Consider the following 57,149-nt stretch of genomic DNA (forward strand, 5'->3'; position numbering starts at 1 on the left):
TATGCAACGCATCTGGTTGCCATGAAGGATGGGGCGATTGTCGCCTGCGGCGCGCCATGCGATATCGTTACCGAAGACCTCGTCTTTCAGGTCTTCGGGCTGAGGTCGGTCATCATCGAGGATCCGGTGTCCGGCACGCCACTGGTTGTGCCGAAAAGCCGCCAGCACCACTCTGGCGGCTGAGGGCGCGTCCTATTCGGGTGGGTTCGGCGCAAATGCACTGCCGCCCGTTGCCGCGTTGATGCGACAGGATTCCCGCAGCAAGGCCTCACGGTCTTCCGGTGCGCGAAGCTGGCCGAGGTCCGTGACCGTCGTGACGGCGCAGACGATCTCATTCTGCGCATCGAAGATCGGCACCGCCTGCCCGGTGACGTTCGACAGAAGGTGACTGGTCATTTCCGCCCAACCGGCTTCACGCACTTTGTCCAGCATGGCCTTTGCCGGTGCAGTGCCGCGAAAGTGCGAAGGCTGCTGCTTGCGGGCCGCGTCAATGCGGGCCTTGGGAAGGTAAGCCTGGAAAACCAGACCGCACGCCGTGTTGTCGATCGGCAGGATGTCGCCCAATGCGAGGGGATTGATCGAGAAATAGGCGCTTCTGTACCACCGCACCAGCGTTGGACCCCGATCGGTCCAGATCGCAACGCCTCCACTCATGGCGTATTCATGGGTCAGGGCCTTCATGTGCCGGGCGGCTATTTCAACCGCATCGACCCGGCGAAGCGCGCCGATGCCGATATGAAGGGCGGTCGGACCAAGGTCATAGAGCCCGGTTTCCGGATCCTGCCGGGCAAGTCCCTCCTTGACCAGGCTCTGGAGATAACGATGCGCTGTCGAGCGGCCGGTCTGCGCCCGGCGCGCCACTTCTCCCAACGCCAATTCCTGTTCGGCATTGGCAAGCGTGGTCAGGAATCGGGTGGCGATGGAGACGGACTGGATCGTTCCCGACCGTCTTTCCGATGGTGCTTCGAGCGCCGTGTCCTCAGGGTCTTCGATAGGCAAGTCGCAAATCCTCTCCAGTCACCGGCAATGGTCAATGTCCCGGCGTCTCATGCCATGACCAAGCCGCTTCGTCCCCGCCAAAATAGATATCGCTACCATAGGGCGCAAAGGCGCTCCGGCTAGCTGTTGCTGCAGGGCAACATTCTCAAACTTGCCAGAAAATCCTGCATTGTGGAATTCATTCTTTATTGCGGAATGAATGAGTTTCGTCGTAGAGCAACTTGACTAAAATTGTCATGTATATTGGGGGTTATGAGATGAGGTTCTTTTTCGATCGCCGTCTGCGTCATGGTGTCAGCCTCTTCGCGCTTTCATTCGGTTTGATGGCGGGAGCAGCACGTGCGCAAGATGCCGCACAGGATGGTGAAGGCACCGTGCTTGCGCCGGTTCTCATCACAGGCGAGAAGGTAACGCGCGACATCAAGAAGACTGCGTCCTCGGTATCGGTCAAAACCAGCAGCGACATCGCGCGGGAAGATACCGGTAACAGCTCCGTTTCCGACGTTATCTCGGACGTGCCAAACGTCGTTTATCCCGATTCCGTCAGTTCGCCCATTATTCGCGGACAAGACTCACAAGGCCCCAACACCGGCGCAACCGCCTTTTTCGCCGGCACTGTTCCGCGCGCCACCATCAATGTCGACGGGCATTATCTGAGCTATAACGAGTTCTTCTTTGGTGCCGCTTCCGTCTGGGATGTTGATAGCATCGAGGTCTTCCGCGGCCCGCAAACCACGTCGCAAGGGGCAAACGCCATTGCCGGCGCCATCATCGTCAACACGAAGGATCCGACATTTACGCCCGAAGCGTCCTACCAGGCGGAAATCGGCAGCTACAACACGCGCCGCGCCTCCGTTGCCGTGTCCGGACCGTTGATCGACGATGAACTGGCAGCCCGCGTTGCGCTTGATTATTCCGGCCGCGACACGTTCATCGACTATATCAATTCAAACTTCCGGGGCGCCGGCACCGACCAGAACTTCAAATCCTTCAACGGCCGCCTGAAGCTGCTGTGGGAGCCTGCGGAGCTGACAGGCTTTTCGGCAAAGCTGACCTATTCCTACAGCGATACCAACCGCCCAAGCCAAGAGGCCGCCTCCGCGCCTTATGATGCACTCCAGCATATTACCACGACGATGCCGAGCTGGGAGCAGAAGACCCATACCGGCATTCTGGACCTCAGTTACGATTTTGGCGACGGCATGAAGCTGTACAACCAGACCCAGCTGACCCGCACCGAGGCGGTGCGGACGGTCGGCATCGTCAACAACGGCGATGCCGATATCGACCAGACGAATGTTTCCAACGAAACGCGCATGACCTTCGGCGATCAGGACGACGAGATCAGCGGCGTCGTCGGTCTCTATTACGCGCATACCAAGACCGACGAGATCCTCTACCTCAGCGGCACGTCCACCTTCGATGACAAAAAAGACAATATTGGCCTGTTCGGCGAAGCCAGTTACCGCTTGACCGACCAGTGGACGCTGACCGGCGGTCTTCGTTACCAGCACGACACGATCCAGAGAGACGGCAAGTCCGTCTATTCAGCGACACCGGTGAATTTTGACGAGAGCTTTTCGGCACTTTTGCCCAAGGCTTCCCTTGCCTATGCCGTCACGCCCGACTGGACCGTCGGTGGCATGATCAGCCGAGGCTACAATCCCGGCGGCGTTTCCCTCAATCTGACTTCCGGGCGCTGGATGGAATTTGAGGACGAAACCATCTGGAACTATGAGCTTTTTACCCGCGCAAGCTTTCTTGATGACCGCCTGACGGTCAACAGCAACCTGTTTTACATGGACATGAAAAATGCCCAGTTCAACATTCCCGTGACCGTCTCGACCGGGGTGACGCAGTCCTACACCATCAACGCAGATGAGGCCCATGCCTACGGGCTTGAAGTGGAGGCGAGCTATCTCCTGCTTGACAACCTGACGCTCAAGGTGGGCGGCGGCCTGCTGAAGACCGAGATCGACAAGATCTCCAGCAACCTCGCCTATGAGGGCAACGAGTTCGCCAAGTCACCCGGTTACACCCTGACCGTTGGTGCCAACTGGGACGTGACAGAGCAGTTCACATTGTCCGGACAGGTCCGCCACCTGGATGGTTACTTCTCCGACACGGCCAACACATCCGCCTATGCCATCGATCCCTATACCGTGGCCGACCTGCGGGCGAGCTACAAGATGCGTGAAGAGGTCGAAGTCTATGCCTATGTCAAGAACATCTTCGATGAGCGTTCTCCCACCTACATGCAGCAGAACCGCGGCATCGGCGGAACCGAAGCGAGCATGACAGCGCCGCGCATGTTCGGCGTCGGAGTTCGCGGCACCTTCTAGCAGGCTTTGAGCCCGCTCTCAAAAAGATCGACGAACACAGAGAGGCCCGGCGCACAGCCGGGCCTCCACTTACGAACAGGAACTGTCATGGGCCCCAGCAGAAAACTCCATATCGGCATGTCACTTACCCCCACCTGGCTCAGCGGAAACGGCTGGCGCCGGGACGACAGCGGCATTGAGGGTGCGCTGACGACGGACTTCTATCTGGACATTGCCCGCCGTGCAGAAGCGGCAAAGCTGGATTTCGTGTTCCGGCCTGATACGCTGTTCGTCAACACGGCATTGCTGGGAAAGGGTGGCGGCTTCGCAGGCCTCGACTCCACCTTGCTTTTGGCCGCCCTTGCGCGGGAAACGCGCCATATCGGCCTGCTCTCCACCGTCTCCACCATGTTCATGCCCCCTTATATCCTTGCCCGTCAGATCATGTCGCTGCATTGGCTGAGCAACGGGAGAGCCGGCTGGAACATCGTCACCGCGCTCGATGGCTATCAGAACTTCGGCCTTGAAAGCATGCCCTCTTCGGAAGACCGTTATGCGCGGGCGGCCGAATATACCGAGGTGGTTCGGCTGCTTTGGCAGAGTTTCCCCGAAACGGCGGTTATCCGGGACAGGCAGAGCGGCGCGATGACCGATCCGGCGCAGGTGAAGGCCATCGATCATGTCGGCCCGCATTTTCGGGTCAAGGGCCCCCTCAACGTCGCCGGTTATGCCAGGGCGCCTGTGCCTTTGGTGCAGGCTGGCGCTTCTGAGCCTGGGCGCGAATTTGCCACGCAGGTTGCCGATGCCATATTTGCCTCGACGCCGGACATGGAGGCCGCCATCGAGCTGCGCCAGGATCTGCGATCCCGCGCCAAGCGGCATGGACGCAACGCGGAGGACATTCGCCTCCTTCCGGGACTGAGCCTCTATCTTGCGGAAAGTCGCGCCGAAGCCTTCGACCTGTTTGAGGAAACGCATGCCGGCGCAGATCGGGCCCGAAAGATCGGGCATATCCGTAACCTCACCGGACTTGACCTCGAGACCTGGCCGGATGATCGCCGCGTGCAGGTGTCCGACCTGCCCGTGATGCCGCCGACATCGGGAAGCCGCACGCATGGGGATCTGCTGCGCCGTTTGATTGCGCGCGAGCCTTTGACCGTTGCCGAATTGCTGAGCCGGCCGGAAGTCAACGGCTCAGGCCATTGGCGCATCATCGGGACCATCGATGATGCGGCAGCCGAAATCATGCGATGGACGACGGCTGGTGCCATCGACGGGTTTGTCCTCACACCTGGTGGTTCGACCGGCTGCATGCATATGGCGCTCGCCGGCCTCATGCCGCGGCTGAGCGACATGGGTTTGCTGCGGCGCGACTATACCGGGGACACATTCTTCCATCACCTGTCAGAACGTTAAGTCCGCCATCACATCTTTTCCTCGATGCCGGCACGGATCAGATACCAGTTTACCGGATAGCTGGTGATGAAGCCGCAGATCATGGCGATCTGCATGATGAACCAGAATTCAGCGCTGTTGACGTTTGCCCGAAGCCCGAAAAAAGACGGCAGAAGCGCCAGCTGGAACAGCGCCATGGCGCCATACATGCCAACCTGCTAGGCGATCAGCGACATCGTGTCGGCCTTCAACGCTGCGATCAGCCCCTTGCGCGGCGAAAGCTTTCGCATCGGCACGATCGCAAAATACTGGAAACCGACGCCGAGCAGGAAGGCGAAGATGAAATCCAGGATCCACACCGCATACATCTTCTCCGCAAAGATCGATTGCCAGCCCAGCGCCAGCGCAACGGAAGGCACAAAAAAGGCCAGCCATTCCGCGAGAACGTCACCGATCATGCAGCCGCTGCCGCAATGCAGAGCGCCCTTTCCCACCATGATCGGAAAGGGTGTCGAACCGCCGTGGCCGTGACCGCTTGAGCGGCCATATCGATAATAAAGAAACAAAAGCGGAAGCGAGCCGAACAAAGCCGTGACCGGCCAGACAATGTTCATGATCGCCATAGGCTGGGGGTGGTGCCAGACATCCCACAGCAGGATCAGCGAGGCGACAGCTCCGAGCAAGAGGCATGCCAGAGAAACAAGGTGAAACCATTGCGGAAACATATGAACCTCCAGAATAACGTAGTTCCCGTCGTTCCGGCCTTTGACGGGCAGCGTGCCCTGCCGGGCATGCTGGAAAAGCCGCAGAGGCAGCAGACAGGCTGATTAGATCTATGGCCTGCGGATCATCTTGTCGGGCATCGGCAGCTCTTCTCCCGTCTCCTCGGCCGGCTTCTTGACGACGGCGCGGATCACTCTGCCGAGTGTCAGCCCCTGAACGAGGATGGTGAACAGAACCACCTCATAGGTGGCCGTGAGAATGAAATCGCGGCTCTCGTTCGGCGGAAGCGACAGCGCCAGGGCTATCGAGATGCCGCCCCGGACGCTGCCCCAGGTGAGCACCGCCACCGAGCCGCGTGTAAAATGCATGACCTTGCTCAGGAGGCCGATTGCGCCGGAGACGGCCACCAGTCTTGCCAGAAGCACGATGGGAATGGCGATGACGGCGACAAGCCCGAGCCTTGGCGCGAAGGACAAGACCAGCACTTCCAGGCCGATGAGAAGGAAAAGCAGGGCGTTCAGGATGTCGTCGACGAGTGTCCAGAAACCGAACAGATAGCGTTTCGTCGTGTCGCTCATGGCGTGGCTTGCGCCTCGGTTGCCGATCAGAACGCCCGCCACGACGACAGAAATCGGGCCGCTGACGCCGATCGTGTCAGCCAAGGCAAAGGTTGCCATCGCCAATGCGATGGAGAGCATGACTTCGATCGGATAATCATTGATGGCGTGCATGGCCCGATAGGTGATGTAGCCCGTCAGAAGCCCCAGAAGAACACCCCCTCCGGCCTCCACAAGCAGAAGTTCGGCAACGCGAAAAGCGCTCGGATTGTCACTGCCATCGGCAAACATCAGGGCTGCGGAAAACAGGACGATGGCGATGCCGTCGTTAAACAGCGCTTCCCCCGCCATGTCCATTTCCAGGGTTTCCGGCGCATGGGTGGAGCGCAGCGTTGCGAGCACCGCAATCGGGTCCGTCGGCGCGATGACCGATCCGAACACCAGCGCCCAGGCAAACGAAAGCGGCACGCCGAACCAGTCAGCCGCAAGCGACAGCCCTGCACCGACCATAAGTGCCGTCACAGCGACGCCAACGGTTGCCAGCGCCGCAACGCCCCAGGCCCGGCTGCGCAATCGCTGCAGGTCGATCTGCAGGGCTCCGGCAAACAGCAGGAAACCCAGCATGCCGTGCAGCACGGTTTCGGAAAAATCAATGCCGCGGATCGTCTGAAGGAGGCCCGAGGTCAGGGCCGACCAGCCAGTCAGCGCGGAGGACAAAGCGATGCAGATGGCAATAACGAGACCGGAAACCAGCAGCATGACATTGGAGGGAAGGCGCAAAAAGCGGTGGTTCGACCATGAAATTGCCGCCGTCAATGTCAGCAGGATTGCAGAAAGCTGAAACAACGACAATGGCTTACCCCTGGCTCGGCCGAGCAGATGCTCGGCCCGACTTTCTTCCGTCCATGGGCAAACAACATGGAAATATCAGAGTTCCGCCTTTTTTGTCCGGGCTGGCCGATGAAGGCTTGCGCCTCCTGTGTCTCGTCTTCGCGGACGCCCCCTGATCCGGCGGCATCTGTCCGGGCTCCTCCAGCCTTTTCGGCCGCGGCACGCCATTACAAAACTTTACGTTGGGCTGACACTGCTTAACGAAGGGCGGGCTAATGAATGTGGCGAACGAACAGATAGGTCGCATGGTGTCCTTCCCAGCCCAAAAGTCTCGGGTCCGCATGGCGGCAACAGGGATTGCTGTCATCGCAGCGCTTGCCGGATGCGCCGATACGACGCGGCAAAGTTATACCAGTGCTGAGGCGGCCGTTGCGGTGGTGCCGGGTTTCTCCTCCTTGCGCATGTATCTTGATGCGCCGATGCTGCCAAAGAACGTGAATTCCTGGGCGCCCCTGACGACTGGGCCGGAGAAGAATTTGCTTGTCATATCGGGAGGAGGAGCGGGCGGCGCGTTTGGCGTCGGGGTTCTCTCGTCCTGGACGAAGAAGGGCACGCGCCCTTCCTTTGACATAGTCACCGGCGTCAGCACCGGAGCGCTCATTGCACCCTTTGCTTTCCTCGGCCCCCAGTACGATGAGCGGCTCGTCGCCCTCTATACCAGCGGCGTTGCACGTTCGCTGCTGCAGTTGCGGCCTCTGCCGGCGGGTCTGCTCGGCCAAAGCATGGCCAAGGCCGAACCGCTGCGACGCATGGTCGAGGAGAATGTCACCCCGGCAATGCTGGCAGCGATCGCGGCCGAACACCGGAAAGGTCGTCGTCTGCTCGTCCTGACGACCAACCTCGATTCCCAGCGCGCCGTGGTCTGGAACATGGGGGCAATCGCCGACAGCGGCAGACCGGATGCGCTGCGGCTTTTTCGCAACGTCCTCATCGCGTCCGCCAGCATTCCCGGGGTCTATCCCGCCGTCATGATCGACGCGGAGGCGAACGGCAAACCGATCAAGGAAATGCATTCTGACGGCGGAACCGCGTCTCAGTTTCTTGCCGTGCCGGATAGTCTGATGAACGGTGGGGCAATGCCCGCCAGGATCCCGACGGGACCGGGCTCCCACATCTATGTGATCATCAACAATGCTCTCATTCCGGAATTCACGATGATGCAGGACAGAACGCTGCCTGTCATCTCGCGTGCCTATGCGACGCTGGTGAAGTCGCAGACGCGCAGCGCCCTTCAGGCACTCTATGGATTTTCACAGCGGACCCATACGGGATTTCACGTCGCCGCCATCGATGCCGTTGTTCCCTACGACACGAGCGACCCCTTCGGCACCGACTACATGAGGGCGGTGTTCAATCTCGGTGCTGCCGAGATGGAGGCTGGCAGCGCCTGGAAAACCCGTCCGATGTTTTCAGGGCCGGCCTTGGCCGCCACGCAAACCGTGGTGGCCAGGATGCCGGAGCCGGGAAAGACCGAATGAAGGAAATGAGCGTGCCCGAAAGGCAGCCGAAACGGTTGGCAGCAAAGGCCCCTGTGATGCCGGCAAATCCTGATCGTGATTGCCAATAAGCCCCAGAGGCTGGAAGATGACGCAGGCGATGAATGACACGGCTCCGACGCCCACAGGTAAAACCATGACGAAAGTGCTTCTGATAGACGACGACCGGGAGCTGACCGGACTGCTTGTGGAATACCTTGAGGAAGAAGGGTTCGAGGCGAAAGCCGTCGACGATCCTCGGGTCGGCCTTGCCGAGGCGACATCGAATTTTTACGAAATCGTCGTGCTTGACGTCATGATGCCGCGCCTCAACGGCGTGGATGTGCTGCAACGGATCCGCAAGACAAGCGACATCCCCGTTCTCATGCTGTCTGCGCGCGGCGAGAATATCGACCGGATCATGGGGCTGAACCTCGGCGCCGATGACTATGTGGCCAAGCCCTGCACGCCGGCCGAGATTGTCGCCCGACTGCGCGCGATCCTGCGCCGCTTCAACAGGAGCAGCGATGCCGATGCCGGTGCGCATTCCCTCCAGGCCGGCGAGCTTAGCCTTAACCTCGCAAGTCGGGAAGCATCGTGGAAGGGTGTACCCCTCCATCTGACGGGGGCGGAATTTGGCCTTCTCGAAGTGCTTGCCCGCAACGCCGGCCAACTGGTGTCGCGCAGCGAGATATCGCGCCGCGCGCTGGGGCGGGCGCTCACCCCGTTCGACCGGGGCGTCGATGTCCATATCAGCAGCATCCGCCAGAAACTCGGATTGCGCCCCGATGGCCAATCCTGGATCAGGACAGTCCGCGGCCAGGGTTACCAACTGGTACAGGACCGATGAGCCGGCTGTTCTGGAAAGTGTTCGCGATGGTCTGGGTGTCCATTGCGGGCCTGATCTGCGCCTTGATCCTCCTCACCAATGTCTTCCGCATTGAGCCGCCCCAATACGAGATCGACCTGCGCAAGAAGGAATTTGTCGCAGAGCTGGCGGCCGCCCTGGTCCGGGATCACAACCTTGCGGCCACGGACACGCTGGCAAAAGCCGCGACTCAGTCGGAGTCCGGGGTCCGGTTGACGGTCGACACACTCTCGGCAAATGCCTGCGCGGGAGAGGATTACGATGCCTATGTCATGGCTGATAACGTCTGTTATGCCATCCGCACCACCCTGCCCGATCCGGGGACCGGAAAATTCGCTTTCCTGTTTTTCCCTTTCCTGCTCGACGCTGTCGGCAGCCTCATTGCGGCGGCGGCTCTGGCCTATTATCTGGCCGGGCCGATCGTGACGCTGAGAGACGGATTGAACGCGCTGGCGCATGGCGATTTCCGGATCCGCATCGGCGACCGGTTCGGCGGCCGGCAGGACGAGATATCCAATCTCGGGCTGGATTTTGACGCCACCGCCTCAAAGCTCCAGGCGCTGCAGGATGTGCAGCAACGCCTCTACCATGATGTCTCCCACGAACTGCGCTCCCCCTTGTCGCGTATCCAGTTCGCCATTGGTGTGTTGCGCCAGAACCCGGTCAAGCTCGAGGCGATGCTGACGCGGATCGACCGGGAGATCGGGCGCCTCGATCTGCTGGTCGATGAGATCCTGACGCTCGCCAAGCTCGATTCCGGTTACACCTCGTCCTTTGAAGAGAACAAGATCGACATCATCGACATTCTTGCAGCCATCGTCGACGATGCGGCCTTTGAGGCGAAGGCAAAAGAGGTTGCGGTCGTTCTCGAAGGTGTCCAATCCTTCGTGTGCGATATCAATGGCGAGCTGATCTACCGGGCGCTCGAAAATGTCGTGCGCAATGCCGTCAAATATACCAGTGCGGGCACTTGCGTGACCGTTTCTGCAGCGTTGATCGAAAGCCAGTCGAGAAAATCCTTGCGCATCTGCGTTCGCGATCAGGGATACGGCGTTCCCGAAGAGGAGCTTGGCCGCATATTCGAGCCATTCCAGAGGGGCGCCGATGCAGCCCACGTCTCGGGGCATGGCCTCGGGCTGACAATCGCACGACGGGCGATCGAGATCCAGGGTGGCAAGATCGTGGCGCAACGCAACGATGACGGCGGTCTGACCGTCGTGATCGACATTCCGCGCTTGCCTGCCGTCTAGAGCAATTCCAGCAAAAGTGGGAACCGGTTTTGCGTTCGGAATTGCTTGAAAACAAAGAGATAGAGCGTTGGAGGTGAACCTGTGTTCACCGGAAATGCTTGAGCGCTCTTTACATAACTTTACCGTCTCATAACCGTGCTTAGCACTCGCTTTGCTAGCCTGCAGTGAAGGACAACCGGGATGCCCAATGGCATATCAGCGGTTGCAGATTGCAGGACGGACACCATGGACACAAGATCAAGCAATGCGGTGATTGTCTGCGTCGCACTCGGATGGGGCGTCTTTGCAGCGCCCGCCGGCGCGCAGGATGCATCGTCTCCTCCCAGTGCGCTGACGGTTGAAATCGTCAGGCCAGAGGTTCGGCAATGGTCGGAAACGGTCTCCGCCTCGGGCTGGCTGCAGCCCTGGCAGGAGGCGGTCATCTCGTCTGAGGTGAGCGGGCTGAAAACCATCGACGTCCGCGTCGATGTCGGCTCGACGGTGAAGCGCGGCGACCTTCTGGCCGAGCTGGACTCGGAGAGCGTGCTGGCCGACATCAGCAAGCAGGAGGCAGCCATCGCCACGGCAGAGGCCAATCTCGACGAGGCGAATGCCAACGTCGATCGCGCCCATACGCTGGGGACTTCGGGCGCCTTGTCCGGGCAGACGATCACACAATATCTGATTGCCCAGCGCACCGCCCAGGCGAGCCTCGCCTCAGAAAAAGCCGGGCTGAAAAGCCAGCAGATCAAACTGCAGCAGACGAAGATTATCGCCCCGGACGATGGGGTGATCTCGTCGCGTTCGGCAACACTCGGCGCTGTGGTCTCCTCCGGCTCCGAGATGTTCAGGCTTGTCAGGCAGGCGCGCGTCGAATGGCAGGCGGAAGTTCCAGCACAATACCTTTCGTCCATCAAACCGGGGCAGACCGCAAAACTTTCCCTGTCGGACGGATCTCAGGTGAATGGCACGGTCAGGCTCATTTCGCCGACCGTTGTGGCGCAGACCGGGCGCTCAATCGTGTTTGTGGCGCTCCCGTCGCAGACCGCAAAATCCGGGCAATTTGCCAATGGCCGGATCGAGATCTCGGTCGCGCCGGCAATGGTCGTGCCGCAGACCGCGATCGTGCAGCGCGACGGCAGCAATTACGTGTTCGTCATGGCCGATGCCAGCCACGTGGAAAGACATCTGGTGCATGTCGGGCGGCGACAGGACGATAGCGCCGAGGTCATCGATGGAGTGAGCGCCGACGCGCGCGTCGTCAAAGCGGGCGGCGCGTTTCTGTCGGATGGTTCGACCGTCCGGGTGGTCGATACGGCGGAGGCATCCCAGTGAATTTTTCCTCCTGGTCCATCCGCAATCCCGTTCCGTCCATCCTGCTTTTTGCTCTCCTGATCGTTTGTGGCGTTCTGGGCTTTTTCGGCCTCTCCGTGCAGAATTTCCCGGACATGGACCTGCCCACCATCACCGTGAACGCGACCCTTGACGGAGCAACGCCCAGCCAGCTGGAAACCGAAGTGGCGCGCAAGATCGAGGACAAGCTTGCCGCGCTGGACAAGCTCGATCACATCACCAGCAAGCTGACGGACGGCACGGCGGCCATCACGGTCACATTCCAGGTGGGAAAGAACGCCGACGCGGCGCTCAATGAGGTTCGCAACGCTGTCGACAGCGTGCAGGCCGATCTGCCGCAGGACATGACCTCGCCGACGGTCTCCAAATCGACCGTCCAGTCATCGGCCTTGCTGACCTATGTCGTACATTCAGACCGCCTGAACGAGCAGGAAGTGTCCTGGTTCGTCGATAATGACGTCTCGAAAATGCTGCTGGCGGTTCAAGGCGTCGGTCAGGTTGATCGAACCGGCGGCGTCGATCGCGAGGCGCATGTCGACCTCGATCCGGCGGCAATGCGGGCGCTTGGCGTCACGGCTTCGGATATTTCCACGCAGATCAAGGCCGTGCAGGTGGACCAGTCCGGCGGTGTGGGCCAGATCGGCGGGCTGCGCCAGACGCTGAGCACTCTCGGTGCCGTCCGCTCTGTCGATGACCTCAAAACGGTACAGATCCCGCTTTCCACCGGCGAACGTGTCCGCCTCGATCAGGTGGCGAAGGTCACGGACACCTTTGCCGAGCGCAGCTCGCTCTCTTATGAAGACGGGCGCTCCGTGGTTGCCTTCCAGATCAAACGATCGAACGGATATTCCGATACCGGCGTTGCGGCAGCCGTCCGGAGCGCCGTTCAGACGTTCAAGGCGGCCTATCCTCTTGTCACGATCGAAGAGGCGAGCAACACGGTCACGCCGATCGAGAGCAACTATCATGCCTCCATGGACATGCTCTACGAGGGGGCAGCGCTTGCGGTCATCGTCGTCATGCTGTTCCTGCGCGACTGGCGTGCAACGGTTCTGGCAGCGGTTGCGCTGCCTTTGTCCGTCATTCCAACCTTCCTCGTCATGTATCTCGCAGGCTTCAGCCTCAACACCGTTTCGCTTCTGGCGCTGTCTCTCGTCGTGGGCATTCTGGTCGATGACGCCATCGTCGAGATCGAGAATATCGCGCGCCATATCGGCATGGGGAAAAATCCCTTTGATGCGGCAATGGAAGCCGCCGCCGAAATCGGCCTTGCCGTCATTGCAACCACGTTTACCCTGGTTGCCGTGTTTCTGCCGACAGCCTTCATGTCCGGCATCCCCGGCATCATCTTTCGCCAGTTCGGCGTGACGGCGGCCGTGGCTGTGTTGTGTTCTCTTCTGGTGGCGCGGCTTTTGACCCCGATGATGGCGGCCTATTTCATGAAGGCGCATCCCGGCGAAGAGAAAGACGGCTGGATCCTTTCCACCTATATGCGCATCGTGCGGTTCTGCCTTGGCCACCGCAAGACCACCCTTTTGTGGGTCGGTGTGTTTGTCGGGCTGTCCTTTGCCATGATCCCCCTCCTGAAGACAGGCTTCCTGCCCGCGTCCGACACTGCCCAGACGCAAGTGACCCTGACGACGCCGCCGGGAAGCTCGCTTGACGACACGCGGTCGACCGCCATGGCGGCCGCCAGGATCATCTCGAAAATTCCCCACGTCACCCATGTCTTCAACGCCGTGGGAACCGCTGCATCGGGCGGAAGCGGCCCGGACGCCTCGACGACGTCGAGCACAACATCTGCGACGCTGGTCGTGGATATGGAACCGCTCAGCCAGCGCAGCGCAAGCCAGTCCGACATCGAAAATGCCATCCGGCAGGCGCTGAGGGAACTGCCGGCAGTGCGGGTTCAGGTTGGAAACGGCGGCAACGGGACGCAGCTGCAGATTACGTTCGCGGGAGATGACAGCAACGTGCTCGATGGCGTGGCCGCATCGCTTGAAACTCAGTTGCGAACGCTGAAAGGGATCGGCAACGTGACGTCGAGTGCGGCGCTTCAGGCTCCCCAGATCCAGATCAAGCCGGACTTCGCCAAAGCTGCCGCATTGGGCGTGACATCTCAGGCGATTGCCGACACGCTGCGCATCGCCACGAATGGCGACTATTCCTCGCTCATGCCAAAACTCAACCTGCCCGAGCGACAGATACCGATCCGGGTGCAGCTTGACCCCGCCCTTCGCAACGATCTGAACGCGCTCTCCCTGTTGACCGTGAAGGGCAATGGCAACGAAGTCATGCTGTCATCGGTCGCCACGATTTCAATCGGCGGCGGCGCCTCCCAGATCGACCGTATCGACCGGTTTAGAAACGTCACCCTGACGGTCGAGTTGAACGGTCGTATTCTCGGCGATGTCATGAACGAGGCAAACCAGCTCCCCGCCCTGAAGAACCTGCCGTCCGGCATTCATCTTGTCGAGCAGGGAGAATTGCAGCGCTCTTCGGAACTGTTCACGAGTTTTGCCATCGCGATGGGAATAGGCGTGTTCTGTGTCTACGCCGTTCTGGTGCTGCTGTTCCATGACTTCCTGCAGCCGATTACGATCCTGATGGCGCTGCCGCTTTCGGTGGGCGGCGCTCTCCTGCCACTCGTTCTCACGGGCACGGCGTTCTCTTTCCCGGCAGTGATCGGCCTGTTGATGCTGATGGGGGTGGTGACCAAAAACTCGATCCTGCTGGTGGAATATGCCATCGTCGAGAGGCGGGCAGGGGTCGACCGCGTGGCAGCCCTTCTGGATGCGTGCCACAAGCGCGCGCGCCCCATCATCATGACCACCATTGCCATGGGTGCCGGCATGCTGCCAACGGCGTTGAGCATCGGCGAGGGCGACCCGAGCTTCCGTCAGCCCATGGCCATTCTCGTGCTTGGCGGTCTCATGACCTCGACATTTCTGAGCCTCCTCGTCATCCCCGTAATTTTCACCTTCATCGACGACCTGCTGGTTCTGATCATGCGGCCCTTCGACAAGACGCCGAAGACCATGCCGCTGAAGGAAGCCATCGCTCCCGCTTCAAGCTGACCGGCCAGGCTGACCGGCGTTGTCGTGCGCCAGGAGCCTCGGCGGATCGGCTTGCGGTGCCGTTGAGGATTTTTGTATTACAGGTTTGACAGTTTCGGTGATATTTGCTTAAACCTAACAGACAGGTTTGTGACGCGCTGTCGTAAGCGAGCAGGAATACCGATGATCATTACCGATGTTTTCGTGCGACGGTTTCGCACGACCACGCGCCGCCACTCGGATAGCGCAGGCCATGCGCATCCCGGTCCGCCGCATCAGGTCGAGCAGGCCATTCTGACCATTCGCACAGAGGATGGACATGAAGGGCATTCCTTCACGGCTGCCGAGATCGTGCGGCCGCATGTCATCGAAAAATTCGTCAAGAAGGTGCTGATCGGTCAGGATCACCGGGATCGTGAAAGGCTTTGGCAGGATCTGGCCCACTGGCAACGCGGCTCGGCGGCACAATTGACGGATCGCACACTGGCGGTCGTGGATTGTGCCCTGTGGGACCTTGCCGGCCGCACGCTCTCCACGCCTGTCTACAAGTTGATCGGCGCCTATCGCGACAAGGTTCTGGCCTATGGGTCGGTGATGTGTGGCGATGAGTTGGAAGGCGGCCTTGCCACTCCCGAAGATTACGGCCGGTTTGCCGAGACACTGGTGAAGCGCGGCTACAAGGGCATCAAGCTGCACACCTGGATGCCACCCGTCAGCTGGGCGCCGGATGTGAAGATGGACCTCAAGGCCTGTGCCGCCGTGCGCGAGGCGGTCGGTCCCGATATCCGGCTGATGATCGATGCCTTCCACTGGTATTCCCGCACCGATGCGCTGGAGCTTGGCCGTGGGCTGGAAAAGCTTGGTTTCGACTGGATCGAGGAGCCGATGGATGAGCAATCCATCTCCTCCTACAAATGGCTGGCGGACAATCTCGATATTCCGGTCGTCGGTCCTGAAAGTGCCGCCGGCAAGCACTGGCATCGGGCCGAATGGGTGAAGGCTGGCGCCTGTGATATCTTGCGTACTGGCGTCAACGACGTCGGCGGGATCACGCCTGCGCTGAAAACCATGCGTATGGCCGAATGCTTCGGCATGGATTGCGAGGTTCACGGCAATACGGCCATGAACCTGCATGTGGTGGCGGCCTCGAAAAATTGCCGCTGGTACGAGCGCGGCCTGCTGCATCCCTTCCTCGAATATGATGACGGCCACGACTATCTGAAATCGCTTTCCGACCCGATGGATGCCGACGGCTACGTGCATGTACCCGATCGTCCCGGTCTCGGCGAAGATATCGATTTCGACTTCATCGAGAACAACCGGATCGGATGAGCGCGATGAGGACCATCCTTGCCTTCGGAGACAGCCTGACCTGGGGCGCCGATCCTGCAACGGGTCTTCGCCATCCGGCGGATGCGCGCTGGCCGGATGTGCTGGAGAAAGAGCTTGGCGGGCAGGCGAAGGTCATCGGCGAGGGGCTTGGTGGGCGCACCACCTGCTATGACGATCATACGGGACCGTGTTGCCGCAATGGCGCCAAGGCCCTACAGGTCGCGCTGGCCAGCCACATGCCGCTTGATCTCGTCATCATCATGCTCGGCACCAATGATCTGAAGCCGGTGTATGGCGGGCAGGCGGAACCGGCGGCATCGGGCATGCGGCGCCTGGCGCAGATTGTCGAGACCTTTCCCTACAAGCCGAAATCCGCCATCCCGAAGCTCTTGATCGTGGCGCCGCCGCCTTGCGTTGCCGGTCCCACCGGAACCCCTGCTGCCGGCCGCAGGATTGCAGAATCCGAGCGGCTTGCCCCGCTTTACCAGGCCATTGCCGCGGAACTCGGCCATGCATTTTTCGATGCCGGTAGTCTTGGCAGTGCCTCGCCCATCGATGGCGTTCACCTGGATGCCGAAGTCACACGCGCTCTCGGGCAGGCGCTTGCTGCGCCCGTCAGAGCCATATCCGCCTGATCCGGTAAAGTCCGTGGAGGAGTAGCCGCCGGATCGCCATGTCAAAGGCCGCCATCAGGGAGTGGGGCCGAAAGGGAGGAAGCATGAAGAAGTTTTTTATCTCCGCTGCGCTTGCCGCACTTCTGTCGGGCGTCTCGCCGCTGGCAGGCCTTGCCGAAACGCCCAAGGACCAGCTGGTGGTTGCCACCACCATGAGCAATATCCTGACGCTTGATCCCGCAGCCATCACCGGCCGGGAAACGGTGCAGGTGCTGAACAATGTCTACGATACGCTGGTCACCCTCTCGCCGCAGGATCGCAATCTCCAGCCGCGGCTTGCGGAAAAATGGGAGATTGCCGAGGATCGCATGTCGATCCGCTTTCATTTGCGCAAAGACGCCAAGTTTGCCTCCGGCAATCCGGTCACGGCACAGGATGTCGCCTGGAGCCTGAAGCGCCTTCTGGTGCGCAATCTGGCTCAGTCCTCCTTCCTCAAGACGCGAGGCTTCAAGCTGGATGCCGCCGACACGCTTTTTGTGGCCGAAGATGCCCATACCTTCGTCCTCAACCTGCCGGGCGCGGACGATCCCAACCTGCTCCTGATGATCCTCGCCCAGAACGGCCCGGGCTCGATCATCGACAGCAAGACGGCGCTGAAAAACGAGAAGGATGGCGATCTCGGCGGCGCCTGGCTCACCACCAATTCGGCGGGCTCCGGTCCGTTTACGCTCACGCAGTGGAAGTCCAACGAATTTATCATCCTCACCCGCAACGATGGTTATTGGGGCCAGAAACCTGCCATGCGCCGCGTGCTGATGCGGCATCTGCCGGAATCGCAATCCCAGCGCCTGATGATCGAAAAGGGTGACATCGATGTTGCCTATTCGCTTCAGGCGCCGGACCTGAAGGCGCTTGAGGCGGACAAGGCCATCTCGATTGCGTCGGTTCCCGGTTCGGGCTTCTATTATCTTGCCGTATCGATGAAGGATGAGCGGTTCGCCAACAAGAAGGTGCGCGAGGCACTACGCTATCTCATCGATTACAAAGGGCTGGATGAGGCCGTCATGCCGTTCTACGGCAAGCTGCACCAGCGTTCGCTCAGCACCGGCGTGATGGGGTCCCTGCCGGACCAGGGCTATACGCTGGACATTGCAAAGGCCAAGGCACTGCTGGCGGAAGCGGGATATCCCAACGGTTTTGAAACGACCCTGCGTGTCCTTTCCGAAGATCCGTTCCTGAAGGCCGCGACGGCCATCCAGAACACGCTTGCCCAGGCCGGCATCAAGGCGAACCTGATCAGCGGCTCGGGCGACCAGATCTACGGGGCCATGCGCGAGCGCAAGTTCGAGCTTCTGGTCGGGCGCGGCGGTGGCGGCCAGCAGCCGCATCCGGACAACAACCTGCGCTCCATGGCCTATAATCCGAACAATTCCGACGAGGCAAAGCTCACCAACTACCAGAGCTGGCGCACGAGTTTTCAGGATGAAAAGCTGAACAAGATGATCGAGGCAGCACTCGTCGAGCGCGATGGCGCCAAGCAGGCAAAGCTCTATGAGGATCTGCAGGCCTATATGGACGAGCTTGTCATGCCGATCCAGCCTTTCTCGGAAGTGGTCGATACGGCCGCATTCCGAAGCGACATCGGCGGCATGATCGTCAGCCCCTGGCTGTCGCGTTTCGAAGGCGTGACCAAGAACAGATAAACCGCCGTTTCCTCCTGCCCGGTGGTTGTCGAAAGGGACGCGTGGCGACACGTGTCCCTTTTTCCGTGAGGATCCGCAGTCCCCAGCATGGATCGGCCTTGCGCCCGCTCAAAGACGCTTTAAGTCTTGCCGCAGCACACGCAAACGGGCCGGACTTCTGCATGCCGCACATTCCGATGATCGACTATGACACCGCACCTCAAGACATTCGCGAGGCGCATGACGAGGAACTGCGCCTGCGCGGGCGCATGACCAATATGAAGCGGACGCTTCTCCATTCGCCGCAGGCCCATCGCATCTATGCCGAGTGGTTCACGCTGCGGGCAGAGCTGATCCCTGACGTCGACGACCGGGCAATCCAGGTGTTTTGCCGGGCGATTTCCGAAGAGGCCGGGTCGAAGATTGCCGTTACATTCTTTCGCCGCGCCATCACGCTCTCCGGGGCAGACCCCGATGCGCTGGACCTGCGTGACGAGGACCTGCTTCTGGATCGGTTCGGTCGTGCGATTGTGAAAAATTCCAGCGCAATCCCGCCCGATATCTGGAAGGATCTCAAGTCGCGCTACAGCCACAAGATCCTGGTGGACCTTGTGGCGCTCGCCGGCATCATGCTGGCGACAGCGATCTTCAACAATGTGGTCGAGGTTCCCTTCGATGCGGAACTGGAACCCTTTGCCGCCGCCGGTCCCTGATCCGGCGGTGGGGAAGGAGAGGGCGCGTCAGCGAATGCCTTCATATTCCAGCGATGCGCCGATCAGTTCGCGTGCATAGGGGTGGCTTGCACCGTTCGTGGCAATCGCTTCATGTGGCAGGATCTCGGTCACTTCGCCACGCAACATCACCGCAAAGCGGTCGCACATATGGTCGACTACCGCCAGATCATGGGTCACCATGATATAGGTAAAACCGCGCTCATTGCGCAGGCGCTGCAGCAGGTTGAGGATTTCGGCCTGCACCGAGACGTCGAGCGCCGAGGTCGGTTCATCGAGAAGAAGCAGCGACGGCTCAAGGATGAGCGCACGCGCGATGGCAACACGCTGGCGCTGGCCGCCGGACAGCTGATGCGGGAACCGGTCGAGAAAGGAGACCGGCAGGCCGACATCGGTAATGGCCCGGCGCATGCGCTCTTCGCGGTCGCCAAGCTTGTGAATGACAAGCGGCTCATTGAGCACCGTGCGCACGGACTGGCGTGGATGCAGTGATCCGTAAGGGTCCTGAAACACCATTTGCAGCGTGCGGCAGCGTTCGATCAGCGGCATATCCCGCACCGAGCGGCCATCGATCAGTACCTCGCCTTTCCAGAAGTCGGTCAGCAGCGAGACGCAGCGAAGGACGGTGGATTTGCCCGAGCCGGATTCTCCGACAAGCCCGAAACATTCACCGCGCTCCACGTTGAACGATACGCCCGGCAGAACCTTGACGGCGCTTGCGCCGGTCCCAAAGCTGATGGAGAGATTACGCACCTCGACGGAAACGGACATCAGGCGTTTTCCTCCAGCCATGCGGGTTTGCGGTCAAGCACCGCCAGCGGTTGACGTGTGCCGCCGATGCGCGGTTGGGCGGCCAGAAGTCCTTGCGTATAGGGATGCCGGGCCTGATCGAGTTCACCCGCCTTCAAGGTTTCGACCACCTTGCCCGCATACATGATCAACACGCGGTCACAGAAATTGCGCACCAGATTGAGGTCATGGCTGATCATGATCAGGCCGATGCCCCGGTCGCGCACCAGGCCATCAAGAATGGTCAGAACCTGCAGGCGCACGGTGACGTCGAGCGCCGAGGTCGGCTCGTCGGCAATCACCAGATCGGGATCGGCCAGAAGCATCATGGCAATCATTACGCGCTGGCCCATGCCGCCGGAAATCTCATGCGGATATTGTTTGAACACCCGCTCGGCATCGCGGATCTTCACGGCCTCCAGCATTGCAACGGCCTTCTCATGCGCCTCGCGCCGGCTGCATTTGAAGTGGCGCAGATAGGTTTCCGCCACCTGATCGCCCACGCGGCGAATGGGGTTTAGCGAGAATTTCGGGTCCTGCAGGATCATCGACATGCGCCGGCCGCGAACCTTCAGCATCTCCCTCTCGCTCAAGGAGAGAAGGTCGACATCGTCGAAGCGCAGCATGTCTGCCGTGATCGTGGCGCCCGGCAGCAGCCGCAGCAGGGCACGCCCGACGGTGGATTTTCCGGAGCCGGATTCGCCCACAATGCCCAGCCGTTCGCGCCCGAGCGTGAAGGATACACCCCGCACCGCCTCAGTGGTTGAGCCGCCATAGCGGATGCGCAGGTTCTGGACGTCCAATATGGTCTTTTCCATCGCCTTACCTCCGGTTCATCTGCTTTGGATCGAGTGCATCACGCAGACCATCACCTAAGAGATTGAAGGCAAGGCTGACAGACAGGATCGAAACGCCGGGGAAGGTGACGAGCCACCAGCTGTCCAGCATGTAGCGGCGGCCTGTCGCGATCATGGCGCCCCATTCGGGCATCGGCGGCTGGGCGCCAAGACCCAGAAAGCCGAGGCCTGCTGCCGTCAGGATGACGGTTGCCATGTTGAGCGTCAGCCGGATGAGAACCGAAGGCAGGCACATCGGCATGATCGATTTCACGATGATGCGGCTGGTCGAGGCGCCTTGCAGGCGGGCCGCTGCAATATAGTCGGCCTTGCGGAAGGTCATCGCCTCGGCTCTGGCCAGCCGCGCAATCGGCGGCCAGGAGGTGAGTGCGATCGCGATGATCGCATTGTTGAGGCTGGGTCCGAGCGCTGCCACGAAGGCGAGCGACAGAATGAGGCTCGGGAAGGAAAGAAAGATGTCGGTGATACGCATCAATACCATGTCGAACTTGCCACCGAGATAACCGGCGGAGGTACCGATGACGAGACCGATCGGCCCGACGACGATCGACACCAGGAAGATGATGGTGAGCGTGATGCGGGCGCCGTAGACAAGGCGGCTGAAGATATCGCGACCCAGTTCGTCGGTGCCGAACAGATGGTCGTTGCCCGGCGGCTGCAACACATTGCCGAGTGCCTGCACGTAAGGATCATGGGTGGCGATCAGCGGTGCAAAAATCGCCGTCAGGATCAGGACCGCCAGAACGGCAAGGCCGAAGGCGGAGGTTGGGCTGCGCAACAGGAAAACGACGATGTTGTTCAGCGCCATCAGCCAGCCGGGCATCCTGCGGGTGTGCGTGTTGACAGTCATCAGCGTGTCCTGGGGTCAAAGATGCGATAGAGAAGGTCGGACAACAGGTTGAGCCCGATGAAGATGACGCCGACGATCAGCACGCAGGTCATCACGGCGTTCATGTCGCCGATGATGAGGTTGCTGGTCAGGTACTGGCCAAAGCCCGGCCAGGAAAAGACAGTCTCGATCAGCACGGCACCTTCCAGAAGCGAACCATAGGCAAGCGCGATGATGGTGACCAGCTGCACCCTTATATTGCCGAAGGCATGCAACCAGATGGTCTGGCGCTGCGACAGGCCTTTGACGCGGGCCGTGGTCACATATTCCTGACCCAGCTGGTCCAGCATGAAGCTGCGGGTCATGCGCGTGATATAGGCGGAGGACGAATAGCCAAGCAGGGCGGCCGGCAGGATCAGGTGGTTGAGGGCCGACCAGAAGACGTCCATTTCCCCGGCCATCAGGCTGTCGATCAACAGGAAGCCGGTGCGCTCCTCGACAAGGCCGATATAGAACTGGTCCATGCGCCCGCTGCCGCCGACGAGGCCGAGATGGGCGTAAAAGACGATGAGCGCGATCATGCCGGTCCAGAAGATCGGCATGGAGTGGCCAAAGAGGCTGAAGACACGCACGAGATGATCGGGCCAGCGATCCTTGTTCACAGCCGCCAGGACACCCATGGACACACCAAGCACGGCCCCGATGACGATGGCGAAGGTGGCCAGTTCGATCGTGGCCGGCATCACATGCAGGATATCCTGGATGACAGGCTGGCCGGTGCGGATCGAGGTGCCGAAATCCCCCGTCAGCACATCGCCGAGGTAATAGACGAACTGCTCATAAAGGGGACGATCCAGCCCCAGAGACGTATAAACCTGCTCGTAGGTTTCGCGCGTGGCATCTTCCCCCACCATGGCGCGCACCGGATCGGCCGGCATCAGGCGGCCGATGAAAAAGGTCAGCATCAACAGGCCGAGAAGGGTGATGGCAATACTGCCAAGCTGACCGGCAGCACCGGCGAGCCGCAGGCGACTGAATGACATGGCTCCTCCAAACATTGACCGAACACATGCTCCCTGTCAGACAACTATGCCTAACCTGTCACAAGCGTTTGAAAGTGTCAACTCTGTCCGAAAGGTGCCGTGCGGGCCCGGATGAGACATTGATCGCGCTGCCGCTCAAGACGGCATCGCGATCGGTTACAGGTGCCTTCTTTTCTAGGCCAGGAAGTCGTCGCGGCGCGGGGTGAAATTGTCGATCAATTCACCCTCTTCCACGCAGCGGCAGCCATGTTCCACACCACCTGGGATGACGAGACTGTCTCCGGGGGTGAGGTCATACGCAGTTCCATCCCGAAAGAACACGAAGCGGCCGCTGGCGACATAGGTTGATTGAACATGCGGATGGCTGTGAAGTTTGCCCTCCGCGCCGGTCTCGAAGCGGAAGGATACGACCATCAGGTCCGGGCTTTCGGCCAGAATACGACGCGTCACGCCGGGGTCGGGATGGGCTGGGGGAAAGGTCGGTAACGTCATCATGGTCTCCTCGCATGTGGATGTTGATATCATACATGCTTTAAAAGATACCTGACAAGTCTGTCGCTCACGCCGGTTGCGGTGCCCGTTCCGGCCGCTGCGAGCGCAGCAGGGCCTTGTAACGCTCCAGACTGCCGCGCAGATGGGCCTTCATGTGGATACGCGCAGCATCTGCATCGCCTTCGATGATGGCATCGACAATGGACCCGTGTTCTTCCTGGAGATGAAGGTTATAATCCTTCGGCCGGGCACCCGGCGCCTCTCCCTGCAGATCGCCGCGCGGGATGATGCCGGTGCGGATCAACTGCAGAAACTCCGGAAAGCGACGGTTTTGCGTGGCTTCGGCAATGGCGAAATGCAGGTTGAAGTCGGCGTCTCGTGTCGGCGCGCCGTCGCTCAGACACTGCCCGACGATCCGGTGTGCATCCAGAATCTCTTCAATTTGAGCGGCGGACCGTCGAAGAGCTGCCAGTGCGGCGGATTCGACCTCGAATACGGTGCGAAGCTCGAGAAGTTCGATCACCGAAGAGATACGCCGGGTGGCAAGGTCGTTGAAGGGCCGCTCCGATTCGCGCTGAACTTCCAGCGCAAAAACGCCAGCACCCTTTCGTGCCTCCACCAGCCCATCGGCCCGCAGGATTGCAATGGCTTCGCGCACGACGGTGCGGCTCACGGCATAGTCGCGGGTCAGCGCGCTTTCGCTGGGCAGGCGGTCGCCCGGGCGAAACACCCCCGAAACAAGATCCTGACGCAGCGCAGCACTGATCTTGGATGCCAGTGACTGCCCCTGCTGGCCTTCGCGCGCCATCACGTCCCCACATTCTGTTACCTGTCAGGCAAGATTATCGACTTCCGGATGGCCTGCCAAGGGTTTGTTCTGTCTGTCGCGGGATTTGCAAGGCGACGATGAGGCCGCCTATCGGGCACCCACAGGCTGTCTTGTACGTGCTTTGCGGATGTGGGGGATATCAAGTCGCTGTTGTAACGGAGACTGATCTCAGCATACCCTTGCTTTCATGCGCTGGAACACGCGACCGGCCAGCATGAGCGTAGGATACTGAAAGCCGGATCTGGATCGGTCAGCGCGCTACAAGCGGCCGGGCTCTTCCTCACGGGCCATGCGGAAGGTGCAGCCAAGGTTTTCAAGCAATTGCCGCGCAGCCTGATCAAATTTCGTCCCCTCTGCGCGGATCCAATCGGTGAACAGGCTGACGGGGCGTCTGTTTGTGTGGCGTAAGGGGCATACGATCCAATAGGCCGGAAATTCAACCACATCGAAGGCCGTGGAAAAGGGCACCAGGGTTCCACGCTCCAGATCTTCCTGTGCAAGCGTTGCCGAATCAAGAACGATGCCAGCGCCATCTCGTGCGAGCTGGATCGCCATGGACGAGCGATCGAAGCGAAGCGGCGCCTGCTCGGTCGGCGGATCTATCCCGTGAACCATCAACCAGACGTCCCATTGGTAGAGTGCTTTTACCGAATGGACCAGCCGTGCCTGAGACAGTTGCAGAACGGGATCATCGCTGAAGGTCCGGATCTTCTCCCGATACTCGGGGCTGCACATCGGCAGCACGAAGTCATTGATGATGCATTCGGTGTGGAGTTTTTCCCAGGCGCCGGATCCGTAGCGAAGATCGAGATCGACGATTTCTGTCTCGAAATTGGAGAAATCCGGTGTTGCATCGACCCGCACGCCCCAGTCCGGGTTGGCATCCAGAAAGCCTTTGAGGCGCGGCGTCAGCCAGCGAACCGCAAAGCTGGGGCTTGAGCGAATGTTCAGTTGTCGGCTGTTGTGCTGGCGCAGAACGGCCGAGCGCGCGCCGCGGATCATCCGAAAGGCCGTTGTCGTTGTCTGGAACAACATTTCGCCGTCGATGGTCAGCGTCAGGCGGCGGTCTTCGCGTTTGAACAGCCGGACGCCCCATTGTTCTTCCAGCTGCTTTAACTGCTGGCTGACGGCCGCTGCCGAGACACCCAGTTCCACAGCCGCCAGCGACACCCGGCCGGTGCGGGCAACCGCTTCGAAATAGGCCAGGGAATTGAGGTTGGGATTGATCGGCAAGCCGGCCTCCGCTGTGAAGCTTCAAACCATTCGTGCCAAAGCAACAGGCGCGCGGGCGTTTTGTCTATGAGCCGCGCGCACTGAGCGTGTCAAGAGAGGCCGTTCAGACGTCGGTAAGCGGCAACCACCTGGCTGTCGTCAGCCGATCCGTTGCCGCTGCCGCTTTCCGCCAGAAACATTTGATGCGCAGCCGCTGCGAGCGGTAGCGCCATGGATGCGGAGCGTCCGGCGGCGAGCGCAATACCAAGATCCTTCACGAAGATGTCCACAGCGCTGGTAACCGGCGGCGTGTCCATCAGCATACGTGGCCCTCGATCCCTCAGCATCCAGCTGGAGGCCGCCGAGCCCGACACGATTTCAAAGAGGACCTTGGTGTCGACACCGGCTTTCTCACCCAGCGCCATTGCCTCACCGGCCACAGCCAGATGCACCCCGCAAAGAAGCTGGTTGATCGCCTTGACGGCCGCACCCTGGCCTTGCTTTGGCCCGCAATGGTAAAGCTTGTCCCCCATCGCGCTGAGGACCGGCGAGACGGCATTAAAGGCCGCCTCCGGTGCGCCGACCATGATTGTCAATGTTCCGGCTTGCGCACCCACGACACCACCGGACACAGGGCAATCGACGAGGACCCTGCCGCATCCCTCAAGTTCACCGGCAAGCCGCGTCACATCGTCCGGCGGGCAGGTGGCCATCAGGCAGATATGTGCGCCATGGGGCAGGGCAGCGAGCGCCCCGTCCTGCAGCAGCACCGATCGGGCCTGCTCGGCATTGACCACCATCAGCACGAGAATGTCTGCATCCGTGCAGGCCTGCGTCAACGTCTCTACACGCATACCGCCTTGCTGTTCCAGTGCATCCATGGCCTCCTTCCGCATGTCGAAGCCGCGAACAGTATGGCCGGCCTTCACCAGATTGTGGGCCATCTTCGCGCCCATGGAGCCCAGACCGACGAACGCGATTGTCTTTTTTTCTGTCATGGTGCGCCTCAGTAGAATGTCAGTGCGGGGACGTATGACATCAGCACGAGTACCGCGAGGGCGACCCCGTAGAAGGGCCAGAGTTCCTTGACCACCGCCCCAATGGGCACTCGGGCGATGACCGCGCCGATGAACAGTGTTGTGCCAATTGGCGGGGTGAACAGGCCGATGGACAGGTTGATGCAGATCATCACACCCAGCTGGATCGGATCCATGCCGATGGACTGGCCGATCGCCACGAATGTGGGGCCGAGCAGCAGGATGGCGGCAGGAAGATCGAGGAACATGCCGATGACCAGCATGATGATATTCATCATCAGGATGATCAGGAAAGGATTGACCAGCGTTTGCTGAGCCCATTGCGCCACAATGGTTGGCACGCGTTCGGTGATCAGCACATGACCGACAAGGCTGGACGCAGCGATTACCAGCATCACCACGCCTGTGGTGGTGACGGTGCCGACCAGCGCCTGATAGATGCGATGCCAGGTGAGGTCCCGGTAGATGAGCAGGCTGACGACCAGCGCATAAAACACCGCAATGACGCTGACCTCCGTCGGCGTGGCGATGCCGGCGCGCAGAAGCAGCACGATGAAAAAGGGCATGGCAAGCGCCGGCAGGGCGAGAACGACAGAGCGGCCAAACGAGGTGAGGTCACGGTTGGCTGCCAGGCGCGGAAAATTGCGCAGCCGGCCGGAGAAGTAGCAGACCAGCATCATGCCGAAGGCAAGCAGCAGTCCGGGCAGAACAGCTGCCGAAAACAGTTTGGCAATCGAGGCGTTGGCAACCGTTGAATACAGGATCAGGGGAATGGACGGCGGGATCAGCCCCGCAATTGTCGAGGATGATGCGGTGACGGCAGCGGCAAAGGCAGGCGGGTAACCCTCTCTCTTTTGCCAGGGGATCAGCATGGTGCCGAGTGCCGAGGCTTCAGCAACGGCGGAGCCCGAGACGCCGCCGAAGATGGTGGAACCAACCACGGTGACTTGTCCCATGCCGCCGTGGAAGCGGCCAACGAGCTTGGCTGCGAACTGCACGAGCTTTTGGCCGAGCGTACCCGACATCATCAGCGAGCCGGACAGGATGAAGAAAGGAATGGCAAGCAGCGGGAAGCTCTGGGTCGGCTGGAACAGTTTCACGACAGCAAGCACGGTGGGCGTGCCGCCCTGCCAGAGGATGGCTGCGCCCGCAGCAATGATCAGTGCGTAGCCCACCGGCGTTGAAATCGCCAGCAGGACTGCGAAGATGCCGGTCATGATCGCGGTCATATCGTGTGCTCCGCTTCTGGCTGATGAAGGTTTTCCGGATCGTCGCTAAAGGCAACGCGCACGAGATTGACGAGTGATGCAATCGCGATACCGCAGAAGCCAAACAGCAGCGACGAATAGGCCCAGGCCTGTCCAAGGCCTGTCATGGGGAAGACCTGCGCCTTGGTAATCGAGATCACCTGCAGTGACAGATAACCAAGATAGCCAAAGGAGATGGCCACCAGAAGATGGATAGCCATCAACAGCACGCGCAACTGCGCCTTGCTGAGGAAGGCCTGGATGGCCTCCGCCGCAATATGCGAACCGCGGATGGCCCCAAGGACGATGCCGCCCATGATCAGCCACGGAAACAGCAGGTTGGGCACTTCGTTTGGCCAGCCAAGCCCCGATTGGGTCACGTAGCGGATGACCACCTCAAGCATGAGAGCCATGAAGATGGCAACGACGCAGGCGATTGCAGACACCATCGCGATGCGCTCGATCAGAAAGCCAATCCCGTTGGCAATCGCCAGGACGGGGTGGTTCCCCGTCTTGGCATTTTCCGTGTGGAGATGATCCGTCATGGTCACTTGCCTGCGGCCTGCTTGGCAGCAGCCACGAGTTCATCGACCAAATCAGGGTATTTTTGACGCCACTTGTCGTAGACAGGCTGGGTTGCTGTGACAAAGGCTGCAGGATCGATATCGTTGAACTTGACGCCCGTCGCCTCGATCTCGCCGCGCAGCTTTTCGGTCTGGTCACGCACCATCTTGCGGTTCAGTTCGCCCGCTTGCCTGGCAGCATCGCGGATGATTTTCTGATCTTCCGCCGACAGGGTGTCGAAGACGATCTTCGAAGCGAGGAAAGGCGTCGCCTCGTATTTGTGGTTGGTCATCGAGATATACGGCTGAACTTCATGCAGCTTGGAGGAGAAGATGTTGATCAGCGGGTTCTCCTGGCCATCGACGACGCCCTGCTGCAGCGCGATGTAGAGTTCGGAAAAAGCCATGGGGGTCGGCGAGGCGCCGAGCGCAGCAAAGATGTCTACCGTCATCGGATCCGGCGGCGTGCGGATTTTCATGCCGGCAAGATCTGCCGGAACCCGGATCGGCTTCTTGGAATTGGACGTTTCGCGGATGCCGTTGTTCCACCAGGACAGGACCACAAGGCCCTGGGCATTGGCGGCGGCTGCAATCTTGTCGCCGACCGGTCCATCCATGACGGCTTCCGCCTGCTTCAGATCCTGGAACAGGAAAGGAAGACCGAGAAGCGCAATTTCCGGCACGACGGCCGAAGTGGTGCCCTGCGAGTTGGCCGAAAAGGCGATGGTGCCCAGGCGCATGTTGGTGATGGTTTCGGCGTCATCGCCGAACTGGGCGCTGCCACCGACCGACACTTTCATGCGACCACCGGACTTTTCAGCCACCAGTTCTGCAAATTTCTGCGACGCAACGTCCTTCGGGTTTCCGGCGGCCGCATTGTGCGACAGCTGGAATTCCTGCGCGCCAGCATGGCTTGCGCAAAGCGACAAGACGGTCGCTGCAATAATATGACGGATATTCATGTGTCTCCTCCCTGAGAACATATTTCATAGTCCGGTTTGCGAGGATCTTCTCCTGATACCTGCAGGCGCTGCCCGTCAGCGACATAGCCGAAACGGCTCTGAAACTTAAACCCTTCCAGCCTGGGTACGGCACATGGCAGGCGTCCTCCCCGCTCTCCCTGTCATGAGCCTGTATCATCTGCGCAACGGCGTCATCTAAGTTCTCCTTAATAACTCGTTCGTTTTTCTTAATTGCCGGCATGGGCAAGTTGAGTTCAGAAATTGCCATGGAGGCGCTCGTTTTTGCGTCGACGCTGTGAGGGAGGAAACATGACCAGCCAAATTCAGGCGACAGACCTGTCGAACATGAGCCTTGCGCGCCGCGCCTGGGAAATCCGCCGCAAGGCGGTGCGCATGGGTGAGGTTCAGGGACAGGGATATGTCGGCCAGGCGCTCGGCGTCGCCGATGTGCTCGCCGTCTCCTACTTCCATGCGCTGGAGTATCGACGCGAAGACCCGGAATGGGAGGGGCGTGACCGCTTTCTCCTGTCGATCGGCCATTACGCGATCGCTCTTTATGCCGCCTTGATCGAGGCCGGAATTCTGCCTGAGCAGGAACTGGAAACCTATGGAACGGATGACAGCCGGCTGCCGATGTCCGGTATGGCCGCTTATACGCCCGGCATGGAAATTACCGGCGGCTCGCTGGGGCAGGGCCTTGGCATTGGCGTCGGAATGGCGCTCGGCCTGAAGGCCAAGAAAAACAAAGCTTTCGTCTACAACCTGATGTCGGACGGCGAGCTGGGCGAGGGCTCCACCTGGGAAGCCGCCATGTCGGCTGCCCACCACAAGCTCGACAACCTCATCTGCATCATCGATTTCAATGATCAGCAGGCGGACGGCAAGTCCACCGAAATGCTGTGCGCCGAGCCGCTTGCAGACAAATGGACCGCCTTCGGTTGGCACACGCAACGCGTCGACGGCAATGACATGGACGCGCTGGTGGCTGCGTTCGATGCTGCGCGCGCCCTCAAGGACGCCAAGCCACGCGCTATCATCTGCAATACGCAGATGTGCAAGGGCATCCCGTTCCTGGAGGCGCGTGAGATGGCCCATTTCGTGCGGGTGGAGGCCGACGAGTGGCAAAAAGCACTCGCCGTCCTGGACGCGAACCGGCCGGAATGAGGGAGACAATCATGAACACGAAACAGAATTACGACCCGCACCGCAAGTGGGAACCGCGAACTGCGCCAAACAGCGGCGAGGCCGTTCGCACCTCCGCCATGATCGCGTCGCTATCGGCGGAGGGATATGACGCCGTTTCCGCCCCGTTTGGCCATGCGCTGGTTGCCGAGGCCAGGCGCAATGACAGAATCGTTGGCCTCACGGCCGATCTGGCGAAATACACCGATCTTCATGTTTTTGCGGAGGCTTTTCCGGACCGTTTCTATCAGATGGGCATGGCCGAGCAGGTAATGATTTCAGCGGCCGCCGGACTGGCGCGCGAAGGATTTATTCCGTTTGCCACAACCTATGCCGTCTTTGCATCGCGCCGGGCCTATGACTTTATTGCCATGGCGATTGCTGAGGAAAATCTGCCGGTGAAAATCGTCTGCGCCTTGCCGGGCCTGACGACCGGTTACGGCCCCAGCCATCAGGCGACGGAGGATCTGGCGATCTTCCGCGGCCTGCCCAACCTCACCATCATCGATCCGTGCGATGCCATCGATGTTGCGCAAGCTGTGCCTGCCATGGTGGCGCATGACGGCCCGGTCTACATGCGCCTACTGCGTGGCAAGGTGCCATCCGTTATTCGAAAGCATTGCCCGGATTACACGTTCGAGATCGGCAAGGCGAAGCTCTTGCGCGATGGAACGGATGCGCTGGTAATTTCATCCGGCTTCATGACCATGCGGGCGCTGGATGCGGCCGTGGAGATGGAAAAGGACGGCCTGTCGGTTGGCGTGTTGCATAGCCCGACGATCAAGCCGCTCGATACGGCGACCATTCTATCGGAGGCGGGCAAAGGCGGCCGTCTCGTTGTCACGGCCGAAAACCACAGCCGCGTCGGTGGTCTCGGAGAGGCAGTTGCCACGACATTGCTGGTTAACGGGGTGACGCCGACGTTCCGCATGATCGGGCTGCCGGACCAGTTTCTGGATGCAGGGGCCTTGCCGAGCCTGCACGATCGCTACGGAATTTCGACCGCTGCGATGATCCGCCAGATCCGTGGCTGGCTCTGACACATTCAAAATCAAACGCATTTCCGTACCGGGCCCGCGTGTGGCGGTACGTTCTGACCAGAGGGAGAAGACATAAATGGGTATCGCTTTGCTTGAGGGCAAATTCGCAGTCATCACGGGTGCGGCGTCAAAACGTGGGTTGGGCAAGGCCACAGCCCGGCTGTTTGCCGAGCATGGGGCGACTGTCGCAATTCTAGATCTTGACGAGACAGCAGCAAAGGTGGCCGCCGCCGATCTCGGCCCCCAGCATGTGGGCATGGCCTGCAACGTCACGGATCTGGAAGGCGCCCAGAAGGTCTTTAACGCGCTGATCGCTCAGTGGGGCCAGATCGACATTCTCGTCAACAATGCCGGCATCACCCAGCCGCTGAAAATCATGGATATTGGGCCAAGCAATTACGATGCTGTCCTCGACGTCAATCTGCGCGGCACGCTCTACTGCAGCCAGGCGGTCATTCCGCACATGCGCGAGCGCATGCAGGGCAAGATCGTCAACATGTCCTCGGTATCGGCGCAGCGTGGCGGCGGCATCTTTGGTGGCCCGCATTACTCTGCGGCCAAGGCCGGCGTGCTCGGCCTTACCAAGGCAATGGCGCGAGAGCTGGCGCCTGCAAATATCCGCGTTAATGCCATTTGCCCAGGCTTCATTGCCACCGACATCACAGCGGGTCTTCTGACCCCGGACAAGCTTGAAGAAATCAAGGCGGGCATTCCCATGGGCCGGCCGGGCACCGCAGACGATGTTGCCGGTTGCGCGCTCTTCCTCGCCTCCGATCTCTCTGCCTACGTGACGGGCTCCGAAGTCGATGTCAACGGCGGCTCGCTGATCCATTGATTGAGATGCTGGACCGGTTTTCCATGCCGGTCCAGCGCTCCGTTCTCGGGAGGAACGCATGAAAATCGGACTTGGAAGCTATGCCTTCCGCTGGTCAATCGGCATCAAGGATCAGCAGCCGGCAAAACCGATGACGGCCATGGACGTGCTGGAGATTGCGCATCGGCATGACCTTGCGCTCGTGCAATATGCCGACAATCTGCCGCTGGACACATTGACGGCTGAGGAGCATCTGGCGCTCAAGGCGCGTGCAGACAGTTACGGCATGGCGCTCGAACTGGGCACGCAGTCCTTCGATGCCGAGGAACTGGCGCGCTATATCCCGATCGGCGAGCGCATCGGGTCAAAGATTTTGCGCGTGGCACTCGATGCCGAAGATGCACTTATTCCCGTATCGGAGCTTGCAGCTCAAATCCGCGAACTTCTGCCGGACGGAAAAAAGGCCGGACTCCGCTTTGCCATCGAGAACCATTTCAATTATCCGTCGTCCCGCATGGTGGAACTGTTGGATACCGTCTCCGATGATGCGCTCGGCGTCTGCCTGGACGTCGCAAACTCCATCTGTGCCGGCGAATGGCCAATGACCACGGTCCGGATGCTGGCGCCCTATGCAATCAATCTGCATCTCAAGGACTACCAGATCACGCCGGATCCCTATGGCGTCGGCTTTCGCATCCACGGCACGCCACTGGGTGAGGGCAGGGCGGAGATCGACGAGATTCTCGCCTGCCTCTCGCATTGCCCGGCCGAGATGAGCTGCATTCTGGAGCACTGGCTGCCGCAGGCCCATGACATGGAGACAACGTGCCGCCTGGAGCATGAATGGTTGGGCCGCAGCGTCGCTGCCGCCAGGCGGCTTGTGCCGACGAGCGTTGCCTAGGCGGCAGCCCGTTTCAATTCGCCATCAATGTTTGTGCCTGTTGTCGCTGTGATGGCGATGCTGCGCGCCGAGAAGGATTGCTCAAAGCCATGAGTATCAGGACCAAGAAACTCATCAATGCCGCCGAAAACATCATTCCCGAGTTTATCGAGGGGCTGGTCGGTGCCTATCCCGATATCCTGTGCCTTGAGGGCGAAACCGGTCGTGCCGTTGTTGCGCGTCACGGCCCCCGAGACGGCAAGGTCGGTATTGTCATCGGCGGCGGTTCCGGCCACGAGCCTGCATTCGCCGGATATGTCGGACAAGGTCTGGCGGATGCCGCAGCAGTCGGCAATGTTTTTGCGTCCCCGTCACCGCAACAGATTATTGATGCTGGGCGTGCGGCCGACGGCGGTGCAGGCGTCGTGTTCCTCTACGGCAACTATACCGGCGACGTTCTCAACTTCACGATGGCCGCCGAAGAGCTGGAGCAAGAAGGCACGCCGGTTCGCCAGATTGCCGTCAGCGATGATGTCGCATCCGCGCCCTTGTCACGTCGCGGTGAGCGCCGGGGTGTCGCCGGCGATTTCTTCGTCTTCAAATGTGCTGGCGCCGCGGCCGATCTCGGCGAGCCGCTTGAACGGGTCGCGGAACTCGCGCGTCTTGCCAATGACCGGTGCCGCTCGATGGGTGTGGCGCTGGGAGCCTGCTCCTTGCCCCAGACCGGCACGCCAAACTTCGAGATCGGTGCAGAAGACATGGAAATCGGAATGGGAATTCACGGCGAGCCGGGCATGCGCCGTGAACGGTTAGCACCTGCCGATGACGTGACAGATGTGCTGATGGAGCCAATCCTGCAGGAACTGGAGTTGCGAGAGGCAGACCGTGTTGCGGTACTGGTCAACGGGCTTGGAGCGACAACGCAGCTGGAACTGTTCCTGATCTTCCGGCGCGTCAAGCAGATCCTTGATGCCAAGGGCATCAACATTCATGCTAATTGGGTCGGTGAATATGCCACATCGTTGGAAATGGCCGGTGCATCGGTGACGCTGCTCAAGCTCGACGATCAACTGACGCGTTTGCTGGATCATCCCTGCCGGACGCTGGCGCTGACCGTTGGTCTTCCCGCGGCGGCGCGATCCGGTGGGCATCGAACCGCACGAGCGGTGCGGGCGGTAGAGGATGTTGCCGCCATTGATCGTGCTGGCCTTGAGGCTGGCGGCCGTGTGACGCCGGGTGTCTTTCTTGAGATGATGCGGTCGGTCGCAGTTGTCATTCATGAAGAGAAGGATTGGCTCTCAAAGCTTGACGGTGTCATCGGAGACGGCGATCACGGCATCACCATGGACATTGGTTGGACGGCGGTTGGCCAGGTGCTCGACCGTCAACCACCTGATGCGCTCATCGCGCAAATCTGCGAAGAAAGTGCGCAGGCCTTTCTCACGGCCGTCGGGGCGTCATCAGGGCCGCTTTATGCCAGTGCCTTCCGGGGCGCCGCCGCAGCCGTTGCGAACCGGCTAAATCTTGACGGCCATGCCATGGCAGCCTGGATCAAGGGCATGAACGACGGCATTTTGGTGCGGGGTGGTGCGCAAGCGGGTGACAAGACCATGATCGACGCTTGGATGCCCGCTGCGGAAGCCGCTCTGCGTGCTTCAGAAGAGGGTGCGGACGAACTGACAGTGCTGCAGGCGGCCTGCGATGCGGCCAAAGCTGGTATGGACTACACCGCCGAGATCGAAAGCCGGCGCGGCCGCTCCGCCAAGCTCGGGAAGCGTTCTGTCGGCCATGTCGATCCGGGGGCAGCATCTGCTTATCTGACGTTGCGCGCCATGGCCGGGGCATTGAGCAGATAACCAGCAGTCAGCCGGGATCAGCATCAGCTTTGGCACGTCATGTCCGCCTGACCTGTTGCCAGACGGACGCTGGCTGGCATCAACGGCGGATCACATGCCGTCCCGGTCGCGGATGCTTCTTGCATTCGCCATCGATGGGCGCCGACCGTTACGGCAACGGCCCGAGGAACGTCGTCGCCGCGGTTAAAAAATTTGGCGCGGCTATTCCCGGAGCGTTTCCTTCTGCGTGATGAGGCGCGCGCTGTGCTGGCCGCTGAGGTAGATCCACAACCAGCTCCAGGCCACGGCAAGTCTTGAGCGGGTGCCGATGAGAAAATAGATATGTGCAAGGCCCCATATCCACCAGGCAATGCTCCCGGTCAGTTTGACCTTGCCGAAATCCACAATGGCTGCGCGCTGGCCAATCGTGGCAAGGCTGCCCTGATGCTGATAACGAAAAGGCTGCGGCGCGGGCGCGCCCTTCAGCCTTGCCTTGATGACCTTCGCGACATAGGCCCCTTGCTGCTTGGCAGCGGGTGCAATGCCGGGAACGGCGGCGCCATTGTCTTGCGAAACCGAGGCCGTATCACCGATGACGAAGACATCCGCCAAACCCGGTGCGGTCAGATCCTTGGCTACGATGGCACGGCCGGCCCGGTCGGCGGGAATGGAGAGCCACTGCGCCGCAGCGGACGCCTGCACGCCAGCCGCCCAGACGATCGTTCGGCAGGCAATAAATTCATCGCCGACCTGCACGCCTTCGCTGGAGCACTGGGTAACCGGTTTTCCAACCAGGACACTGACGCCCAGATTTTCCAGCACCCCTTGCGCATAGGCCGACAAATCCGGTGAGAAGCCTGCCAGGACACGCGGACCCGCTTCAACCAGCATCACCTTGGTTTTGCGTGTGTCGATCGACCGGAACTCGCTGGGCAGTGTCTTGTGCGCGAGTTCTGCAATAATGCCGGCCAGCTCAACGCCGGTCGGGCCGGCACCAACGATGGTGAAGGTGAGCAGTGCCTCCCGCAGGGCAGGATCTGTCGTGGTTTCAGCACGTTCGAAGGCCAGCAACAGGCGTCGGCGGATGGTCGTGGCATCCTCCAGCGTCTTGAGGCCTGGTGCCACGGGTTCCCATTCATCCCGGCCGAAATAGGCATGTGTTGCCCCGGTCGCGAGAACGAGCGTGTCATACGCCACCCGCGAACCGTCGCGAAGCGTCACCGATTTGCCTGTGGTGTCGACGCTGTTGACCTCGCCGAGCAAGGTCGAAACCTCTGGACGATCATTATAAAGATGGCGAATGGGCCACGCGATTTCCGAGGTGGAAAGAATAGTGGTCGCGACCTGATACAGCAGAGGCTGGAAAAGATGATGGTTGCGCCGATCGATCAGCGTAATGCGCGCACCGCTTCCTTTCAGATCGTTTACGAGCTGCAGCCCACCAAAGCCGCCGCCAACAACAACAACGTGATGTTCACCCATAACCGACCCTTCCGTTTTCTTTCAAGGGCAGCCCACCTTGTCTAAGCTGCCCTCGTTCCATCGTATGCACAGCATCAGCCGATGAACAGTACCGATGACGGACACAACGGAAAGCAAGTGACAGGTCGATGTCCTCAACCCGCTGTACCGCCGCAAAGGGCTGGCTTGCGCTGAAGCCAACCCATTCTGCCCACCACCGGCCTGGCTTTGTCCGCAGGCCCGGCAGACGCCAGTTGCCTTGCGCCTACAATGCGATATCCGGTAATTGCTTGAGTTCGCCGCCCGGTGCGACGATGCCCGGCTTTGTGTTCACCGTGGCATTGATGGCGGGCGGCGCGATGGAAAGTTCAAGACGCTCGCCGGTGGCTGCCCATTCCCTTGCCAGCAAATCCGGATTCTCATTGAGATTAATGCCGTAGGTCGGCACCATGGCGCGGACCTTTTCCTGCCATGCGGGGGTCGCGAGCTTTTCGGCAAACACCTTCTTGAGCAGATCAAGCATGATGGGGGCAGCGGTCGATGCACCCGGCGAGGCACCCAGCAGTGCTGCAATGCTGCCGTCCTTGGAGGCAACGATTTCCGTTCCAAGCTTCAGAACGCCGCCTTTTTCAGGGTCGCGCTTGATGATCTGAACGCGCTGCCCAGCCTGCCAATAGCGCCAATCCTCAGCCTTGGCATCGGGGAAATATTCGCGCAGGCTCGTCAGGCGGTCTTCATCCGACAAGAGAAGCTGACCGGCCAGATATTCCACCAGATCGAATTCGTCATAACCAACCTTGAGCATCGGCCACAGGTTTTCAAGCGTGATGGTCGCCGGCAGATCGAAGAGCGAGCCCTCCTTCAGGAACTTGGTCGAGAAGGTCGCAAACGGCCCAAACAGGATATGGCGTTTTCCGTCAAATACGCGGGTATCCAGATGCGGAACGGACATCGGAGGAGCGCCGGTCGATGCCTGCCCATAGGCCTTGGCGAGATGGCGGTTTGCAATGTCCGGCTTGTCGCAGACGAGGAAGGAACCACCGACGGGGAAGCCCGCATAGGCATCGCCTTCCGGGATGCCCGACATCTGGAGCAGATGCAGGGCGCCGCCGCCTGCGCCGATGAAGACGAATTTGGCTTTCAGCGTATGCGAGGTGCCGTCCTTGTGGTTGGCGTAGCTTACGCTCCAGGTGCCATCGCCATTTTTCTGGATGTCCTGCACCTGGCTCGACGTATGCAAGCCGAACGTCGGGTGATTGGTCAGATGGGCGATATATTGGCGCGTCACTTCACCCCAGTCGCAATCCGTGCCGAGCGGGCTCCAGGTGGCGGCCAGCTTCTGCGCCGGGTCTCGGCCCTCCATCATCAACGGCACCCATTCAGCGATCTTGCCGTGATCGGTTGAGAACTGCATGCCGGAAAATAGCGGGCTCGCCTTCAGCGCCGTATGCCGCTTGGCCAGAAACTCCGTGTTCGCATCGCCCCAGACAAAGCTCATGTGCGGCGTCGAATTGATGAAGGAGCGCGGGTTCTTCAGGACGCCGAGATCCACCTGATGCGCCATGAACTGCCGGGTGATCTGGAACGCCGAATTGATCTCCAGCGCCTTTTCGATGTGGACATTGCCTTTATTATCCATCGGCGAATAGTTCAGCTCCGCCAGTGCGGAATGGCCCGTGCCGGCATTGTTCCAGCCGTTCGAGCTTTCCATGGCAACCTCGTCCAGCCGCTCGATCATCTCGATCGTCCAGCCCGGTTCCAGCTGGCTGAGAACCACGCCGAGCGTCGCAGACATGATGCCGCCGCCGATAAGCACGACATCGACGGACTTGTCCGTGGATTGCGCAAAGCCCGGCAGGGAGGAGGCCCCCAGCGCCACAGCGCCCGTCGCGGCTGATCCGAGAAGCTGTCTTCGATTGAGGAGCGGCCCTCTTGTATCCGTGACTGACGGCGAAATGATTTTGGGAGTATGGGGCATCTTGCACCTTGAAATTGGTTTGAGGGCAACCGGCATGGCCGTTGATCGTCGCCCCAAGAGTGACAAGTCATCGCGCGACGTCCTGTCGCGCTCTTTGGTGCGGTTTGCCGGACGGAGATGACAAATGCCATTAAATAGAAATTTAAGAAGGCCGGGCGGCGTGGGGTTGTTTCGACACCGCCCGCCGCAAGGCGCTATGAAAGAATATTTAATTGCCGCACGTCGCAAAACGGCTCAAATGGCGCTTGATCCACTGCGATCGGGCGAAGGACTGGGCAAAGCTCCGCTCTCATCTTGCGGCTGACAAGGGTCTGCGGCCTTGCCGATAGGCGATGCATCAAGGAACAGACATGACCAAGGTTATTCTTATCGAAGATGATAAGGACACCGCTCAGGATATATGTGCCGAACTGAAAGACTATGGTTATGCCGTGGACTGGCACGCCGATGGTGCTGAGGGGCTCGAGCAGGCGAGGGTCGCGGGCGCAGATATTCTGATCGTTGACCGGATGCTTCCGGGCATGGATGGCCTGACGGTGATCGATACATTGCGGCGTGAACAGGTGCGCACGCCTGTTCTGGTGATCAGTGCTCTCAGCGCGGTCAATGATCGCGTCCGGGGCCTGCGGGCGGGTGGTGATGATTACCTGACGAAACCCTTCGCCATTCTGGAACTTGTCGCGCGCGTGGAAGCGCTTCTGCGTCGGCCTGCCGATATTTCGGTAAAAGTGCTGCGGGTCGGTCCGCTGGAACTCGATCTCCTCGAGCGTAACGCCCGCCGCGGTGAACGGCTGATCGAACTTCTTCCACGGGAATTTCGCCTGCTTGAATATATGATGCGGCACTGCGAGCAGTTGCTGACACGCGGCATGCTGTTCGAGGAGGTGTGGAAATACAAGTTCGTGCCCGACTCTAATCTGGTCGATGTCCACATGGGCCGGCTTCGTCGCAAGATCGACGCCGCCGGAGACCCGCCGATGATTTCGAATGTTCGGGGAGAGGGTTTTGTACTTCGCGCGCCCGATTGAGTGGGTCCGGCAATCCGCCTTCCGTTATGTGGTCGTTCTCTTGACCGCGATTACGGTGACCATCGGCTTGAGCTTCGGTTTTGCCTATTTTCAGACCAGCGGCAACGAGTTGATCAAGCAGATCGACGATCTGGTGTTGCAGGAGGCCGCTGTCATTTCGGAGGGCGCTGGTCTTGGCCAGATGAACGCCTATGAGGAAAGAGTTCGGCAGGATCCGCGCCGTGTCAAACCAACGGCGATTTTTTCCACCGATGGCCATCGCCTATCCGGCAATGTCGACAAGCTTCCCCCCGGCATGGAGATCGGCGCGCCGCCGCAGCGGGTTTCGATCATCCGCACGGATCAGGTGCCAAGGCATGTGCAAAACGCGCGCGCCGTTGTACGCCTGCTGCCAGACGGTAATATTCTGTTCGTCGGCTGGAGCACCGCCGACAATGAACAGGCAGCCTCCATGGTTCAGAGAGGATTGCTGTTCGGGCTGATCCCGGCACTGGCGCTTGGGCTTGCCGCGTCACTGTTTTTTGGCCTCAATGCCCACAAGCGCGTGACGGAGATGCAGAGGAGGATTTCCCAGATCGTCGCAGGCGATTTGAAGCAGCGGCTTCCCTATCGCAATGCCCAGGACCCCATCGATAATCTGGCCCAGATCGTCAACGGCATGTTGGATGAAATGCAGACATTCATCGAGGATCTGGCAGCCGTGGGGGATGACATTGCCCATGATCTGCGCACCCCGCTGGCCCGGGTCAGGATCGGCCTTGAGCGCGCCCGGCGTAATGCGACCACGCTTGAGGCTTTGCAGGGTGCGGCAGATCGCGCCATTTCCGAGCTCGACCATGCGATTTCCATCGTCACCGCCATTTTGCGTGTGCGCGAAATCGAGCAGACACGTCGGCTTCAGGCCTTTGACGAGGTGGAGCTTGCGGAACTGGTTTGCGAGGTGGGTGACCTCTACGAACCCATTGCCGAGGAAAAGCAGCTGACGTTCACCGTGCAGGCCAACGAAAAACGTGTTGTTCACGGTGATCGCGACCTGATTTTCGAGGCCATTGCCAATCTTGTCGACAATGCCGTCAAGTTCACGCCGGAGTGCGGCAGCATCGATGTTTGCCTCACGGCCAGCCCCGATGGCGCCGCATTGCGCGTCAGCGATACCGGGCCGGGTGTTGCTGAATCCGAAAGAAGCCTTCTCGTGCAGCGCTTTTACCGCGCCGACACAAGCCGCCATACCAAAGGCCTCGGGCTTGGCCTGACACTGGTGGCAGCCATTACCAAACTGCACGGCTTTCGCTTTGACGTGTTGCCAACCCAAGGATTTACCGCCGAAATCGCATTTCCACCGAGCACCCTCATCCAGGGCGATGACCGCACGATCTGACACGCTCCGGAGCCCGCAGACCTCGGCCATTCGAGTGCCGGATGAAGGCCTGCAGCGGCCATCGTGACGTGGCATGCCCCATGGGGTGATCCGTTGGGAATGTTACGGTCCGTTGACATTCGTTCAGGGTCGCTGATCGCTGCATCACCCGTCCAAGGGTGGCGTTAGTTCGCGCGGATACCGATCGACGCACCATGCCGATTATCTGTCTCCCTCGCTTCGAAACGAAAGCCGGATGAGCTGGCTGTTCATCGCCGCCTTCTGGCATTCGAGCAGCAATCCGTTGTCTATCCGGCCTGTGGAATGGACCAGCAGAACGGGGGCGTTTGCAGGGCAGCGCAGCAGGCCCGCCTCCCGCTCCGTTGGCAGTCGGGCAGCAACGGTCGTCGAGACGCGGCGCAATTGTCCAAGGCCTTCGCTGAGAGCGATCTGCGTCAGCGAATTCGTCTCTTTCAGCTTTCCGTCCAGGTTCTCCACCAGGTCGGCGCGAATGTGGCGCACGGTCAGGATGAAGGGAACCTCGTCACCGAGAATGAGGGCGGTGACGCGCAAGAGCGGGTGGCCGATTTCGACTGAAAGGATATGGGCGATGTCCGCTTCAGCCGGAACCTCAAGGCTCTCCACGGTCGTCATTGCCGAGCGCACGCCCTGCCGATCCAGCACATCCCGAAAGCGCGACGTTGCATCCACCTCGTAGGTCAGCCCTGTCTGCATGACAAACGAGCCACGGCCGTTGACGCTGCGGATAAGGCCTTCCTGCGACAGGGCCAGATAAGCGCGCCGGACCGTGTTGCGGCTGACACCATGCTGCTCCGACAGATCGAATTCGGGCGGAACCTGGCTGCCCGGCAAAAGCTCTCCCACCAGAATGGCCTTTTTGACCGCCTGATAAACCCTGAACCATTGTGGCTCCATCCATTACCCCTCAAATCTCGTAGCTGTACCTACAGCTGTCATTCGCAGTTCACAATGAACCCGTAATTTATTTTCAACACGGCGGTCGGTTCTCACGGAATGTCCGGCCGGGCAGTGCACATCATCGCAACTTTTACCGTCGACGCACGAACGCGCTGGAGGCAGGCAAGCCTGTATCCGGCCGGCGTGATCCCTTTGCTTGCCACTTTCAGAAGGTAAAGACCATGATCGCAATCACCCGCCGCAGTCTTCTGTCCATGTCGGCCGCTACGACGGCCGCTTTCGCCCTGCCGCGCCTGGCATCGGCGCAATCCGGCGAGCGCCCCGCCGTCACCGTTGCCGTGCAGCGGATCTCCAATTCGAACACGCTGGAAATGCTGACGGAACAGTCGAATGTCGGCGCCCGCATCTATACGAGTTATGCCGAGACGCTGCTTGGCAATGACTGGATCGGCGACATGTCGCTGCAGCCGCAACTGGCGACGTCCTGGAAGCGTCTCGATGATCTGACGGTCGAGGTGGATCTGCGCGAAGGCGTGAAGTTCCACAATGGCGACGTGATGACTGCCGAAGATGTGGCCTTCTCCTACGGCCCCGACCGGATGTGGGGCGGCGCAACGGTCGAGGTTCCCGACAACGTCAAGGCCGTGGCGCGTCAGGCACTCCCCGCCTTTGAACGGATCGAGGTGCTGGGCCCGCACAAGATCCGGCTGCACAATGCCTCCATCGACCCGGTTCTGGAAGGCCGCCTGTCTGCCTCGATCGGCATGATCGTCAACAAGCGTGCCTTTCTCGAAGCCAAGAGCTGGATGGACTGGGCGCGGCTGCCTGTGACCACAGGTCCCTATTCGGTGGCCGAATACAAGCCGGATTCGGTCCTGACGCTCGCCGCCTTCGACGATCATTGGGAGGGGCGCCCGCCGCTTCGCCAGATCCGTTTCGTGGAAACACCGGAAACGGCCTCGCGCATCAATCTGCTGCGCTCCGGCGGCGCCGATTTCGCCTGCGACATTCCCCCGGACCAGATTGCCACCGTCGAGGCGGACAAGCGCTTCAAGGTCGTCGGCGGGCCGATCAACAACACGCGTTATACGGTGTTCAACAAGTCACACCCGGTGCTTGCCAATCCGCTCGTCCGTCAGGCGCTCACCCACGCGGTGGATCGCAACCTGATCGTGGAAGCCTTGTGGAGCGGTCGCACCGAAGTGCCGCGCGGCCTGCAATGGGAATTTTATGGCGACTTCTACATCGCCGACCATGAAAACCCGGCCTACGATCCGGATAAAGCCCGCGCCCTTCTGCGCAAGGCCGGCTACAATGGCGAGCCGATCCCCTACCGCGTCCTCAACGACTACTATACCGCCCAGACGGCGACTGCCCAGATCAACACCGAGAACTGGCGCTCTGTCGGCCTCAACATCAAGATGCAGATGGTGGAAAACTGGGGCCAGATCCAGGAAGGCGGCCCGGAGACGCGCGGCATCCACGACTGGTCGGCGGCAGCTTCCCTGCCGGATCCTTACGTTCAGATGTCCGGTTCCTGGGGCCCTCTTGGCACACCCTGGAAGACCAACCAGTGGCGCAACGAGGAATTCGGCGGGCTTTCCAATGAACTCGGAACCAGCACCGACCGCACCCGCCGGATCGCCGTATGGCGCCGCATGCTGCAGATCATCGAAATCGAAGACCCGGCCTATGTGGTGCTGCACCGCAACGCCTCCTTCACGGCAAAGCGGGCCGACATCCAGTGGGCGCCGGCAAAATCCTTCGTGATGGATTTCCGCCGTCACAACTGGAGCGCCTGAGGCCATGGCCTTCGTCGAGATCCAAAACCTTTCGGTCGCATTCGGCGGTGCCGCGGCCTTGCGGGGCATCAATCTGTCGGTCGAGCGGGGGGAAGCGGTCGGGCTGGTGGGGGAGTCCGGTTGCGGCAAATCCATCACCTGGCTTGCAGCGCTTGGCCTGTTGCCCGCCTCGGCTAAGGTTCGTGGTTCGGTTCTGCTCGATGGAACCGAAATCCTCGGAGCGCCGAAAGCGCGGCTTGAACCGGTTCGTGGCGGACGTATCGCCATGATTTTCCAGGATCCCGCCGCAAGCCTCAATCCGGTCCATCGTATCGGGCGCCAGATCGGCGAGGCACTCGGCCTGCATCGCGGCATGACGGGGGATCGGGCAAAGGCCGAAGTCATCCGGCTCATGGACCAGGTCGGCATTCCCGATGCGAAGAACCGCATCAACGCCTATCCGCACGAATTGTCCGGAGGACAGAACCAGCGTGTGATGATTGCCATGGCGCTGGCCGGCGAACCGGAACTGCTGGTGGCGGACGAGCCGACAACGGCACTTGACGTCACCATCCAGGCGCAGATCCTCGATCTCGTCACCACCTTGCGGCGCGACACCGGCATGGCGCTGGTGCTGATCTCTCATGATCTCGGCGTCGTCTCCGACACCTGTTCGCGCATTGCCGTCATGTATGCCGGCCGTATCGTCGAGGAGGCGCCGAGCGAACAGATCTTTGCCAATCCCAACCACCCCTATACGCAGGGGCTTTTGGGAGCGCTTCCGCCGCTTGCCGGTCAGCGCCATCGGCTGGTTGCCATTCCGGGCAGCGTGCCGGAACCCGCGCACATGCCCAAGGGCTGTGCTTTTGCGCCGCGCTGCACGTCGGCAAGCAGCCTGTGTCTGGAGGTTGATCCCGCCGCCCTGCCTCTGGCGCCCGACCATAGTGCTGCCTGTCTCAATGCGCAGCCATACCCGTCGCTCGACCGTCCGACCCATGACCGCGCCACGCCGACGCGGGAAAGGGCCATGTTATGACCTCGACGTCTCGAAACCTGCTGGTTGCCCGCGATCTCGTGCGCAATTACGGCATGCGGCGCGGGCTCATGGGCCGCATATCCACGGTTCGGGCTGTCGACGGTGTCTCGCTGCATGTGGCACGCGGCGAAACGCTGGGCCTTGTCGGCGAGTCCGGATGCGGAAAATCGACCACGGCGCGCCTGGTGCTCGGCATAGAAACCGCCGATGAGGGCCGCGTGGAGTTTGACGGTCAGCCGATGCCGGTCTCCGGGACATCGGCCTGGGCAGCGTCTCGCCGGCGCATGCAGATGGTCTACCAGGACCCGCTTTCCGCCCTCGACAGGCGCCTGCCGGTTGGCGAGCAGATTGCCGAGCCGCTCGATATTCACCGGATCGGCACGGCCGAAAGCCGCCGCGAACGGGTCGCCGCCATGATGGCGGAGGTCGGCCTGCAACCGCATCATGCGGCCCGCAGCCCGCACTCCTTGTCCGGCGGCCAGCGCCAGCGCGCCGTGATTGCGCGTGCGCTGGTGACCCGGCCGGATCTTCTCGTCTGCGACGAGCCGATCAGTGCGCTCGATGTCTCGATCCAGGCGCTGGTGCTCAACCTGCTGATGGACCTGCAGGAGCGGTTGGGGATGGGCATGCTGTTCGTCAGCCATGACCTGAGGGCCGTGCGCCAGATCAGCCATCGCGTTGCCGTGATGTATCTCGGGCGCATCGTTGAGGAAGGTGATCCGGATGCGGTGCTGCAGGATGCCGCCCACCCCTATACGCAGGCGTTGGTCTCGGCCATTCCCCATCCAGGCAAGACATCCAGCCGGATCATTCTTCAGGGGGATCCGCCCAGTCCCACCAATCGGCCATCGGGTTGCGCCTTTCATCCCCGCTGTCCGGTTGCCAGTGCGCAGTGCCGGGTGGAAGCACCGCTGCTGAAACCGCGCCGCAGTGATGGCCGGCGCGTTGCCTGCCATGTGGCGCACGGCGAAGCACCCGCCACCCGCGTCACCGCCCCCCTGGAGGCCTGCTGATATGCTGCATTATTTTCTGTCGCGGCTGCTGCGGGCAGCCGTCAGCATCGTCATGGTGGTCACCTTCGTTTTCGTCGTGCTGCGTATGTCGGGAGATCCGGCTGTGGTGATCATGGGCGCCGATGCGCCGCCGGAGGCGATCGATGCGTTTCGGCGCGCCTGGGGTCTCGATCAGCCGCTTTGGGTTCAGTATTTTGCCTTCTTCGAGGCGATTTTCAGCGGTGAACTTGGCCGTTCCATGCGCGATGGCCGTGATGTGCTGTCTGTCGTCCTGGAGCGGGTTCCCTCCACACTGGCGCTGACCCTGCCGGCGTTTGTGGTGAATATTGCAGTCGGTGTTCCGGCCGGCGTCTATGCAGCGCTTCACCGCAATTCGCTGATTGATCGTTGCGTCATGGTGATGGCGGTCACCGGCTTTGCCGTTCCCTCCTTCATCCTCGCCATGCTGCTGGTGCTGATTTTTTCCGTCAATCTCGGCTGGCTGCCCTCTGCCGGTCAGGATAGCTGGCTGCATGCCGTCCTGCCGATTACAACGATGGGGTTTGGTGGCGCGGCACTTCTTGCCCGCTTTACCCGCAGTGCCATGCTGGAAGTGCTGGGCCAGTCCTATATCCGAACGGCAAGCGCCAAAGGCCTGCCCTGGTCCATGGTGGTCTGGCGTCACGCGCTGCAGAATGCCGCGATTCCCACCATCACCATTATCGGCTTCATGCTGGGCGGCCTGGTTGCCGGCGCCGTGGTGGTGGAAAGCGTCTTTTCCTGGCCCGGCGTCGGGCGGCTTCTGGTCGTCTCCGTTGCCAACCGGGATCTTGCCGTCGTGCAGGCCATCGTGCTCATGATCGCCATGACCATGGTTGCGGCAAACATGGTCGTGGATGTCCTCTATGGCCTGGTCGATCCCAGAATGCATGGGCAGACGCGTCAGGCGCGGCGCTGACCGGCGTCCCTTATCTCCAGGAGAAACGACATGGTCGACACCCCCACCACCCGCACCGAAACCGGCGGTCTGCGCTCCTTGCGATTGGCGACGCTGCTTGGCGGACTTTCGCGCCTGCCGGTCTCGATTTCGATTGCCGTGCTCTGGCTTGTCCTGATGCTGGCGATTGCGGTTTCAGCGGATGTCATTTCGCCCTACCGCTTCACGCAGATGGACCTGCACAACCGCCTGAGCCTTCCGGTCTTCATGGGCGGCAGCTGGAGCCATCCGCTGGGAACCGATGAACTGGGCCGTGACGTGCTGTCGCGACTGATCACTTCGATCCGCATGAGCCTGTTGATTGCCTTTGGCGCCACGATCATCGGCGCTGCGGTGGGCGTCACGCTCGGCTTCGTGGCGGCTCACTTTCGCGGGCTGGTCGAGCAGGCGGTGCTGGCGCTGGTGGATTTTTCCGCCGCCATTCCCTTTCTCGTTCTGGCGCTTGCGATCCTTGCCTTCTTCGGCAATTCCCTCGTCCTGTTCGTCTGCCTGCTTGGTTTCCATGCCTGGGAGCGGTATGCGCGTATTGCGCGCGGCCTTGCCATCAGCGGCCGGATGCATGGTTATGCCGCCGCCGTTCACCAATTGGGGGCCTCGCCGCTGCGGCTCTACGGGCGCCACATCCTGCCCAATATCGCCTCGACGCTGATCGTTTCGATGACGCTTGCCTTTCCGGAAATCATCCTTCTCGAAAGCGGCCTTTCCTTCCTGGGGCTTGGCATCCAGCCGCCGGATACCTCGCTTGGCAACATGGTCGGCTTCGGGCGCGAATATCTGTCGTCGGCCCCCTGGATCATGCTCGCGCCCGCCTTTGTCATCACCGTGACGGCGCTTTGCGTCTCGCTCCTGGGCGACTGGCTGCGCGACAAGCTTGACCCGACCCTTTCCTGACTTCCCAACCCTCGAGCGCTGTGCTCGACAATAAAAGGACGAGACCATGTCTGAACTGCCCATCCTTGGCGCTGCCATGACGTTAAAGGACGTCGAACTGAACCGGGACTGGCTTCGGGAGAAGCCGCGCGATCTCGAACTGCAGGATTTCGTCCCGGCCGAGGTGCTCTGCGGCGACTGGCAGCCGCTGGTCGAGCGGGCGAGGCAGCTTCTCGACGGCCATCAGGGGCGGCTCGGCATGCATGGCCCCTTCATGGGCCTGAACGTCGCCTCTGCCGATCCGGATGTGCGGGCAATCGTGGCGCGCCGCATGGACCAGGCGCTCGACGTCGCAGCCGCCCTCGACATCACCCAGATCGTCATCCACAGCCCCTATACCACCTGGATGCACAACAACCTCGACAACTGGCCCGAGCAGCGCCAGCGCGTGTTCGACATGACCCACCAGACACTCGATGCCGCCGTAAAGCGCGCCGAGGATCAGGGATGTGTTTTTGTCCTGGAAAACATCGAGGACAAGGATCCGGGCGAACGCCGTCGTCTGGTGGAAGACTTCAACTCGCCGGCCTTTGCGCTCTCCATCGATACCGGTCATGCAGCCTATGCCGCCGGTTCCACCGGTGCGCCGCCGGTCGATTATTTTGCCCATGACGCCGGCAACCTGCTGCAGCACGTGCATCTGCAGGATGCCGATGGTTATGCGGATCGTCACTGGCCGGTTGGCCACGGCAACATCAACTGGCGTGCTTTCTTCGCCCGCCTTGCCGGCATCACGTCCAACCCGCGCCTGATCATCGAGATCCGCGACAAGAGCCAGATCCAGGCTTCCGCCGCATATCTTCAGATGCTGGGCCTTGCCCAATAGGTGATGCGTTGAAATGGGCGAAGACCGGCCGGTGGCCGATCTTCGCCCTTTGGGCTCGATATGCCATTGTCGATTGGCTTTGGCGTTACAGTTGACCATTTCGGTTCGTGGTCGATGGTGGAAACCGATTGCGCAATGGTCTTCACCGTCGATGTGTCGCAGGGAAGGCCGATTCCGGCCTTTCCGGACCCCAAGTTTGGGCGACGGTAATCGACAATTCGTCTCGGCCAGCCTATCAAGCTTTCCATGAGCGCACAAAAAGAAGAGACGCTGGCGGTTCGCATCAGCCGCTCGCTTGCCGATCGTATTATCGCCGGGGCCATAGCGCCGGGCACGCGGCTGCGGCAAGACCATATTGCCGAGGAATTCGGCGCAAGCCATGTGCCGGTGCGCGAGGCATTTCGCCGTCTGGAAGCGCAGGGGCTGGCCGTCAGCGAACCCCGGCGCGGCGTGCGCGTGGCCTCCTTCCAGCTGTCGGAGGTGAAGGAAGTGGCGGAAATGCGTGCCGCACTGGAAGTGCTGGCGCTTCGCCATGCCGCCCCGCACCTGACGCCGGCCATTCTGTCTGCTGCCGAAGAGGCAACCCGCGCCGGTGATAATTCCAAGGATGTGCGCAGTTGGGAAGAGGCTAACCGCCGCTTCCACCGGTTGATCATCACGCCATGCGCCATGCCCCGGTTGCTGGCGGCCATCGATGACCTGCATGCGGCGAGCGCCCGTTTTCTGTTTGCGGCCTGGAGATCTGCCTGGGAAGCGCAGACCGACCACGATCACCAGGCCATTTTGCAGGCGCTGCGTCAGGGGCAGATCGATGTCGCCTGCACGGTTCTGTCGCGCCACGTCCAGTGGATCGGCCGCCGTCCCGTCGCCACTGCGGGTGGTGACACGCAGGACGCTTTTGCCATTATCGGCTGAATTATAGATTTTTTCGCACCTGATGTTCCGCGTGGCCGGCGCTGCTCTCATGCCGTTCCGCTGCCGCATGTTTTCCGCCGTCTGAAGCTTCAGGGGCCTGATTTGGGTCTTGGGGACTGCATTTTCCACATTTCACGCATCCTACTTCGTCTATCCGCCGCATGCGATCGCAATCAAGGTCGACGGGCCAAACGCGTCGTCTTTAAAATTATCTATAAATATGGCTTGCGACTCCATAAGACTTCTGGAATCTTGTTGCCGTTCGACAAATTATCTATAATTTGAGGTGGTCCAATGTCTCTTCCCGCATCCACGGCAGCGCCGATCTGGCGTGATCTCACGCGTCAGGCCGTATTCGTCGTCTTCGGCGCGCTCATCATCACTGCGGCCGCCAAGGTGCAGATCCCGTTCTTTCCCGTTCCGATGACGCTGCACACGCTGGCGGTCATGGGCCTTGCGGTGTCTGTCGGACCGCGCCTGACGGCAGCAACGCTTCTTGCTTATCTCGGTGCCGGTGCGCTCGGTTTTCCCGTATTTTCCGGGACGCCTGAACGTGGCATCGGCCTTGCCTATATGATGGGGCCGACCGGTGGTTATCTCGCGGGTTATCTCCTCGGTGCTGTCGTGACCAGCGCCTTGGCGCTCGGACGCGGAACCGTCGGCAAGCTGCTGGCTATGCTCGCCGGTCTTGCCATCATCTATGCGCTCGGCCTTGCCTGGCTCGGTGTATTCGTGCCGGTGAGCAAGCTTATGGCAGCGGGTTTCCTGCCCTTCATTCTGGGCGACCTCCTGAAGGTAGCGCTGGTTGCGGCAGGCTCCGCTCTGCCGTGGAACCGTATCGGCGGGATGCTTGGCCGATGAGCGAAGTGTTGAAACAAAGCCCGGCGTCAAGCCGGGCCACCCCGCATAAAACTCCGGCGGACGCAGGTGAAACCGTTCCGCGCAGCGACTGGAGCGAGAGCGAGGCGCGCGCTCTCTATGACCTGCCGTTTCCCGAACTGCTGTTTCGGGCGCAGTCCGTCCACCGGCAGAATTTTGACCCGGATGTCATCGAGACCGCAACGCTCCTGTCGATCAAGACCGGCGGCTGCCCGGAAGATTGTGGTTATTGCTCCCAGAGCGCCCATTACAAGACGGGCGTCAAGGCAACCAAGCTGATGGAGGTTGAGCGTGTGGTGGCAGAAGCCGCGCGCGCAAAGGCTGGCGGCGCAACGCGGTTTTGCATGGGGGCCGCATGGCGCTCTCCGAAGGATCGTGATCTGGAAACTGTCTGCGCCATGATCGAGGGCGTGCGGGGCCTTGGCCTTGAGACCTGTGTGACGCTTGGCATGCTGACACCGGCGCAGGTGGAGCGGCTGGGCGAGGCGGGTCTCGATTATTACAACCACAATATTGATACTTCGCGCGCCTTTTATCCCGAAATCATCACCACCCGCACCATGGATGACCGGCTGGAAACGCTGGATCATGTGCGCCGCGGCGGCATCAAGCTCTGTGCCGGCGGCATTGTCGGTATGGGTGAGACGGTGGAGGATCGTATTGCCATGCTGGTGATCCTTTCGGGGCTTGATCCGCATCCGGAAAGCGTGCCGCTCAACATGTGGAACGCCATTGCGGGAACGCCTGTCCTGGACAAGGCAGAACCTGCCGATGCCATTGCCTTCGTCCGATTGGTGGCACTGGCCCGCCTTTTGATGCCGAAAAGCGTGGTGCGGCTGTCTGCGGGCCGCGATGGGATGAGCGACGAGACGCAGGCGCTGTGTTTCCTGGCCGGCGCCAATTCCATCTTCACCGGCGATGCGTTGTTGACGACTGGCAACCCGGACCGCGACCGCGACAGCAAGCTCCTCCATAAGCTGGGGCTTAAGACGGCAGCCCTTCGCTCGCAGCAGCCGGAACCGTCTTGCGGCTGCCACTGATCTCTTCGCCGGCGTGGACTTTTTTGCACGTCACGCCGGCGGGCGGTATCCGCGCCTTTGCTTGGCGGCCACCAGTTTTTCCATGGCCTCTGCCGCAGCATTCCAGGTGCCGTAAACCTGCCGGTGGTCGCGTCCGTTCGTGCCGATGCGGCCCCAATTGCGGGTCAGACAAATGTCCCCGAACAGATCGACCTCAATGACGACATGATAGAAACGCGCCATGTTGCGGGAGGGATCGATGCGGTGCGCCAGATGCGCGTCAAATCGGGGCTCGGTCATGGAAATGAGTGTGTTGGACATGGCAGCGCAGGTCCAACGCATGTTTTGAATCGATGCGGCCTGATCGATTCACGGCGCTGATCGGTGAGGGGGTCTTTAGCGCAGAAGGTGGATCAGACGGTCGTAAAGGCTGCTCATCGGCTGCTCGCGGGCACTTTTCGGCGCCATACCAGCATCAAAACCATCCGCCAGAAAGCGATCGACCAGCGCCGTGTCTCGACTGATCACGGAAAAAGGCACGGCGCGGGAGGCATCAGGACCGGTGACGATGGCCGCCGGCTGGTGATCGCCGATCACGAGAAACACCGCGTCATCGCCATAACGCGCGATATAACTCGACAGCGCCTGCAGGCTGTAATCGATCGTCTGGATATATTGCCTTCGCACCCGCTCCGGATCTGACCAGACAACGGCCGGCGGATCGCCGCTGGTTGCCTGCGCATCAAACACCGTGCCATCGCCGACACTGTCCCAGTCGATCATGGACGCCACCGGCGTCCACGGCGCATGCGAGGAAATGAGGGCGATTTCCGCCATCACCGGCTTGCGGCCTTGACGGTCGCGTACCAGCCGCTGGAAGGCGGAGAGCGTGTATTGGTCCGGCATGGTGATCCAGTTGAACGGCTTGCCGCGATAGCCGAGATTGGCGGCGGCAAAAATACGGTCATAGCCGTAATAGGCAGATTCCGGCCAATCCATGGTAATCGCCGGCATCACCGCCACCGTTTCCCAGCCCGCACCGGCAAACAGGCGGTTGAGGCTTGGCCGGCGGCTTGCCATCAGCCGGTCGTAACGTGCCTGGCTATCCACCTGAAGGCCGGAGAGGAAGGTGCCATGGGCAAGCCAGCTGAGGCCGCCGACGGTGGGTGAGGTGATCCAGCGGCTGGCCGCGTGAAAGCCCGCAGCGCCGATTTCGTTCTCCATCGTTGCAAGGCGGGGGCTGGTGACCGTCACGTAGCGCGGATCTTCCACGGCGCTGCGGCCATAGGATTCGATGAAGACGAGAATGACGTCGCGCCCAGTCACCGCAGAAAACAGATCGTCATGTCTGGGGAACTGTGTGGCGGACTTTTCATCTGCTGCCAGCTGCTGCTCGAACACCTGTAAATCGCGCGCCGAGGCAATCGCAAGCGCGATCCGATCTGCCAGATAACGGCCTGCATTGGCCGTCACGGGCATCGTGCTGGGGAAAGGGCTTCCAAAGGTCATCAAGAGCCCGCAACCGAAGATCAACCCGGCGGCCAGCACCGTTCGGCCCGCACCCGGACGTGACGCGGGGGCAAGACGGCGGATTGCCTTAAAATAGAGCGCGAGGACGAGGCCAAGAAGTAGGACGGCGGCCAGCAGCACCAGGAATGCGACTGTGACCCCCAGACTGCCCGACGCGATATTCCAGCCGTCGGCGAGCATCTTGATATCGAGATAGGGATTGAACGGCCGCTGGAATGCCGCCTGTGTGCCGATATCGGCAAGCTTCAGGAACAGCATGATCCCCAAGAGCAAGGTCAGTCCCGCTGCCAGCAGACGGTTCAGCCTGCCGCGCGCCACCAGAAGCACCGCCAGAACTGCGGGCACTTCCAGCGGCAGGCGAAGGAACGCGCCCGGCGACAGGGCATCCGGATGATCGGGCAGAGTGAGGACGCCAAGCGTGACGGCCAGGAAGATGAGGCCTGAAACGGTACGGCTTGCGACAACGGATGCAATCCGGGAAAGGGCAATCCTTGTCATACCATCAATCCGCCAGCGACTGATCTGCGTAACAAGCCAGCATGCGGACTGATATTCGCACGCGAAGACGTGATGAGCCGCCTTGCAAGGGTGATGGATCGCGCCTTCGAGACGATATACCAATCACCGTCCAGCTTTAGCTTCTGACAACGAAAGACCACGGCTTGAAATTTCTGCGTTACCTTGCAACGCCCGTTGCGCTTGCCTGTCTGGTGCTGCTGGTCTGGTGGCTGGAGCCGCAGGAAATTCTGGGCGCGCTGTCGAATGTTTCTCTCCTGCACGTGGTGCTGGGGCTTTTGCTGGTGCAGGGACAGATCGTGCTGTCTGGCCTGCGCTGGCGTTTTACGGCGGCAAGGCTTGGGCAGAAGATGCCGGTTTTTCATGCCATCGGTGAATATTACGTGGCAAGCGCCGTCAACCAGGTCGCGCCGGGCGGCATGGCCGGCGATGTGCTGCGCGCCTATCGCAGCGCAGACAGTGAGGCGGGCGGCTGGCAGCGTTCGGCCAAGGCTGTGTTCTTCGAGCGCCTGTCCGGCCAGCTTGCCTTCGTCTGCCTCTGCCTGCCGGGTCTGGTTCTCTGGCCGCTGCTGATCGATAAAAACCTCTGGTCCGCGGAGGCATTGCTGGTGGCGGGTGCTTTGTTCATCGGTCTTGCCGCAGCTGGCACCGTTCTGATGCGCCGGTTTGAGAGTTTGCGTGCCGACTTCGTCGAGGTTTTCCTGCGCCGCGGTGCCTTCGTTGTGCAGGGTGGCCTGAGCCTTGCGGTCGTTTTCGGTTATGTGGCACTGTTCATGCTGGCGGCAGATGCAGTCGGAAAGCCCCTGCCGCTTGTCGGCGCCTTTACCGTCGTGCCGCTGTGTCTCGCCGCCATGCTGATCCCGACCGGGGTTGGCGGCTGGGGCACGCGCGAAGCGGCGGCGGCTGCACTCTGGCCGCTGATCGGACTTGCCAGTGCCGATGGCGTTTCGGCAAGCCTCGTTTACGGAGCGCTTGCCATGGCGGGTGCCTCTCCCGGATTTCTGGTGATCGCCGTTTCGCAGAGACGTCGCCCCGCCGGTTAAACGGGGTATGCCGCCATCCATCACGGCCTTGTTGCTTTGCGCGACAGGAGCGCCAGAACATCGGCACCAAAGGAATAGACAAGCGCTATAAGGGCAAAGCCGCAGATCCAGATGGAGAGCGGCACTGTCACCTGCGGCACAAGCACCAGACAGAGCGCTGCCCCCTGCACCACGCAGACCGTCTTGCGGCGAAACGACGGCGCAAGTTCAGCCCTGAGCGCTGGCGAAAACCATTGTGCCATCACGAACAGGTAGCGCATCAGACCGATCAGCACGACCCAGGGGCCCGCCTTGTCGAGCACCATGGCCGCAACTGAGAGGATGAGGATGAGGGCGGCATCCACCTCCATGTCGAAGCGGGCGCCGAGTGCCGATTGCTGGCGGTAACGCCGTGCCAGATAACCATCGACCCCATCCAGCGCCAGCGCAAACAGCACCGCCGCCACCGTCCACCAGATCAGATCGTCAAAGTCGCGGCCGCCGAACGCATGCGAAAACAACACCGTTGCCGCCACAAGGCTGACAATGCCGGCGCGAAAGGCGGTGACGAGGTTGGCAAAACCGAAGCGCGCATGTTTGTGGAACGGCAGTCCGTGGACAACAGCTGCAAAAATGCCGGCCAGCAGGCCGCCGGCAATAACCGGCACATGGATTTCCAGCGGCAGGTGCAGTGCTGCCATGCCCCAGCTGGCAATCGAGGCAAGGTAGACCACGGCCAGCACCTTCAGTGTGTTGGCAAGCAGCGGATCCTGATGAAAATCTGAAAAGCGGCGGCGCGATGCCACGCGGGCATCGTGCCTTTCCTCGTTGATGGACATGACGAGCCTCCGGCCTCTTACCTTATTCTGCGGCAATCAGCGTATCGAGGTCCAGCATATGTCCGGCGCGCAGTGTCTTGGTGCGCAGGTAATTTTCGTTTTCCACCGTCACCCGGCCCAGAACCGGCGTGCGGGCATGGACGGCAATGCCACCTGCCTTCAACGCCGCGATCTTCGTCGGATTGTTGGTGTAGACGATCACCTCACCGATGCCGAGGAGGCGCAGCATGGCAACGGCGGCCTCGTAACGGCGGTGATCCTGTCCAAATCCAAGCTCGGCATCGGCATCGATCGTATCGAGCCCGAGATGCTGATAGCCATAGGCGCGCATCTTGGCGCCGATGCCGGTGCCGCGGCCTTCCTGGTCGAGATAAACGAGTACACCGCCGCCGGCCTGTTTCAGGAGGTCAAGCCCGTTGCGCAGCTGGTCGCCGCAATCGCATTTCAGCGAACCGCAGAGGTCGCCGGTGATGCAGGACGAATGGATGCGGATCGGCACCGGCTTGGAAAGATCCGGCTTGCCGACAACAATTGCCACCTGATCCTTCTGGGCGACACCGCCGCGAAAAACGACAAAGTCCGCATCGCCAAAATCCTTCAGCGGCACACGGGTGCGCGCCACCTTCTGGAAAGTTTCGCGTGCGGGGCGAAGGTTGGAAAGCGCGTGGGCGTGAATGCCGCAGCAGCCGCTGAAACGATCTTCGATCCCGGAAATATCGGCGCTGATCATGCTCGGCAGCAGAAGCGCTACGCTGGCAAGCTCGGTCGATTGTGAAAACAGCCTGTCGGCCGGGCGGCATGTGCGCGGAATATCGGCGTCGAGCGCGTAGGACAGCCGCGAAGCCTGCTCGAAGCTATAACCGGCAAGCGGCACGGCGACATCATGATTGGTCTTCAGCCCGAGACGGCTGGCGCGCTGGCGTGTCAGCAGCAGGTCATGGGCGTTGTTGACCGTTTCGGCAAACTGGTCAAACACGGCCGGAGACGCGGCATCCAGGGCGAGAACGGCGATCTTCCGACTATCGTCGGAAAAGATTACCGGTCGGCCATAACGCAATTCCGAAACGGCGCGTTCGACGGCGATGGCGGGATTGGAATAATCTTTCGAGAATGGGCTCTCTGCGGTCATGCTGGCCTCCTTCGTGTTCTTAGGTGGCGTTACGACCCCGCAAAGGCAACGGATTGCCGCATATTATAAATTAAAATTGATGCATCTGCCCCGCGCCTTTCACAAAACCTGCCATAGATAGAGGCAACTGTTGTTTCCATGGAGGTGCAAAGAAGCGGATGGGCCTTTTGACAGAGCGCGCGAGCCTAGACACAAGCGAGAGCGCGCGAGCCCTCTGGTTCGAGGCGCCCGGTCAGTGCGTCTTGCGCGAGGAACCGCTGGAAGGCGCCGGGAGCGGAAGTGTGCGCGTGCGTGCGCTCTATAGCGGCATCAGCCGCGGCACCGAATCCACCGTCTTCAAGGGGCTGGTGCCCGAAAGCGAGCGCGAGCGCATGCGCGGGCCCCATATGGGCGGCCAGTTTCCGTTTCCGGTGAAATACGGCTACGCCATGGTGGGTGTGGTGGAGGAGGGGCCGGAAAACCTTTCTGGCAAGACAGTATTTGCGCTGCACCCGCATCAGGATCTGTTCACTGTAGAGGCAAGCGCGGTGACGCCGCTGCCACTTCACCTGCCGCCGGAACGGGCGGTGCTGACGGCCAATATGGAGACCGCGCTCAACATCGTCTGGGATGCGCTGATCCAGCCGGGAGACCGGGTCGCGGTGTTTGGCGCAGGCGTTGTCGGCGCGCTGGTCGCCTTCCTCAGCGCCGGCATCGCCGGCACGCAAACGCTGCTGATTGATCGCGATCTGGAACGGGCAAGCCTTGCCAGCGCGCTCGGACTGGATTTTGCCCTGTCGGACCACGTCAGCGGCGAGTTCGATGTGCTGATCAATGCGTCCGGCGCCTCTGCGGCACTGTCTCAGGCCATCGAACTGGCTGGCATGGAAGCGCGCATCGTCGAGGCCAGCTGGTATGGAGAGCGCCCGACCACAGTACCGCTTGGTGGCGCTTTCCATTCGCGCCGCCTTTCCGTCGTCTCCTCGCAGGTCGGCAACATTCCCCCGCATCGGCGCGCCCGCTGGACCTATTCGCGGCGTCTGATGAAGGCCATGGACCTTTTGCAGGACGACAGGCTGGATGCACTCATATCAGGCGAGACCGCCTTTGATGATCTGCAGGTGGCTTATCCGCGTATTCTGGATGCAACCGCAACGCT

50 protein-coding genes and 1 pseudogene (2 of these 51 cut by a window edge) are annotated in these 57,149 nt (G+C 60.9%); 30 read left to right on the forward strand and 21 right to left on the reverse strand.

Features of this window, described 5'->3' with window-relative positions:
• Positions 1–183, forward strand: the 3' portion of a protein-coding gene (locus AC4CWH_RS18875) for an ABC transporter ATP-binding protein (RefSeq protein WP_491322335.1). The gene continues 657 nt to the left of window position 1, outside the view; only the last 183 of its 840 coding nucleotides appear in the window; its start codon lies beyond the left edge, outside the window; it ends in the stop codon at positions 181–183.
• Positions 184–192: 9 nt separating this feature from the next.
• Here the strand turns inward: AC4CWH_RS18875 and AC4CWH_RS18880 are convergent, their stop codons facing one another.
• Positions 193–993: an IclR family transcriptional regulator gene (locus AC4CWH_RS18880; protein WP_491322336.1), complete on the reverse strand. Its 801-nt coding sequence runs from the start codon at positions 991–993 to the stop codon at positions 193–195.
• A 263-nt stretch (positions 994–1,256) separates the two neighbouring features.
• Between AC4CWH_RS18880 and AC4CWH_RS18885 the strand changes: the two genes are divergently transcribed.
• Together AC4CWH_RS18885 and AC4CWH_RS18890 are read left to right on the forward strand one after the other, a co-directional pair.
• Positions 1,257–3,341 carry a TonB-dependent receptor gene (locus AC4CWH_RS18885; RefSeq protein ID WP_491321895.1) on the forward strand — a complete coding sequence of 695 codons (2,085 nt, stop codon included), beginning with the start codon at positions 1,257–1,259 and terminating at the stop codon, positions 3,339–3,341.
• Positions 3,342–3,428: 87 nt separating this feature from the next.
• The gene (locus AC4CWH_RS18890) at positions 3,429–4,736 is read left to right on the forward strand and encodes an NtaA/DmoA family FMN-dependent monooxygenase (protein WP_491321896.1); all 1,308 of its coding nucleotides are present in this window, start codon (positions 3,429–3,431) and stop codon (positions 4,734–4,736) included.
• 8 nt (positions 4,737–4,744) lie between these two features.
• On the opposite strand, the pseudogene AC4CWH_RS18895 reads toward AC4CWH_RS18890, so the two are convergent.
• A pseudogene (locus AC4CWH_RS18895) lies at positions 4,745–5,440 on the reverse strand (DUF4396 domain-containing protein).
• 108 nt (positions 5,441–5,548) lie between these two features.
• Positions 5,549–6,847 (reverse strand): cation:proton antiporter, encoded by a 1,299-nt coding sequence (locus tag AC4CWH_RS18900; protein ID WP_491321897.1) that lies wholly within the window; start codon positions 6,845–6,847, stop codon positions 5,549–5,551.
• A gap of 320 nt (positions 6,848–7,167) precedes the next feature.
• On the opposite strand from AC4CWH_RS18900, the gene AC4CWH_RS18905 reads away from it, so the two are divergent.
• From AC4CWH_RS18905 to AC4CWH_RS18945, 9 genes are all read left to right on the forward strand, one after another.
• Complete coding sequence (locus tag AC4CWH_RS18905) at positions 7,168–8,364, forward strand: patatin-like phospholipase family protein (RefSeq protein WP_491321898.1); 1,197 nt, start codon at positions 7,168–7,170, stop codon at positions 8,362–8,364.
• 154 nt (positions 8,365–8,518) lie between these two features.
• Positions 8,519–9,211: a response regulator gene (locus tag AC4CWH_RS18910; RefSeq protein WP_491321899.1), complete on the forward strand. Its 693-nt coding sequence runs from the start codon at positions 8,519–8,521 to the stop codon at positions 9,209–9,211.
• Positions 9,208–10,479, forward strand: coding sequence for a sensor histidine kinase (locus tag AC4CWH_RS18915; RefSeq protein WP_491321900.1), 1,272 nt, complete (start codon positions 9,208–9,210; stop codon positions 10,477–10,479). Before AC4CWH_RS18910 ends, AC4CWH_RS18915 begins: the two co-directional genes overlap by 4 nt.
• Positions 10,480–10,704: 225 nt before the next feature.
• A complete protein-coding gene (locus tag AC4CWH_RS18920) occupies positions 10,705–11,793 on the forward strand; it encodes an efflux RND transporter periplasmic adaptor subunit (protein WP_491321901.1) in 1,089 nt (362 codons plus the stop codon).
• Positions 11,790–14,888 (forward strand): efflux RND transporter permease subunit, encoded by a 3,099-nt coding sequence (locus AC4CWH_RS18925; RefSeq protein WP_491321902.1) that lies wholly within the window; start codon positions 11,790–11,792, stop codon positions 14,886–14,888. Before AC4CWH_RS18920 ends, AC4CWH_RS18925 begins: the two co-directional genes overlap by 4 nt.
• A gap of 162 nt (positions 14,889–15,050) precedes the next feature.
• A complete protein-coding gene (locus AC4CWH_RS18930; RefSeq protein ID WP_491321903.1) occupies positions 15,051–16,199 on the forward strand; it encodes a mandelate racemase family protein in 1,149 nt (382 codons plus the stop codon).
• A gap of 5 nt (positions 16,200–16,204) precedes the next feature.
• The gene (locus AC4CWH_RS18935; protein WP_491321904.1) at positions 16,205–16,834 is read left to right on the forward strand and encodes an SGNH/GDSL hydrolase family protein; all 630 of its coding nucleotides are present in this window, start codon (positions 16,205–16,207) and stop codon (positions 16,832–16,834) included.
• A gap of 83 nt (positions 16,835–16,917) precedes the next feature.
• Complete coding sequence (locus AC4CWH_RS18940; RefSeq protein ID WP_491321905.1) at positions 16,918–18,516, forward strand: ABC transporter substrate-binding protein; 1,599 nt, start codon at positions 16,918–16,920, stop codon at positions 18,514–18,516.
• Between the two features lie 161 nt (positions 18,517–18,677).
• A complete protein-coding gene (locus tag AC4CWH_RS18945) occupies positions 18,678–19,208 on the forward strand; it encodes a carboxymuconolactone decarboxylase family protein (protein ID WP_491321906.1) in 531 nt (176 codons plus the stop codon).
• 27 nt (positions 19,209–19,235) lie between these two features.
• Here AC4CWH_RS18945 and AC4CWH_RS18950 read toward each other — a convergent pair whose 3' ends face one another.
• The 11 genes from AC4CWH_RS18950 to AC4CWH_RS19000 all read right to left on the reverse strand — a co-directional run bounded on the left by AC4CWH_RS18950 (position 19,236) and on the right by AC4CWH_RS19000 (position 29,086).
• On the reverse strand, positions 19,236–19,997 hold the full coding sequence (locus tag AC4CWH_RS18950; protein ID WP_491321907.1) for an ABC transporter ATP-binding protein: 762 nt from the start codon (positions 19,995–19,997) through the stop codon (positions 19,236–19,238).
• Positions 19,997–20,833, reverse strand: a complete 837-nt coding sequence (locus AC4CWH_RS18955) for an ABC transporter ATP-binding protein (RefSeq protein ID WP_491321908.1) — start codon at positions 20,831–20,833, stop codon at positions 19,997–19,999. Before AC4CWH_RS18955 ends, AC4CWH_RS18950 begins: the two co-directional genes overlap by 1 nt.
• 4 nt (positions 20,834–20,837) lie before the next feature.
• Entirely contained in the window at positions 20,838–21,722 is an 885-nt protein-coding gene (locus AC4CWH_RS18960; protein ID WP_491321909.1) for an ABC transporter permease, read from the reverse strand.
• Positions 21,722–22,744, reverse strand: coding sequence for an ABC transporter permease (locus AC4CWH_RS18965; RefSeq protein WP_491321910.1), 1,023 nt, complete (start codon positions 22,742–22,744; stop codon positions 21,722–21,724). The genes AC4CWH_RS18960 and AC4CWH_RS18965 overlap by 1 nt, the downstream gene beginning before the upstream one ends.
• Before the next feature lie 174 nt (positions 22,745–22,918).
• Positions 22,919–23,239 carry a cupin domain-containing protein gene (locus tag AC4CWH_RS18970; RefSeq protein WP_491321911.1) on the reverse strand — a complete coding sequence of 107 codons (321 nt, stop codon included), beginning with the start codon at positions 23,237–23,239 and terminating at the stop codon, positions 22,919–22,921.
• 64 nt (positions 23,240–23,303) lie between these two features.
• Positions 23,304–24,044 carry a FadR/GntR family transcriptional regulator gene (locus AC4CWH_RS18975; RefSeq protein ID WP_491287552.1) on the reverse strand — a complete coding sequence of 247 codons (741 nt, stop codon included), beginning with the start codon at positions 24,042–24,044 and terminating at the stop codon, positions 23,304–23,306.
• A gap of 279 nt (positions 24,045–24,323) precedes the next feature.
• Positions 24,324–25,298 carry a LysR substrate-binding domain-containing protein gene (locus AC4CWH_RS18980; RefSeq protein ID WP_491287550.1) on the reverse strand — a complete coding sequence of 325 codons (975 nt, stop codon included), beginning with the start codon at positions 25,296–25,298 and terminating at the stop codon, positions 24,324–24,326.
• Between the two features lie 89 nt (positions 25,299–25,387).
• Entirely contained in the window at positions 25,388–26,275 is an 888-nt protein-coding gene (locus AC4CWH_RS18985; protein ID WP_491321912.1) for an NAD(P)-dependent oxidoreductase, read from the reverse strand.
• Positions 26,276–26,283: 8 nt separating this feature from the next.
• A complete protein-coding gene (locus tag AC4CWH_RS18990) occupies positions 26,284–27,543 on the reverse strand; it encodes a TRAP transporter large permease (RefSeq protein WP_491287546.1) in 1,260 nt (419 codons plus the stop codon).
• Positions 27,540–28,106 (reverse strand): TRAP transporter small permease, encoded by a 567-nt coding sequence (locus AC4CWH_RS18995; RefSeq protein WP_491321913.1) that lies wholly within the window; start codon positions 28,104–28,106, stop codon positions 27,540–27,542. Before AC4CWH_RS18995 ends, AC4CWH_RS18990 begins: the two co-directional genes overlap by 4 nt.
• A gap of 2 nt (positions 28,107–28,108) precedes the next feature.
• On the reverse strand, positions 28,109–29,086 hold the full coding sequence (locus AC4CWH_RS19000; RefSeq protein ID WP_491321914.1) for a TRAP transporter substrate-binding protein: 978 nt from the start codon (positions 29,084–29,086) through the stop codon (positions 28,109–28,111).
• A gap of 309 nt (positions 29,087–29,395) precedes the next feature.
• Between AC4CWH_RS19000 and AC4CWH_RS19005 the strand changes: the two genes are divergently transcribed.
• From AC4CWH_RS19005 to dhaL, 5 genes are all read left to right on the forward strand, one after another.
• Complete coding sequence (locus tag AC4CWH_RS19005) at positions 29,396–30,250, forward strand: transketolase (RefSeq protein ID WP_491321915.1); 855 nt, start codon at positions 29,396–29,398, stop codon at positions 30,248–30,250.
• Between the two features lie 11 nt (positions 30,251–30,261).
• A complete protein-coding gene (locus tag AC4CWH_RS19010; protein ID WP_491321916.1) occupies positions 30,262–31,308 on the forward strand; it encodes a transketolase family protein in 1,047 nt (348 codons plus the stop codon).
• Positions 31,309–31,384: 76 nt separating this feature from the next.
• Positions 31,385–32,143, forward strand: a complete 759-nt coding sequence (locus AC4CWH_RS19015) for an SDR family NAD(P)-dependent oxidoreductase (protein WP_491321917.1) — start codon at positions 31,385–31,387, stop codon at positions 32,141–32,143.
• 58 nt (positions 32,144–32,201) lie between these two features.
• Positions 32,202–33,023, forward strand: coding sequence for a sugar phosphate isomerase/epimerase family protein (locus tag AC4CWH_RS19020; RefSeq protein WP_491287538.1), 822 nt, complete (start codon positions 32,202–32,204; stop codon positions 33,021–33,023).
• Positions 32,966–34,858 carry a dihydroxyacetone kinase subunit DhaL gene (dhaL, locus tag AC4CWH_RS19025; protein WP_491321918.1) on the forward strand — a complete coding sequence of 631 codons (1,893 nt, stop codon included), beginning with the start codon at positions 32,966–32,968 and terminating at the stop codon, positions 34,856–34,858. Before AC4CWH_RS19020 ends, dhaL begins: the two co-directional genes overlap by 58 nt.
• Positions 34,859–35,059: 201 nt before the next feature.
• On the opposite strand, the gene AC4CWH_RS19030 is transcribed toward dhaL, so the two are convergent.
• Together AC4CWH_RS19030 and mqo are read right to left on the reverse strand one after the other, a co-directional pair.
• Positions 35,060–36,319: an NAD(P)/FAD-dependent oxidoreductase gene (locus AC4CWH_RS19030; protein ID WP_491321919.1), complete on the reverse strand. Its 1,260-nt coding sequence runs from the start codon at positions 36,317–36,319 to the stop codon at positions 35,060–35,062.
• Positions 36,320–36,563: 244 nt separating this feature from the next.
• Positions 36,564–38,276: a malate dehydrogenase (quinone) gene (mqo, locus tag AC4CWH_RS19035; RefSeq protein ID WP_491321920.1), complete on the reverse strand. Its 1,713-nt coding sequence runs from the start codon at positions 38,274–38,276 to the stop codon at positions 36,564–36,566.
• A 350-nt stretch (positions 38,277–38,626) separates the two neighbouring features.
• Here mqo and AC4CWH_RS19040 point away from each other — a divergent pair, with 350 nt between their 5' ends.
• Together AC4CWH_RS19040 and AC4CWH_RS19045 are read left to right on the forward strand one after the other, a co-directional pair.
• Positions 38,627–39,304: a response regulator transcription factor gene (locus AC4CWH_RS19040; RefSeq protein ID WP_491287531.1), complete on the forward strand. Its 678-nt coding sequence runs from the start codon at positions 38,627–38,629 to the stop codon at positions 39,302–39,304.
• Positions 39,282–40,682 (forward strand): sensor histidine kinase, encoded by a 1,401-nt coding sequence (locus tag AC4CWH_RS19045; RefSeq protein WP_491321921.1) that lies wholly within the window; start codon positions 39,282–39,284, stop codon positions 40,680–40,682. The genes AC4CWH_RS19040 and AC4CWH_RS19045 overlap by 23 nt, the downstream gene beginning before the upstream one ends.
• Before the next feature lie 201 nt (positions 40,683–40,883).
• Here AC4CWH_RS19045 and AC4CWH_RS19050 read toward each other — a convergent pair whose 3' ends face one another.
• A complete protein-coding gene (locus tag AC4CWH_RS19050; RefSeq protein ID WP_491287528.1) occupies positions 40,884–41,597 on the reverse strand; it encodes a GntR family transcriptional regulator in 714 nt (237 codons plus the stop codon).
• A gap of 224 nt (positions 41,598–41,821) precedes the next feature.
• Between AC4CWH_RS19050 and AC4CWH_RS19055 the strand changes: the two genes are divergently transcribed.
• From AC4CWH_RS19055 to bioB, 9 genes are all read left to right on the forward strand, one after another.
• On the forward strand, positions 41,822–43,402 hold the full coding sequence (locus tag AC4CWH_RS19055; RefSeq protein WP_491287527.1) for an ABC transporter substrate-binding protein: 1,581 nt from the start codon (positions 41,822–41,824) through the stop codon (positions 43,400–43,402).
• Positions 43,403–43,406: 4 nt separating this feature from the next.
• Complete coding sequence (locus tag AC4CWH_RS19060) at positions 43,407–44,417, forward strand: ABC transporter ATP-binding protein (RefSeq protein WP_491321922.1); 1,011 nt, start codon at positions 43,407–43,409, stop codon at positions 44,415–44,417.
• Complete coding sequence (locus tag AC4CWH_RS19065) at positions 44,414–45,430, forward strand: ABC transporter ATP-binding protein (RefSeq protein ID WP_491321923.1); 1,017 nt, start codon at positions 44,414–44,416, stop codon at positions 45,428–45,430. Before AC4CWH_RS19060 ends, AC4CWH_RS19065 begins: the two co-directional genes overlap by 4 nt.
• 1 nt (position 45,431) lies before the next feature.
• On the forward strand, positions 45,432–46,367 hold the full coding sequence (locus tag AC4CWH_RS19070; protein WP_491287521.1) for an ABC transporter permease: 936 nt from the start codon (positions 45,432–45,434) through the stop codon (positions 46,365–46,367).
• Between the two features lie 30 nt (positions 46,368–46,397).
• Complete coding sequence (locus AC4CWH_RS19075; RefSeq protein ID WP_491287520.1) at positions 46,398–47,297, forward strand: ABC transporter permease; 900 nt, start codon at positions 46,398–46,400, stop codon at positions 47,295–47,297.
• A gap of 46 nt (positions 47,298–47,343) precedes the next feature.
• Complete coding sequence (locus AC4CWH_RS19080) at positions 47,344–48,162, forward strand: sugar phosphate isomerase/epimerase family protein (protein WP_491321924.1); 819 nt, start codon at positions 47,344–47,346, stop codon at positions 48,160–48,162.
• 246 nt (positions 48,163–48,408) lie between these two features.
• Entirely contained in the window at positions 48,409–49,077 is a 669-nt protein-coding gene (locus AC4CWH_RS19085; RefSeq protein ID WP_491287517.1) for a GntR family transcriptional regulator, read from the forward strand.
• 294 nt (positions 49,078–49,371) lie between these two features.
• Complete coding sequence (locus AC4CWH_RS19090) at positions 49,372–49,938, forward strand: biotin transporter BioY (RefSeq protein WP_491321925.1); 567 nt, start codon at positions 49,372–49,374, stop codon at positions 49,936–49,938.
• Positions 49,935–50,996: a biotin synthase BioB gene (gene bioB, locus AC4CWH_RS19095; RefSeq protein ID WP_491321926.1), complete on the forward strand. Its 1,062-nt coding sequence runs from the start codon at positions 49,935–49,937 to the stop codon at positions 50,994–50,996. The genes AC4CWH_RS19090 and bioB overlap by 4 nt, the downstream gene beginning before the upstream one ends.
• Positions 50,997–51,026: 30 nt before the next feature.
• Here the strand turns inward: bioB and AC4CWH_RS19100 are convergent, their stop codons facing one another.
• Complete coding sequence (locus AC4CWH_RS19100; protein ID WP_491321927.1) at positions 51,027–51,296, reverse strand: WGR domain-containing protein; 270 nt, start codon at positions 51,294–51,296, stop codon at positions 51,027–51,029.
• 75 nt (positions 51,297–51,371) lie between these two features.
• Positions 51,372–53,003, reverse strand: a complete 1,632-nt coding sequence (locus AC4CWH_RS19105; RefSeq protein WP_491321928.1) for a sulfatase-like hydrolase/transferase — start codon at positions 53,001–53,003, stop codon at positions 51,372–51,374.
• A 164-nt stretch (positions 53,004–53,167) separates the two neighbouring features.
• On the opposite strand from AC4CWH_RS19105, the gene AC4CWH_RS19110 reads away from it, so the two are divergent.
• Positions 53,168–54,064 (forward strand): lysylphosphatidylglycerol synthase transmembrane domain-containing protein, encoded by an 897-nt coding sequence (locus AC4CWH_RS19110; RefSeq protein WP_491321929.1) that lies wholly within the window; start codon positions 53,168–53,170, stop codon positions 54,062–54,064.
• Between the two features lie 20 nt (positions 54,065–54,084).
• Here the strand turns inward: AC4CWH_RS19110 and AC4CWH_RS19115 are convergent, their stop codons facing one another.
• Positions 54,085–54,882, reverse strand: a complete 798-nt coding sequence (locus AC4CWH_RS19115) for a CDP-alcohol phosphatidyltransferase family protein (protein ID WP_491287508.1) — start codon at positions 54,880–54,882, stop codon at positions 54,085–54,087.
• 22 nt (positions 54,883–54,904) lie between these two features.
• Positions 54,905–56,011 (reverse strand): GTP cyclohydrolase II RibA, encoded by a 1,107-nt coding sequence (gene ribA / locus AC4CWH_RS19120; protein WP_491287507.1) that lies wholly within the window; start codon positions 56,009–56,011, stop codon positions 54,905–54,907.
• 158 nt (positions 56,012–56,169) lie between these two features.
• Here ribA and AC4CWH_RS19125 point away from each other — a divergent pair, with 158 nt between their 5' ends.
• Positions 56,170–57,149: the 5' portion of a zinc-dependent alcohol dehydrogenase gene (locus AC4CWH_RS19125; protein WP_491321930.1), read on the forward strand. It continues 34 nt past the right edge of the window; 980 of the gene's 1,014 nt are visible here — the first part of the coding sequence; the start codon lies at positions 56,170–56,172; the stop codon falls past the right edge of the window.

This window comes from Neorhizobium sp. PAMB6716 (genome assembly GCF_058242805.1).

What these genes read in the sequence shown, in the direction of transcription:
- AC4CWH_RS18885 (WP_491321895.1), top strand. Translation starts at nt 1,257, where the DNA reads ATGAGGTTCTTTTTCGATCGCCGTCTGCGTCATGGTGTCAGCCTCTTC.
- AC4CWH_RS18890 (WP_491321896.1), top strand. Translation starts at nt 3,429, where the DNA reads ATGGGCCCCAGCAGAAAACTCCATATCGGCATGTCACTTACCCCCACC.
- AC4CWH_RS18905 (WP_491321898.1), top strand. Translation starts at nt 7,168, where the DNA reads ATGGCGGCAACAGGGATTGCTGTCATCGCAGCGCTTGCCGGATGCGCC.
- AC4CWH_RS18910 (WP_491321899.1), top strand. Translation starts at nt 8,519, where the DNA reads ATGACGAAAGTGCTTCTGATAGACGACGACCGGGAGCTGACCGGACTG.
- AC4CWH_RS18915 (WP_491321900.1), top strand. Translation starts at nt 9,208, where the DNA reads ATGAGCCGGCTGTTCTGGAAAGTGTTCGCGATGGTCTGGGTGTCCATT.
- AC4CWH_RS18920 (WP_491321901.1), top strand. Translation starts at nt 10,705, where the DNA reads ATGGACACAAGATCAAGCAATGCGGTGATTGTCTGCGTCGCACTCGGA.
- AC4CWH_RS18930 (WP_491321903.1), top strand. Translation starts at nt 15,051, where the DNA reads ATGATCATTACCGATGTTTTCGTGCGACGGTTTCGCACGACCACGCGC.
- AC4CWH_RS18935 (WP_491321904.1), top strand. Translation starts at nt 16,205, where the DNA reads ATGAGGACCATCCTTGCCTTCGGAGACAGCCTGACCTGGGGCGCCGAT.
- AC4CWH_RS18940 (WP_491321905.1), top strand. Translation starts at nt 16,918, where the DNA reads ATGAAGAAGTTTTTTATCTCCGCTGCGCTTGCCGCACTTCTGTCGGGC.
- AC4CWH_RS18945 (WP_491321906.1), top strand. Translation starts at nt 18,678, where the DNA reads ATGCCGCACATTCCGATGATCGACTATGACACCGCACCTCAAGACATT.
- AC4CWH_RS18950 (WP_491321907.1), bottom strand. Translation starts at nt 19,997, where the DNA reads ATGTCCGTTTCCGTCGAGGTGCGTAATCTCTCCATCAGCTTTGGGACC.
- AC4CWH_RS18955 (WP_491321908.1), bottom strand. Translation starts at nt 20,833, where the DNA reads ATGGAAAAGACCATATTGGACGTCCAGAACCTGCGCATCCGCTATGGC.
- AC4CWH_RS18960 (WP_491321909.1), bottom strand. Translation starts at nt 21,722, where the DNA reads ATGACTGTCAACACGCACACCCGCAGGATGCCCGGCTGGCTGATGGCG.
- AC4CWH_RS18965 (WP_491321910.1), bottom strand. Translation starts at nt 22,744, where the DNA reads ATGTCATTCAGTCGCCTGCGGCTCGCCGGTGCTGCCGGTCAGCTTGGC.
- AC4CWH_RS18970 (WP_491321911.1), bottom strand. Translation starts at nt 23,239, where the DNA reads ATGATGACGTTACCGACCTTTCCCCCAGCCCATCCCGACCCCGGCGTG.
- AC4CWH_RS18975 (WP_491287552.1), bottom strand. Translation starts at nt 24,044, where the DNA reads ATGGCGCGCGAAGGCCAGCAGGGGCAGTCACTGGCATCCAAGATCAGT.
- AC4CWH_RS18985 (WP_491321912.1), bottom strand. Translation starts at nt 26,275, where the DNA reads ATGACAGAAAAAAAGACAATCGCGTTCGTCGGTCTGGGCTCCATGGGC.
- AC4CWH_RS18990 (WP_491287546.1), bottom strand. Translation starts at nt 27,543, where the DNA reads ATGACCGCGATCATGACCGGCATCTTCGCAGTCCTGCTGGCGATTTCA.
- AC4CWH_RS18995 (WP_491321913.1), bottom strand. Translation starts at nt 28,106, where the DNA reads ATGACGGATCATCTCCACACGGAAAATGCCAAGACGGGGAACCACCCC.
- AC4CWH_RS19000 (WP_491321914.1), bottom strand. Translation starts at nt 29,086, where the DNA reads ATGAATATCCGTCATATTATTGCAGCGACCGTCTTGTCGCTTTGCGCA.
- AC4CWH_RS19005 (WP_491321915.1), top strand. Translation starts at nt 29,396, where the DNA reads ATGACCAGCCAAATTCAGGCGACAGACCTGTCGAACATGAGCCTTGCG.
- AC4CWH_RS19010 (WP_491321916.1), top strand. Translation starts at nt 30,262, where the DNA reads ATGAACACGAAACAGAATTACGACCCGCACCGCAAGTGGGAACCGCGA.
- AC4CWH_RS19015 (WP_491321917.1), top strand. Translation starts at nt 31,385, where the DNA reads ATGGGTATCGCTTTGCTTGAGGGCAAATTCGCAGTCATCACGGGTGCG.
- AC4CWH_RS19020 (WP_491287538.1), top strand. Translation starts at nt 32,202, where the DNA reads ATGAAAATCGGACTTGGAAGCTATGCCTTCCGCTGGTCAATCGGCATC.
- dhaL (WP_491321918.1), top strand. Translation starts at nt 32,966, where the DNA reads ATGGTTGGGCCGCAGCGTCGCTGCCGCCAGGCGGCTTGTGCCGACGAG.
- AC4CWH_RS19030 (WP_491321919.1), bottom strand. Translation starts at nt 36,319, where the DNA reads ATGGGTGAACATCACGTTGTTGTTGTTGGCGGCGGCTTTGGTGGGCTG.
- mqo (WP_491321920.1), bottom strand. Translation starts at nt 38,276, where the DNA reads ATGCCCCATACTCCCAAAATCATTTCGCCGTCAGTCACGGATACAAGA.
- AC4CWH_RS19040 (WP_491287531.1), top strand. Translation starts at nt 38,627, where the DNA reads ATGACCAAGGTTATTCTTATCGAAGATGATAAGGACACCGCTCAGGAT.
- AC4CWH_RS19050 (WP_491287528.1), bottom strand. Translation starts at nt 41,597, where the DNA reads ATGGAGCCACAATGGTTCAGGGTTTATCAGGCGGTCAAAAAGGCCATT.
- AC4CWH_RS19055 (WP_491287527.1), top strand. Translation starts at nt 41,822, where the DNA reads ATGATCGCAATCACCCGCCGCAGTCTTCTGTCCATGTCGGCCGCTACG.
- AC4CWH_RS19060 (WP_491321922.1), top strand. Translation starts at nt 43,407, where the DNA reads ATGGCCTTCGTCGAGATCCAAAACCTTTCGGTCGCATTCGGCGGTGCC.
- AC4CWH_RS19065 (WP_491321923.1), top strand. Translation starts at nt 44,414, where the DNA reads ATGACCTCGACGTCTCGAAACCTGCTGGTTGCCCGCGATCTCGTGCGC.
- AC4CWH_RS19070 (WP_491287521.1), top strand. Translation starts at nt 45,432, where the DNA reads ATGCTGCATTATTTTCTGTCGCGGCTGCTGCGGGCAGCCGTCAGCATC.
- AC4CWH_RS19075 (WP_491287520.1), top strand. Translation starts at nt 46,398, where the DNA reads ATGGTCGACACCCCCACCACCCGCACCGAAACCGGCGGTCTGCGCTCC.
- AC4CWH_RS19080 (WP_491321924.1), top strand. Translation starts at nt 47,344, where the DNA reads ATGTCTGAACTGCCCATCCTTGGCGCTGCCATGACGTTAAAGGACGTC.
- AC4CWH_RS19085 (WP_491287517.1), top strand. Translation starts at nt 48,409, where the DNA reads ATGAGCGCACAAAAAGAAGAGACGCTGGCGGTTCGCATCAGCCGCTCG.
- AC4CWH_RS19090 (WP_491321925.1), top strand. Translation starts at nt 49,372, where the DNA reads ATGTCTCTTCCCGCATCCACGGCAGCGCCGATCTGGCGTGATCTCACG.
- bioB (WP_491321926.1), top strand. Translation starts at nt 49,935, where the DNA reads ATGAGCGAAGTGTTGAAACAAAGCCCGGCGTCAAGCCGGGCCACCCCG.
- AC4CWH_RS19100 (WP_491321927.1), bottom strand. Translation starts at nt 51,296, where the DNA reads ATGTCCAACACACTCATTTCCATGACCGAGCCCCGATTTGACGCGCAT.
- AC4CWH_RS19105 (WP_491321928.1), bottom strand. Translation starts at nt 53,003, where the DNA reads ATGACAAGGATTGCCCTTTCCCGGATTGCATCCGTTGTCGCAAGCCGT.
- AC4CWH_RS19115 (WP_491287508.1), bottom strand. Translation starts at nt 54,882, where the DNA reads ATGTCCATCAACGAGGAAAGGCACGATGCCCGCGTGGCATCGCGCCGC.
- ribA (WP_491287507.1), bottom strand. Translation starts at nt 56,011, where the DNA reads ATGACCGCAGAGAGCCCATTCTCGAAAGATTATTCCAATCCCGCCATC.